Source organism: Streptomyces sp. NBC_00775, from assembly GCF_036347135.1.
GTDB classification, from domain to species: domain Bacteria; phylum Actinomycetota; class Actinomycetes; order Streptomycetales; family Streptomycetaceae; genus Streptomyces; species Streptomyces lutosisoli.
In genome coordinates this window covers 5,385,087-5,442,527 of the sequence record NZ_CP108938.1, presented here as the reverse complement: position 1 = coordinate 5,442,527, position 57,441 = coordinate 5,385,087, and the positions used below count along the sequence as shown (strand labels likewise).

Annotated in this window: 50 protein-coding genes and 3 tRNA genes (2 of these 53 running past the window's edge); 31 read left to right on the top strand and 22 right to left on the bottom strand. The window is 68.6% G+C overall.

The window, feature by feature from the left end:
• The 4 genes from gyrB to OIC96_RS24225 form a co-directional block, all read left to right on the top strand.
• Positions 1–115, top strand: partial view of a DNA topoisomerase (ATP-hydrolyzing) subunit B gene (gyrB, locus tag OIC96_RS24240; RefSeq protein WP_330305811.1) — the 3' portion only. The gene continues 1,949 nt to the left of window position 1, outside the view; the window shows 115 of its 2,064 coding nt (coding positions 1,950–2,064); its start codon lies beyond the left edge, outside the window; its stop codon occupies positions 113–115.
• 42 nt (positions 116–157) lie between these two features.
• Positions 158–2,752 carry a DNA gyrase subunit A gene (gyrA, locus tag OIC96_RS24235; protein ID WP_330305812.1) on the top strand — a complete coding sequence of 865 codons (2,595 nt, stop codon included), beginning with the start codon at positions 158–160 and terminating at the stop codon, positions 2,750–2,752.
• 18 nt (positions 2,753–2,770) lie between these two features.
• Entirely contained in the window at positions 2,771–3,520 is a 750-nt protein-coding gene (locus OIC96_RS24230) for a DUF3566 domain-containing protein (RefSeq protein ID WP_330305813.1), read from the top strand.
• 123 nt (positions 3,521–3,643) lie between these two features.
• Positions 3,644–3,720, top strand: a tRNA-Ile gene (locus tag OIC96_RS24225).
• A gap of 1,441 nt (positions 3,721–5,161) precedes the next feature.
• Here OIC96_RS24225 and OIC96_RS24220 read toward each other — a convergent pair.
• From OIC96_RS24220 to OIC96_RS24210, 3 genes are all read right to left on the bottom strand, one after another.
• On the bottom strand, positions 5,162–9,175 hold the full coding sequence (locus tag OIC96_RS24220; RefSeq protein WP_330305814.1) for an nSTAND1 domain-containing NTPase: 4,014 nt from the start codon (positions 9,173–9,175) through the stop codon (positions 5,162–5,164).
• A 474-nt stretch (positions 9,176–9,649) separates the two neighbouring features.
• Entirely contained in the window at positions 9,650–10,282 is a 633-nt protein-coding gene (locus tag OIC96_RS24215) for a hypothetical protein (protein WP_330305815.1), read from the bottom strand.
• Positions 10,283–10,472: 190 nt separating this feature from the next.
• Positions 10,473–11,036: a hypothetical protein gene (locus OIC96_RS24210; RefSeq protein WP_330305816.1), complete on the bottom strand. Its 564-nt coding sequence runs from the start codon at positions 11,034–11,036 to the stop codon at positions 10,473–10,475.
• Positions 11,037–11,337: 301 nt separating this feature from the next.
• Between OIC96_RS24210 and OIC96_RS24205 the strand changes: the two genes are divergently transcribed.
• Positions 11,338–12,633, top strand: coding sequence for an amidohydrolase family protein (locus OIC96_RS24205; protein WP_330305817.1), 1,296 nt, complete (start codon positions 11,338–11,340; stop codon positions 12,631–12,633).
• A 174-nt stretch (positions 12,634–12,807) separates the two neighbouring features.
• On the opposite strand, the gene OIC96_RS24200 is transcribed toward OIC96_RS24205, so the two are convergent.
• Complete coding sequence (locus OIC96_RS24200; protein ID WP_330305818.1) at positions 12,808–13,257, bottom strand: DoxX family protein; 450 nt, start codon at positions 13,255–13,257, stop codon at positions 12,808–12,810.
• A gap of 193 nt (positions 13,258–13,450) precedes the next feature.
• Between OIC96_RS24200 and OIC96_RS24195 the strand changes: the two genes are divergently transcribed.
• The 3 genes from OIC96_RS24195 to OIC96_RS24185 all read left to right on the top strand — a co-directional run bounded on the left by OIC96_RS24195 (position 13,451) and on the right by OIC96_RS24185 (position 16,169).
• Complete coding sequence (locus OIC96_RS24195) at positions 13,451–14,671, top strand: amidohydrolase family protein (RefSeq protein WP_330305819.1); 1,221 nt, start codon at positions 13,451–13,453, stop codon at positions 14,669–14,671.
• Between the two features lie 134 nt (positions 14,672–14,805).
• The gene (locus OIC96_RS24190; RefSeq protein ID WP_327430104.1) at positions 14,806–14,994 is read left to right on the top strand and encodes a ferredoxin; all 189 of its coding nucleotides are present in this window, start codon (positions 14,806–14,808) and stop codon (positions 14,992–14,994) included.
• 251 nt (positions 14,995–15,245) lie between these two features.
• Positions 15,246–16,169, top strand: coding sequence for an FkbM family methyltransferase (locus OIC96_RS24185; protein WP_330305820.1), 924 nt, complete (start codon positions 15,246–15,248; stop codon positions 16,167–16,169).
• Positions 16,170–16,457: 288 nt separating this feature from the next.
• Here the strand turns inward: OIC96_RS24185 and OIC96_RS24180 are convergent, their stop codons facing one another.
• From OIC96_RS24180 to OIC96_RS24170, 3 genes are all read right to left on the bottom strand, one after another.
• Complete coding sequence (locus OIC96_RS24180) at positions 16,458–17,216, bottom strand: glycosyltransferase family 2 protein (protein WP_330305821.1); 759 nt, start codon at positions 17,214–17,216, stop codon at positions 16,458–16,460.
• Between the two features lie 8 nt (positions 17,217–17,224).
• Positions 17,225–18,013 (bottom strand): GntR family transcriptional regulator, encoded by a 789-nt coding sequence (locus tag OIC96_RS24175; RefSeq protein ID WP_330305822.1) that lies wholly within the window; start codon positions 18,011–18,013, stop codon positions 17,225–17,227.
• Between the two features lie 361 nt (positions 18,014–18,374).
• Positions 18,375–18,722 carry a DUF6344 domain-containing protein gene (locus tag OIC96_RS24170; RefSeq protein WP_330305823.1) on the bottom strand — a complete coding sequence of 116 codons (348 nt, stop codon included), beginning with the start codon at positions 18,720–18,722 and terminating at the stop codon, positions 18,375–18,377.
• Between the two features lie 326 nt (positions 18,723–19,048).
• On the opposite strand from OIC96_RS24170, the gene OIC96_RS24165 reads away from it, so the two are divergent.
• Both OIC96_RS24165 and OIC96_RS24160 read left to right on the top strand, forming a co-directional pair.
• The gene (locus OIC96_RS24165) at positions 19,049–19,177 is read left to right on the top strand and encodes a DLW-39 family protein (protein ID WP_003999697.1); all 129 of its coding nucleotides are present in this window, start codon (positions 19,049–19,051) and stop codon (positions 19,175–19,177) included.
• Between the two features lie 309 nt (positions 19,178–19,486).
• Positions 19,487–21,037 carry a hypothetical protein gene (locus OIC96_RS24160; protein ID WP_406502272.1) on the top strand — a complete coding sequence of 517 codons (1,551 nt, stop codon included), beginning with the start codon at positions 19,487–19,489 and terminating at the stop codon, positions 21,035–21,037.
• A gap of 15 nt (positions 21,038–21,052) precedes the next feature.
• On the opposite strand, the gene OIC96_RS24155 is transcribed toward OIC96_RS24160, so the two are convergent.
• Together OIC96_RS24155 and OIC96_RS24150 are read right to left on the bottom strand one after the other, a co-directional pair.
• Positions 21,053–23,092 carry a serine/threonine-protein kinase gene (locus OIC96_RS24155; RefSeq protein ID WP_330305825.1) on the bottom strand — a complete coding sequence of 680 codons (2,040 nt, stop codon included), beginning with the start codon at positions 23,090–23,092 and terminating at the stop codon, positions 21,053–21,055.
• A gap of 116 nt (positions 23,093–23,208) precedes the next feature.
• Positions 23,209–23,757, bottom strand: coding sequence for a helix-turn-helix domain-containing protein (locus tag OIC96_RS24150; protein ID WP_327430113.1), 549 nt, complete (start codon positions 23,755–23,757; stop codon positions 23,209–23,211).
• A 182-nt stretch (positions 23,758–23,939) separates the two neighbouring features.
• Between OIC96_RS24150 and OIC96_RS24145 the strand changes: the two genes are divergently transcribed.
• A tRNA-Ala gene (locus OIC96_RS24145) sits at positions 23,940–24,012 on the top strand.
• A 389-nt stretch (positions 24,013–24,401) separates the two neighbouring features.
• On the opposite strand, the gene OIC96_RS24140 is transcribed toward OIC96_RS24145, so the two are convergent.
• Positions 24,402–25,103 carry a DUF5324 family protein gene (locus OIC96_RS24140; protein ID WP_330305826.1) on the bottom strand — a complete coding sequence of 234 codons (702 nt, stop codon included), beginning with the start codon at positions 25,101–25,103 and terminating at the stop codon, positions 24,402–24,404.
• Between the two features lie 392 nt (positions 25,104–25,495).
• Between OIC96_RS24140 and OIC96_RS24135 the strand changes: the two genes are divergently transcribed.
• Positions 25,496–26,029 (top strand): peptidylprolyl isomerase, encoded by a 534-nt coding sequence (locus OIC96_RS24135; protein ID WP_330305827.1) that lies wholly within the window; start codon positions 25,496–25,498, stop codon positions 26,027–26,029.
• 160 nt (positions 26,030–26,189) lie between these two features.
• The gene (locus OIC96_RS24130; protein ID WP_330305828.1) at positions 26,190–27,101 is read left to right on the top strand and encodes a rhomboid family intramembrane serine protease; all 912 of its coding nucleotides are present in this window, start codon (positions 26,190–26,192) and stop codon (positions 27,099–27,101) included.
• A 303-nt stretch (positions 27,102–27,404) separates the two neighbouring features.
• On the opposite strand, the gene crgA is transcribed toward OIC96_RS24130, so the two are convergent.
• Complete coding sequence (crgA, locus tag OIC96_RS24125) at positions 27,405–27,659, bottom strand: cell division protein CrgA (RefSeq protein ID WP_099502056.1); 255 nt, start codon at positions 27,657–27,659, stop codon at positions 27,405–27,407.
• Between the two features lie 142 nt (positions 27,660–27,801).
• Here crgA and OIC96_RS24120 point away from each other — a divergent pair, with 142 nt between their 5' ends.
• From OIC96_RS24120 to OIC96_RS24095, 6 genes are all read left to right on the top strand, one after another.
• The gene (locus tag OIC96_RS24120) at positions 27,802–28,581 is read left to right on the top strand and encodes a DUF881 domain-containing protein (RefSeq protein WP_330305829.1); all 780 of its coding nucleotides are present in this window, start codon (positions 27,802–27,804) and stop codon (positions 28,579–28,581) included.
• Positions 28,582–28,642: 61 nt separating this feature from the next.
• Positions 28,643–29,341, top strand: coding sequence for a class E sortase (locus OIC96_RS24115; protein WP_330305830.1), 699 nt, complete (start codon positions 28,643–28,645; stop codon positions 29,339–29,341).
• Positions 29,342–29,387: 46 nt separating this feature from the next.
• On the top strand, positions 29,388–29,576 hold the full coding sequence (locus OIC96_RS24110; protein ID WP_327435107.1) for a hypothetical protein: 189 nt from the start codon (positions 29,388–29,390) through the stop codon (positions 29,574–29,576).
• Entirely contained in the window at positions 29,573–30,211 is a 639-nt protein-coding gene (locus OIC96_RS24105; RefSeq protein ID WP_327430118.1) for an aminodeoxychorismate/anthranilate synthase component II, read from the top strand. Before OIC96_RS24110 ends, OIC96_RS24105 begins: the two co-directional genes overlap by 4 nt.
• Complete coding sequence (locus OIC96_RS24100; protein WP_330305831.1) at positions 30,208–31,548, top strand: class E sortase; 1,341 nt, start codon at positions 30,208–30,210, stop codon at positions 31,546–31,548. Before OIC96_RS24105 ends, OIC96_RS24100 begins: the two co-directional genes overlap by 4 nt.
• 46 nt (positions 31,549–31,594) lie before the next feature.
• Complete coding sequence (locus OIC96_RS24095) at positions 31,595–32,359, top strand: class E sortase (RefSeq protein ID WP_406501802.1); 765 nt, start codon at positions 31,595–31,597, stop codon at positions 32,357–32,359.
• A gap of 105 nt (positions 32,360–32,464) precedes the next feature.
• Here the strand turns inward: OIC96_RS24095 and OIC96_RS24090 are convergent, their stop codons facing one another.
• The 7 genes from OIC96_RS24090 to OIC96_RS24060 form a co-directional block, all read right to left on the bottom strand.
• Positions 32,465–33,514, bottom strand: coding sequence for a restriction endonuclease (locus tag OIC96_RS24090; RefSeq protein WP_330305832.1), 1,050 nt, complete (start codon positions 33,512–33,514; stop codon positions 32,465–32,467).
• A gap of 202 nt (positions 33,515–33,716) precedes the next feature.
• Complete coding sequence (gene pknB / locus OIC96_RS24085; RefSeq protein ID WP_330305833.1) at positions 33,717–35,687, bottom strand: Stk1 family PASTA domain-containing Ser/Thr kinase; 1,971 nt, start codon at positions 35,685–35,687, stop codon at positions 33,717–33,719.
• A 170-nt stretch (positions 35,688–35,857) separates the two neighbouring features.
• Positions 35,858–37,336 (bottom strand): peptidoglycan D,D-transpeptidase FtsI family protein, encoded by a 1,479-nt coding sequence (locus tag OIC96_RS24080; protein ID WP_330305834.1) that lies wholly within the window; start codon positions 37,334–37,336, stop codon positions 35,858–35,860.
• A complete protein-coding gene (locus OIC96_RS24075; protein ID WP_330305835.1) occupies positions 37,333–38,775 on the bottom strand; it encodes an FtsW/RodA/SpoVE family cell cycle protein in 1,443 nt (480 codons plus the stop codon). Before OIC96_RS24075 ends, OIC96_RS24080 begins: the two co-directional genes overlap by 4 nt.
• A gap of 26 nt (positions 38,776–38,801) precedes the next feature.
• Entirely contained in the window at positions 38,802–40,370 is a 1,569-nt protein-coding gene (locus OIC96_RS24070) for a Stp1/IreP family PP2C-type Ser/Thr phosphatase (RefSeq protein WP_330310195.1), read from the bottom strand.
• 98 nt (positions 40,371–40,468) lie between these two features.
• Positions 40,469–40,990, bottom strand: coding sequence for an FHA domain-containing protein FhaB/FipA (locus tag OIC96_RS24065; protein WP_330305836.1), 522 nt, complete (start codon positions 40,988–40,990; stop codon positions 40,469–40,471).
• A 10-nt stretch (positions 40,991–41,000) separates the two neighbouring features.
• On the bottom strand, positions 41,001–41,852 hold the full coding sequence (locus tag OIC96_RS24060) for a DUF3662 and FHA domain-containing protein (protein ID WP_330305837.1): 852 nt from the start codon (positions 41,850–41,852) through the stop codon (positions 41,001–41,003).
• A gap of 515 nt (positions 41,853–42,367) precedes the next feature.
• Here OIC96_RS24060 and OIC96_RS24055 point away from each other — a divergent pair.
• Both OIC96_RS24055 and OIC96_RS24050 read left to right on the top strand, forming a co-directional pair.
• Positions 42,368–42,453: transfer RNA gene (locus OIC96_RS24055), tRNA-Leu, on the top strand.
• Positions 42,454–42,623: 170 nt separating this feature from the next.
• Positions 42,624–43,244: a ScbR family autoregulator-binding transcription factor gene (locus OIC96_RS24050; protein ID WP_330310196.1), complete on the top strand. Its 621-nt coding sequence runs from the start codon at positions 42,624–42,626 to the stop codon at positions 43,242–43,244.
• A 53-nt stretch (positions 43,245–43,297) separates the two neighbouring features.
• On the opposite strand, the gene OIC96_RS24045 is transcribed toward OIC96_RS24050, so the two are convergent.
• Positions 43,298–43,951, bottom strand: a complete 654-nt coding sequence (locus OIC96_RS24045; protein WP_330305838.1) for an FMN-dependent NADH-azoreductase — start codon at positions 43,949–43,951, stop codon at positions 43,298–43,300.
• A gap of 124 nt (positions 43,952–44,075) precedes the next feature.
• Between OIC96_RS24045 and OIC96_RS24040 the strand changes: the two genes are divergently transcribed.
• From OIC96_RS24040 to OIC96_RS24025, 4 genes are all read left to right on the top strand, one after another.
• Positions 44,076–44,435: a winged helix-turn-helix transcriptional regulator gene (locus OIC96_RS24040; RefSeq protein ID WP_330305839.1), complete on the top strand. Its 360-nt coding sequence runs from the start codon at positions 44,076–44,078 to the stop codon at positions 44,433–44,435.
• Between the two features lie 144 nt (positions 44,436–44,579).
• Positions 44,580–46,037, top strand: a complete 1,458-nt coding sequence (locus OIC96_RS24035) for a DUF2252 domain-containing protein (RefSeq protein ID WP_330305840.1) — start codon at positions 44,580–44,582, stop codon at positions 46,035–46,037.
• A 118-nt stretch (positions 46,038–46,155) separates the two neighbouring features.
• Positions 46,156–47,082 carry a hypothetical protein gene (locus tag OIC96_RS24030; RefSeq protein ID WP_330305841.1) on the top strand — a complete coding sequence of 309 codons (927 nt, stop codon included), beginning with the start codon at positions 46,156–46,158 and terminating at the stop codon, positions 47,080–47,082.
• Between the two features lie 121 nt (positions 47,083–47,203).
• A complete protein-coding gene (locus OIC96_RS24025; RefSeq protein ID WP_330310197.1) occupies positions 47,204–47,533 on the top strand; it encodes a rhodanese-like domain-containing protein in 330 nt (109 codons plus the stop codon).
• A 125-nt stretch (positions 47,534–47,658) separates the two neighbouring features.
• On the opposite strand, the gene OIC96_RS24020 is transcribed toward OIC96_RS24025, so the two are convergent.
• The gene (locus OIC96_RS24020) at positions 47,659–48,801 is read right to left on the bottom strand and encodes an acyl-CoA dehydrogenase family protein (RefSeq protein ID WP_330305842.1); all 1,143 of its coding nucleotides are present in this window, start codon (positions 48,799–48,801) and stop codon (positions 47,659–47,661) included.
• Positions 48,802–49,204: 403 nt separating this feature from the next.
• Here OIC96_RS24020 and OIC96_RS24015 point away from each other — a divergent pair, with 403 nt between their 5' ends.
• The 3 genes from OIC96_RS24015 to OIC96_RS24005 are packed head-to-tail and all read left to right on the top strand — an operon-like array spanning position 49,205 to position 52,199.
• On the top strand, positions 49,205–50,224 hold the full coding sequence (locus OIC96_RS24015) for a DUF5819 family protein (protein WP_406502273.1): 1,020 nt from the start codon (positions 49,205–49,207) through the stop codon (positions 50,222–50,224).
• A complete protein-coding gene (locus OIC96_RS24010; RefSeq protein WP_330305844.1) occupies positions 50,221–51,453 on the top strand; it encodes an HTTM domain-containing protein in 1,233 nt (410 codons plus the stop codon). Before OIC96_RS24015 ends, OIC96_RS24010 begins: the two co-directional genes overlap by 4 nt.
• On the top strand, positions 51,450–52,199 hold the full coding sequence (locus OIC96_RS24005; RefSeq protein WP_330305845.1) for a TrmH family RNA methyltransferase: 750 nt from the start codon (positions 51,450–51,452) through the stop codon (positions 52,197–52,199). The genes OIC96_RS24010 and OIC96_RS24005 overlap by 4 nt, the downstream gene beginning before the upstream one ends.
• 4 nt (positions 52,200–52,203) lie before the next feature.
• Here OIC96_RS24005 and paaN read toward each other — a convergent pair whose 3' ends face one another.
• Positions 52,204–53,910 (bottom strand): phenylacetic acid degradation protein PaaN, encoded by a 1,707-nt coding sequence (paaN, locus tag OIC96_RS24000; protein ID WP_330305846.1) that lies wholly within the window; start codon positions 53,908–53,910, stop codon positions 52,204–52,206.
• Positions 53,911–54,057: 147 nt separating this feature from the next.
• On the opposite strand from paaN, the gene OIC96_RS23995 reads away from it, so the two are divergent.
• On the top strand, positions 54,058–55,572 hold the full coding sequence (locus OIC96_RS23995; RefSeq protein ID WP_330305847.1) for a 3-hydroxyacyl-CoA dehydrogenase: 1,515 nt from the start codon (positions 54,058–54,060) through the stop codon (positions 55,570–55,572).
• Complete coding sequence (locus tag OIC96_RS23990; protein WP_330305848.1) at positions 55,569–56,159, top strand: TetR/AcrR family transcriptional regulator; 591 nt, start codon at positions 55,569–55,571, stop codon at positions 56,157–56,159. The genes OIC96_RS23995 and OIC96_RS23990 overlap by 4 nt, the downstream gene beginning before the upstream one ends.
• A gap of 47 nt (positions 56,160–56,206) precedes the next feature.
• Here OIC96_RS23990 and OIC96_RS23985 read toward each other — a convergent pair whose 3' ends face one another.
• Positions 56,207–56,707, bottom strand: a complete 501-nt coding sequence (locus OIC96_RS23985; RefSeq protein WP_327430135.1) for an Lrp/AsnC family transcriptional regulator — start codon at positions 56,705–56,707, stop codon at positions 56,207–56,209.
• A gap of 175 nt (positions 56,708–56,882) precedes the next feature.
• Between OIC96_RS23985 and pdhA the strand changes: the two genes are divergently transcribed.
• A protein-coding gene (pdhA, locus tag OIC96_RS23980) for a pyruvate dehydrogenase (acetyl-transferring) E1 component subunit alpha (protein ID WP_330305849.1) crosses the window boundary here: on the top strand, positions 56,883–57,441 show its 5' portion. Its footprint extends 614 nt past the window's final position; only the first 559 of its 1,173 coding nucleotides appear in the window; it begins with the start codon at positions 56,883–56,885; the stop codon falls past the right edge of the window.

Genomic DNA, 57,441 nt, shown 5'->3' with positions numbered 1-57,441 from the left:
CGACGACGCCGCCCAGGCCGACGACCTGTTCTCGGTCCTCATGGGTGAGGACGTCGAGGCCCGCCGCGCGTTCATCCAGCGCAACGCCAAGGACGTCCGCTTCCTCGACATCTGAGTCGGTCTCAGCTGACCGCAGCAGAAAGGATCTTCACCAGCAATGGCCGACGAGAACACTCCCAGCACGCCTGAAGAAGGCGGCGAGATCACCCTGCGCGTCGAGCCCGTCGGGCTCGAGACGGAGATGCAGCGCTCGTACCTCGACTACGCGATGTCCGTCATCGTGTCGCGTGCGCTGCCCGACGTACGGGACGGTCTCAAGCCCGTCCACCGCCGCGTCCTGTACGCCATGTACGACGGCGGCTACCGGCCCGAGAAGGGCTTCTACAAGTGTGCCCGTGTCGTCGGTGACGTCATGGGCACCTACCACCCGCACGGTGACTCCTCGATCTACGACGCGCTGGTCCGTCTCGCGCAGCCGTGGTCGATGCGGATGCCGCTGGTGGACTCCAACGGCAACTTCGGCTCTCCGGGCAACGACCCCGCCGCCGCCATGCGCTACACCGAGTGCAAGATGGCGCCGCTGTCCATGGAGATGGTCCGTGACATCGACGAGGAGACCGTCGACTTCACGGACAACTACGACGGCCGCAACCAGGAGCCGACGGTTCTGCCGGCCCGGTTCCCGAACCTGCTGATCAACGGCTCGGCGGGCATCGCGGTCGGCATGGCCACCAACATCCCGCCGCACAACCTCCGCGAGGTCGCGGCCGGCGCCCAGTGGTACCTCGAGAACCCCGAGGCGAGCCACGAGGAGCTGCTCGACGCCCTGATCGAGCGCATCAAGGGCCCCGATTTCCCGACCGGCGCCCTTGTAGTGGGCCGAAAGGGCATCGAGGAGGCGTACCGCACGGGCCGTGGCTCCATCACGATGCGCGCGGTCGTCGAGGTCGAGGAGATCCAGAACCGCCAGTGCCTGGTGGTCACCGAGCTCCCCTACCAGACCAACCCCGACAACCTCGCGCAGAAGATCGCCGACCTGGTGAAGGACGGCAAGGTCGGCGGCATCGCGGACGTCCGCGACGAGACGAGCTCGCGCACGGGCCAGCGGCTCGTGATCGTGCTCAAGAGGGACGCGGTCGCCAAGGTCGTCCTGAACAACCTCTACAAGCACACCGATCTGCAGTCGAACTTCGGCGCCAACATGCTGGCGCTGGTGGACGGCGTTCCGCGCACGCTGTCGCTCGACGCGTTCATCCGCCACTGGGTGACGCACCAGATCGAGGTCATCGTCCGGCGTACGCGCTTCAGGCTGCGCAAGGCCGAGGAGCGCGCGCACATCCTGCGTGGCCTCCTGAAGGCCCTGGACGCCATCGACGAGGTCATCGCGCTGATCCGGCGCAGTGACACCGTCGAGATCGCGCGCGAGGGCCTGATGGGCCTCCTGGAGATCGACGAGATCCAGGCGAACGCCATCCTCGAGATGCAGCTGCGCCGACTGGCCGCCCTGGAGCGTCAGAAGATCATCCAGGAGCACGACGAGCTCCAGGCGAAGATCACCGAGTACAACGCGATCCTCGCCTCGCCGGAGCGCCAGCGCTCCATCATCAGCGAGGAACTCACGGCGATCGTCGACAAGTTCGGCGAGGACCGTCGCTCCAAGCTGGTGCCCTTCGACGGTGACATGTCCATCGAGGACCTGATCGCCGAAGAGGACATCGTCGTCACCATCACGCGTGGCGGGTACATCAAGCGGACCAAGACCGAGGACTACCGCTCGCAGAAGCGGGGCGGCAAGGGCGTACGCGGCGCGAAGCTGAAGCAGGACGACATCGTCGACCACTTCTTCGTGTCGACGACGCACCACTGGCTGCTGTTCTTCACCAACAAGGGCCGCGTCTACCGCGCGAAGGCGTACGAACTCCCCGACGCCGGCCGTGACGCGCGCGGTCAGCACGTCGCCAACCTGCTGGCCTTCCAGCCGGACGAGGCGATCGCCGAGATCCTCGCGATCCGTGACTACGAAGCGGCGCCCTACCTGGTCCTGGCCACAAAGGGCGGCCTCGTAAAGAAGACGCCTCTCAAGGATTACGATTCGCCCCGCTCCGGCGGCGTCATCGCGATCAACCTTCGCGAGACGGAGGACGGATCTGATGACGAACTGATCGGAGCCGAACTCGTCTCGGCCGAAGACGATCTGCTTCTGATCAGCAAGAAGGCGCAGTCGATCAGGTTCACCGCGACGGATGACGCGCTGCGTCCCATGGGCCGTGCGACCTCGGGCGTCAAGGGCATGAGCTTCCGTGAGGGAGACCAGCTGCTCTCGATGAATGTTGTTCGACCCGGTACGTTCGTGTTCACTGCTACGGACGGTGGGTACGCGAAGCGGACCAACGTCGACGAGTACCGCGTCCAGGGTCGCGGCGGCCTCGGAATCAAGGCCGCCAAGATCGTCGAGGACCGTGGGTCCCTCGTCGGCGCGCTGGTGGTCGAGGAGACCGACGAAATCCTCGCCATCACACTGTCCGGCGGTGTGATTCGTACGCGAGTCAACGAGGTCAGGGAGACAGGCCGTGACACCATGGGCGTCCAACTGATCAACCTGGGCAAGCGCGATGCCGTGGTCGGTATCGCACGTAACGCCGAGGCCGGTCGCGAGGCGGAAGAAGTCGACGGCGAGGACGCCGTGGACGAGACCGCCGAAGGCGTTGAGGTCGTCGGTACGGACGAGGGCGAGCCGTCCTCGGCCGAGTAGCGCGAGGAGTGAGTCATCGTGAGCGGAGCCACGGGTGCCGGGTCGACCGGTACGGAAACGGACGGCGGCCGTGGCCCCGCCACTGATGCGACTGACTCCCATGACTCTCATGGATCCCAGGGGGGAACTGTGACGGACACCCGAGGCCCGCAGGCCCAGCAGTACGCGGGCGGGCAGGCGGCCCCGGCGGGGGCGCACCCGGCGCCCGGAGCGCCGCCGAAGGGTTCACCGATGCCCGGCGCTCCGGCGCCCGGCAGCCCGCCGCCCGGTTCACCGCTGCCGGGGGAGCGGCAGCCGCAGCCCGCGCAGCCGTATCACCCGCCGCAGGCGTACCCGGCCCAGCAGCCGCCGTCGGGCGCGGTCCGTCGGCCGCGCACCGGCGCGCGTACGACGCCGCGCACGCGCAAGGCGCGACTGCGCGTGGCCAAGGCCGACCCGTGGTCGGTGATGAAGGTCAGCTTCCTGCTCTCCATCGCGCTCGGCATCTGCACGATCGTGGCGGCCGCGGTGCTGTGGATGGTCATGGACGCGATGGGCGTCTTCTCGACGGTCGGCGGCACGATCTCGGAGGCGACGGGCTCGAACGAATCCAACGGATTCGACCTCCAGTCCTTCCTCTCGCTCCCGCACGTCCTCATGTTCACGTCGGTCATCGCGGTCATCGATGTCGTCCTCGCGACGGCCCTGGCGACCCTCGGCGCGTTCATCTACAACCTCTCCGCCGGCTTCGTCGGCGGCGTCGAGCTGACGCTGGCCGAGGACGAGTAGCCGCGGGGCAGCCGCCTCTCAAACGCCCTGGCTGCCGGTCGTCGACTATCGATTTTGGGACTGGCCGCGTCGTGCGCTAATCTTCAGAGGTCAGCGCGCGGGACACACACCGCAAAGCGCGGCGGGGCTATAGCTCAGTTGGTTAGAGCGCATCCCTGATAAGGATGAGGCCACAGGTTCAAATCCTGTTAGCCCCACCAGTGCAAAGACCCCCAACCGATCATGGTTGGGGGTCTTTGACATTTACGGCTGACATCAGTCGGCCTGTGCCGCCTCATGCGCGTGGAGCGGACAGCGCTCGTCGGCTGGCGTCTTGCTGGGGCGGTGGGAGCCGAGGGAGCAGGAGCAGCGGACGGACTTCCCAGGCCCGTGCCGACTAGTCGCCGGGCGCGGTCACGCATGGATGGTGCACGCATCCGTCCCGCGGTAGGGCATGGATTCCCCAGTGGATCCCAAACGCCACGGCCGCCGCGGCCGCCAGGAAGACCAAGGCGTGGGCCGATCTGGCCCACCAGGCGTCCCACGTTCTGACAGTCAGCGCCAGGACCACCACGACTAGCCCCGAGAGGACCACGGCGGCTATGGCGAGGCCTGCTATGAGCACCTGATACATGAGATGACGATGCCCACCCACGCCCGTACCCATCCTCGGTTGGGAGGTGCGGCGAGAGTCTCATCCGGGCCCTGGGCCGGGCCGTCTGTGGGCCGTCCGACAGCGGTCGACGCCGACAGACGACGCCAGTTGCCGGCCGCTCTCCCTCAGCTCAGAGGCGATGCGTGGGGTGCCGTCGCAGGTACCAACCCCCAGACGTAAGTTGAGGAAGTGGGGAGCTTGGGGGTGTCTCTTCTGCCGGGCGGTCGGACGTAACCCCCTGAGCGTGATGATCGTTCGCAGCGCATGAAGAACACAAAGCGCGCATTTACGATTCTCGGCCTTGCGGGGGCTGCGCTCACCCTGTCCGGGACCGCTCATGCCACCGATGTCTTGAACCTGGTGAACGTCAAGCGCGTCCCTGTCTCGGTCCTCAGCTCGGGGGCCGCGACAGCCGACAACATCCCGATCGTCGGCGGACCTGTGAGTGCGGCAGCACGTGCGGTGGACCTCGAGCTTGGAAGCCTGCTTGGTGTCGGGAGTTAGTGCGCTGAGTTGGGGTTGTCAAGGGCACGCCTCGTCGGTGACATCAGTGCTTGACACCAACAAGGGCGGACCGAGGCGGTTGAACCCGAACCCTGGCGGACAGTCCGTCGAGGCGCGGGGCGAGTTGCCCGACGACGGAGACTCCCATTGATCGACCTGATAAGGATGAGGCCACAGGTTCAAATCCTGTTAGCCCCACATCAGAAGATCAAGAAGAGCGGGCGTTTTCCCTGGTGGGAAGCGCCCGCTCTTTGTTTTGCCACCGCGTCCCGCGATCTGCGAAGGCATCCTCACCGTTCATGACCATGACGGACTCGTGAGGCGGCGCAAGACACGGAAACGCCCGACCGCTGGCGACGGGGGATGCACCAGCGATCGGGCTATGGCCAAGGGTAACAAGGCTGCTTGTGCGGGGGGAGGCAACTGCTCAGCCGCGATGGGGAGTTGTGATCCGGATCACGTGACCGTGCTCGGGGCGTGCCGCTGGTCGGGGCTCGGCTCCCTTACCCAGCGCACGGAGGCTCGTACGAGAGTCGGGGCAGATACTCCTGCCATTTTTCCGGTGTCAGAACGCCCCGAGTGGCTGAGCAAATGTGACGAATGGCCTCGTCGACGTCCAGGTTCCACAGCCGGACGGTGTCGGTGCCGCTCGATACTCCGAGCATGTGGCTCGTGGGGCTGAACGACAGGAAATTGCCTGTTTTGGCGTTGGGGCTCATCGACTGGCCGATGGGGGCGGCCTTGGACGGGTGGGTGATGTTCCAGAGGCGGACGGTGTTGTCGTTGCCGCCGCTGGCCAGGGTGTGGCCGTCCTGGCTGAACGTCAGCGACACGACCGCTTCGGTGTGGCCCGTGAGAGGGGAGCCCAGCGGGGCCGCCTTGAGGGGGTCGGTGATGTCCCAGAGGCGGACGGTGTTGTCGTCGCTGCCGCTGGCCAACGTATGGCCGTCCGGACTGTAGGCGAGCGCGTTGATGGGGCCGAGGTGTCCCTTGAGGGGCGCGCCGAGCCGGGCGGCATGACGGGGGTCCGTCACGTTCCAGAGCCGGATGGTGTCGTCCGCGCTGCCGCTGGCGAGCGTACGGCCGTCCGGGCTGAAGACGAGGGAGTTGACGTAGCCCTTGTGGCCGGTGAGCGGCGCGCCGAGCGGACGCGGACGGGAGGGGTCGCTGATGTTCCACAACTGGATGGTGCGGTCGTCATAGGCGGTTGCCAGTGTGCGCCCGTCCGGGCTGAAGGCCAGGGCAGCCGCGAACCGTGTCCGCAGGGCGATGGGCTGCCCGTAGGAGACAGGCCGGGCCGGGTCGGTGACGTTCCACAGTTGCACCGTGCGATTTCCGGTCAGCACCGCGAGGGTGTGGCCGTCGGGGGAGAAAGTCGGCTCACGCACCTCACCCTCCCCGGGCGTGAACGGTTTGCCCAGCGATACGGGTCGGCTGGGAGTCTCCACGTTCCACAAACGAATTCTTCCGTCGCTCGCGGCCGTGGCGAGCACCCGCCCGTCCTGGCGGAACGCTCCGATGCGGCCGATCATGTCCGACGTCGGTATCGACCACAGACGGACCGTGTTGTCGCCACTCCCGGTGGCGAGGGTGCGGCCGTCGGGGCTGAAGCCCAGGGCGTACATCTCGCCGCTGCTCCCTGCGAGCGGCTCGCCGACCTGCGACGGGTATGCCGGATCACTGACGTTCCACAGGCTCGCCGTACTGTCCTGGCTGGCGGCGGCGAGCATGGATCCGTCGGGGCTGAAGGCCACGGACCAGATGGGACCGGTGTGGCCGGTGAGCGGCGCGCCGAGCGGCGCCGCGTGGCGTGGGTCGGCGACGTTCCACAGCCGGACGGTGTCGTCCGCGCTGCCGCTGGCGAGGGTGCGGCCGTCGGGGCTGAAGGCCACGGAGTGCACGAGGTCCGTGTGGCCGGTCAGCACCGCGGCGATCGGCTTGGGGTGACGCGGATCGGCCACGTTCCACAGCCTGATCGTCGTGTCGTCGCCGCCGGCCGCCAGCGTCCGGCCGTCGGGGCTGAAGGCCACGGAGCGTACGGCGGCGGTCTGCCCGGTCAGAGCGCCGAGCGTGCTCGGCTTGCGCGGGTCGCTCACGTTCCACAGGCGTACGACGTGGTCTTCGGTGGCGGCGGCCAGAGTGTGTCCGTCCGGGCTGAAGGCGAGCAGGTAGATCGTGCCGTCATGGCCGGTCAAGGGCGCGCCGAGCGGGCGCGGGTGGCTGGGATCCCGTACGTCCCACAGCCGGATCGTGCCGTCGTCGGAAGCGCTGGCGAGGGTCCGGCCGTCCGGGCTGAAGACCGCGGTGCTCACCCAACTCGTGTGGCCGGTGAGGGGCTTGCCCAGGGGTTTGGGGTGAGTCCGGTCCGTCACGTCCCACAGCCGAACGGTTCGGTCGTAGCTGGCGGTGGCCAGGATCTTCCCGTTGGGGCTGAAGGAGGTGAGGTAGACGGCGCCGGTGTGGCCGAGAAGCGGCGTGGCCAGAGGTGCGTTCACGATCGAGATCAGCCGGTTGTTCGCGCCCTCGTCGCCCGACCGTAAGCGGTGTGCGACCAGGTCGAGTTGAGCGGACAACGACGGATCCGTGTACTGGACGCGATCGGCTTCGGCGATCACCTGCGCGAACACGGCGTCGTCCCGCTGCTGCCACGCCACCACCGCCGAGCCGGCGGCGAGTATCGCCAGGACGACCAGAGCCGAGACGGCGCTACGGCTGATCCAGACCGTGCGCCTGCGCAGCCTGACCGAAGCGGCCAGGAACTCCACCGCGCTCCGGGTTAGGAAGGTGTGCCCGGCAGATTTCGCCCAGCCGTGGGCCTGCTCCAGGCGGGAACCCCGGTAGAGCAGCGAGGAGTCACGCTCCGAGCCCTCCCAGGCCCTGCCGTCCTCCTCCAGCTGCTGGCGCACCAGGTGGTCGTTCCGGTCCTCGTCGATCCAGTCGCGCAGGCGCGGCCAGGCGTGGAGCAGCGCTTCATGGGTGATCTCCACGGTCTCCGCGTCGAGGGTCACCAAGCGGGCGCGAACGAGCGCTTCGAGCGACTCCTCCGTCTTGTTGGGATCAGTCGACTCCTCCGCCAGCTGGCGCCGCGTCCCCCGCCTGCGGGTGGCCTGTGTGTCCTCGCCCAGCCGGACCAGCCTGAGGAGGAGCAGCCTCGCGGCCGTACGCGCCGCCGGGTCGAGGCCGGACCAGGCCCGCTCGGCGGTCGCCGCCACCGCTCCTTGGATCCCGCCCGCCGCGCGGTAGCCGGCCAGCGTCAGTCTGCCCGCCTTCCGCCGTTGCCAGGTGGCGAGCAGGGCGTGGGAGAGGAGGGGCAGGGCCCCCGCGTCGTGCGCCCCACGGGGGCCGTCGGCGCTCACTTCCCGGACGATCAGCTCCGCCAGCCCCGGTTCGAGCTCCAGGCCCACGGCCTTGGCCGGTCCGGTTACCGCTTCGCGCAGTTCCGCGTTGGTCAGCGGTCCGAGCACCATGTGCCGGTGTTGCAGCGCGTCGGCCAGTTCGGGATATCCGAGGCACTGCTCGTAGAAGTCGGCGCGTATGCCGAGGACTACGAGTACGGGGGCTGGGGCACCGGTGTCGGCGGGCGAGCACGCGGCGTGGAGGAGCTGGATGAAGGTGCGCTTGTCCGCCTCGTCGGAGCAGAGGGTGAACGCCTCCTCGAACTGGTCCACGATGACGACCGGACGAGCGGCGGAGGATGTCTCGCGTTTCGCCCATGCCGTGACGGCTTCCCTCACCGCGTCCGCGAATTGCCGAGTGCCGGGCTCCTGCGCTGTCGGTTCCTCCGGAGAGACGAGCTGTGCGAGCTCGGGGATCCGACGGGTCAGCTCCGAGAGAGGATCGCCTCCCGGCACGAGCTGCAGAACCTCCCTCGCTCGGCTGTTCTCGTCCCCCAGCGCGGTGTTCTGCAATGCGGTCACCAAGCCGGCGTTCAGCAGGGAGGACTTTCCCGCTCCTGAGGCGCCCACGAGCATGACCAGGCCACCCGTCTTCTCCACTGCCCGGAGCTGAGCGATGAGGGCATCCGTGCTCCGCTCTCGGCCGAAGAACCACCGGGCGTCCTGCTGACGGTATGAGGCGAGCCCCAGGTACGGGCACACACCACCGGGGAGGGCGGGGGCTTCGACCGCGGATCGTTCCTTCTCCTCCTCCCCCGCGGATGTCGCAGGGGAGTCGCCGACCGGGTCGGCGACCGCGCGCTCCCACAGCCGCTGCCACTGGGCCAGGTCGTACAGGCCCGTGGACACCGGCGCGGGGCGCAAGCGACGTGCTTCGGGGATCAGGACCTGGAGCACCGCCGCGAGTGCGGCGAACTGGGCAGGCACGTTCTTGGCCCGTCGCCAGTCGCTGATCCGCTGAACGGACACCCGTACGGGCCGCCCTCGCTCATCGACCCGATGAAGCCGGACGATCGCCTCGGCCACGCTCTTGAGGGGAGGGTTGCCGGCCTCCTTGTACAGCAGCGCGAGACGTTCCGCGAAGGCTGTGCGTGCCCCTGAGTCGGAACTCAAGGCCTCCACCCCTTAACTTCCCCCACACCTGGATCCGGACCGGAAAACTCACCTTATATGGCTGACCTGCGGTGAAGTCGCCGGTCCGGTGCCGGAATCTTCTCGGCGTGAGTCCCAACTGGCAGGATCTCGACGCAGTAGCGAATCAACCACGCTACGTCCGGACGGGCCACCAGCTCAGCGCTCGGAGAGACAACTTATGACGCCGCATGTTTTCGGTCAGCTTCCGCTGGAGCACGAGACGGTGGCGAGGGTCTCGGCGCGTGAGCCTGAGAGATCCGTGGAGCCGGTGCCATCAGGACCGTAATCGCGTCGATCACGGGTCCGACCTCTACTCGATTCGTGCCGGCACGCCGACACGGCGCGGATCGACTCCGCCCGCACCGTTCGGTACCGGTCCCCACGAGGGGAGGGACCGGTACCGAACGGTGCGGTGTGTGGAGCGAGTAGCGAGTGCGTGCCGGTACGCGGCGGGCGGCACCGTCACAGGTGGAGCATCGACAGGAGATCAGGGCTCCGTATGCCCGTCGACACCTCAGGAAGGTCTTGGCCCGGCAGCATCCATCCCGCTTCCTTGGCGGCGGCGACGGCGTCCGCCTCGGCCGCGTCCGCCTTGGCGTTCAGCGTCTCGTTCTCGCCCAGGCCTCCCGCCCCCGCAGCTGCTGCGGCGGCCTGGGATGCCTTGAGAGCGGCGCGACAGGCGGCAACGGACAGCTCGCTGGAGTTGTCGTGGAGCTGGCCCATCTGGGCGGCTTGGGCAGCGGAGGCGGCGGCGTTCCTGGCGCACCGCGAGTCGGCTGCGGGGGCGGGGGAGCTCTCGGCGAGGACGGCGACTGCCTGAGCGGCTACGCGAGCGGCGTGGGCGGACTTCCATGAGATCTGCTCGTCCGCCGTTCCAGCTTCGTGCTTCTCGGCAGAGCTGTGTTGCCCGATGTAGTGACAGATTGCCGCGGCTCGGGACGCGGCGCTTCGGGTGCGTGCGGCGTGGCTCGCCCTGAGCTTCTGCTCAGTGGTGTCCTCCGCTGCCTCCGGTGCTGCCTCCGATGCTGTCTCTGGGGGCTGAGGCATTCCGGCCTGCGCGGAGCTCAGTTGCTCATTGCCGTCGGGGTCACTCATCTCTGTCTCCTCTTCGGTCAGGAGGGTCCTTCCTGATCGGTCCCCGCGTTGGCCCTGGGCCCGGCGGACGGCAGGGGCCGACAGCGAGCGGCTGGCAGGGTGGCACGTCGGGCGTGAAGAGGCCAGAGATTGTGCGGCGGAACCGGCGGAACCTGCGGAAACCGGCGGGGCCTTGGCCGGCGCAGGGCGATCAGTCGTCGTCGGACGTCTGGCGCGAGGGCGGGAGCAGGAGATCTCTCTCGGGGTGCCGTTCGCCCGTGACGCTTCCCTGGATGCCGAGGTCTTGCCGAGCGGCCTCGTGGAAGGCGTTGATCGCGCGGAACGCCGTTCGGTTGCGCCCGCGCCAGCTGTCCAGGCTTCCGCCGATCTTGCCCGTGGCCTGCCAGACGATCTCCGCGACCACGGTGTTCAGCTCATGTCCCGCCTCGATGGCGTCATCGCCGCCGAGCAGCATGACGCGTTCGAAGCAGCCACCCCATGCGCGACTGGCTTCTGACAGGTCCTCACGCAAGTCGTGCTCGGACCTTTCGCTCCCGGACAGGCCCTCTCTGGACTCGTACAGCCGGACGGACATGGCGATCCTCGCCTTCACGGCGTCCACGTAATCCCCGTACGCGTCGATCTTCTTGTCGTCCCACCGGGTCAGGAGCTGGTACCGGTTCCGGCTTCTCTCCATCAGGTAGTTGGTGACGTGGGTCATCAGCGCACCGAGGAGTACCGCGGCGATGGTGACGAGCTGCTCGCCGGTACTCAACTCGTCCCCCAGCCATGACTCCTAAAGATGACTTGAAGATCTTATGAGTGGCGGCGGTCGGAGGTCCACAAGATGTTCCAGCCCCCGGAGATCGTTCGGTTCGGATTCTTGATTCCCGCATGAGGAGAATGTAGTTTCCGAATAGAGAGAGCGTGGATTCGGCATGGTGCGGGAGGGGACTCGCTGAGCTGGGGCGAGTGCCTCGTAGGGGCGTCGAGCTCAAGGTTCCCGGGCTGTGACGGCGTTCCGACGACCCTCAAGGTGGCCAAGGTGCTGCCCGCGTCAGACTGAAGGGACCGACATGCAGCGGGACGATTTGATCCTGATCAGCGTGGACGACCACATCATCGAACCGCCGGACATCTTCGTGAACCACCTGCCACAGCGGTACCAGGACGAGGCGCCGCGGCTGGTCCACCGTGAGGACGGCAGTGACGTGTGGCAGTTCCGCGACAACACCGTCGGCAACGCCGCGCTCAACGCGGTCGCCGGGCGGCCCAAGGAGGAGTACGGCCTGGATCCGCAGGGCATGGACGAGATCCGGCCCGGATGCTACGACGTGCACGAACGGGTCAAGGACATGAACGCGGGCGGGGTACTCGCCCAGATGAACTTCCCGTCCTTCCCCGGCTTCTCGGCCAGGATGTTCGCCACCGAGGACTCCGACTTCTCGCTCGCGCTCGTCCGGGCGTACAACGACTGGCACATCGACGAGTGGTGCGCCGCCTACCCCGGACGGTTCATTCCGATGGCGCTGCCTGCCATCTGGGATGCCGAACTGTGCGCGGCGGAGGTCCGGCGTGTGGCCGCCAAGGGCTGCCACTCGCTCACCTTCACCGAGAACCCCGCAGTCCTCGGCTACCCGAGCTTCCACCACGAGTACTGGAACCCGCTGTGGCGGGCGCTGTCCGACACGGACACCGTCCTGTCGGTCCACATCGGCTCGTCCGGCCGGCTCGCCATCCCGGCCGTCGACTCACCGCCCGACGTCATGATCACGCTCCAGCCGATGAACCTCGTCTCGGCCGCGGCCGACCTGCTGTGGTCCCGCCCGGTCAAGGACTTCCCCGACCTGAAGATCGCCCTCTCCGAGGGTGGCACGGGCTGGATCCCGTACTTCCTGGAGAGGGTGGACCGGACCTTCGAGATGCACTCGACCTGGACCCTCCAGGACTTCGGCGGCAAGCTGCCCTCCGAGGTGTTCCGCGAGCACTTCCTCACCTGCTTCATCACCGATTCGCTGGGGGTGAAGCTCCGGCACGACATCGGCATCGACAACATCGCCTGGGAGGGCGACTACCCGCACAGCGACTCCCTGTGGCCGGACGCGCCGGAACAGCTCCACAAGGTGCTGGAGAGCTGCTCCGTCTCGGACTCGGACGCCCGGAAGATGACCTACGAGAACGCGATGCGCTGGTACTCCTTCGACCCCTTCACCCACATCCCGCGCGAACAGGCCACCGTTGGGGCGCTGCGGAAGGCGGCCGAGGGCCACGACGTCAGCATCCGCTCCCGCAGCAGGCAGCTGACAGAGCCGGTCGACAAGCTGGAGGCCTTCCGCGCTCGGGCGCGCGCAGCGACGGCTGCGGCCCAGTAGTTCGTCCAGCTGGTTCGTTCGGCTGGTTCGTCCAGTGATTCGTCCCATCAGTCCGTCCAAGGGGCGAAGGGAACGGTTTGAAACCGGGGTGTCATGGCTTGTCGCGGCATGTTTGTCGAGGTCACGGTGATCACCGTGACGCTGTGACCGCTGTGACACCCCCCTGTTTCGGCGCTATACGAAGAGTCCCAACGCGGCGTCGAGCGACCACGACTGCCAACCCATGGCGAACAGGGTGACCAGTGAGATCAGGGCCATCATCAAGTTCTGTCCCTGCTCGGCCCAGTCGTGAATCATCAGCACGAGGTAGATCAGGTTGAGCGCCAGCCCGCCGACGAGAGCGATCGGCGTGAGGAAGCCGGCGATGAGGCCGAGGCCGAGGGCCAGTTCCGCGTAGGCAACCACGTAGGCCATCAGACGGGGCCGCGGCTTGACTATGCGGTCGAAGCCAAGCCGCACGAAGGGCCATCGGTGCTTGGCCGCGACTCCTCCGGCCCACGTGATGCCGCCTCCGGCGAACCACTCCTTCTTGTCCTTGTGGCGCCAGCTCTCCAGCCACCACAGGCCCAGGCCGATGCGGAGGACTGCGAACCACTCGGCGCCGCTGAGCCAAACCGTCTGCATCCCCTGATCCATCCCCTCCGACATCAATCTGATGGATCGTCAGTTCAGCGGACGCCGTTCCGGAACGCAAGGGGTGCGGGATACGGCTCGCTCTTGCTGTTGGGTGGGCGGCCCTCTAGCCTGAATCTGATGGACCGTCAGATAAGGCCGTCAGATAAGTGTTCGGGATTCGGCAGGCAGCAGGGGGTAAGGCGTGGTCAGCACCGAGAGCGGCACCAGGGATCTGCCCAGGGTCATCAGCGTGGACGATCACGTGATCGAGCCCGCGCACCTCTTCGAGACATGGCTTCCGCGTAAGCACCGCGAAAAGGGGCCGAAGTCCTTCACCGCCGGTATCGGCGACCTCCAGTACATCGGCGGGAAGTACCGGTTCACCACGGACCCGAACGGCCAGGTCACGGACTGGTGGAGGTACGAGGGCGAGGTCTTCCCGTACAAGCGCATCATCGCGGCCGTCGGGTTCTCCCGTGACGAGATGACCCTTGACGGCATTACGCGCGAACAGATGCGGCGTGGCTGCTGGGACCCGAAGGCCCGGCTGGAGGACATGGACCTCAACCACGTGGAGGCGTCCCTCTGCTTCCCGACGTTTCCGCGGTTCTGCGGCCAGACCTTCGCGGAGGCCAAGGACAAGGAGGTCGCGCTCGCGTGCGTCCGTGCCTACAACGACTGGATGGTCGAGGAGTGGTGCGGCGACAGCGGAGGGCGGCTCATCCCGCTGTGCCTGATCCCTCTCTGGGACATCGACCTCGCCGTTGCGGAGATCCGGCGCAACGCGGCCCGTGGCGTGCGGGCGGTGACCTTCAGCGAGATTCCGACGTACCTGGGGCTTCCGTCGATCCACTCCGGCTACTGGGACCCGTTCTTCGCGGTGTGCGAGGAGACCGGGACGGTGGTCAACATGCACATCGGCTCGTCGTCGCAGATGCCGGCGGCGTCACCGGACGCCCCGCCCGCCGTCCAGGCGGCGCTGAGCTTCAACAACGCCATGGCTTCGATGATGGACTTCCTGTTCTCCGGGGTCCTGGTGAAGTTCCCGCGTCTCAAGTTGGCGTACAGCGAGGGGCAGATGGGCTGGATCCCGTACGCCCTGGAGCGCGCCGACGATGTGTGGGAGGAGCATCGGGCGTGGGGCGGAGTCAGGGATCTGATCCCGGATCCGCCGTCGACGTACTACTACCGGCAGATCTTCTGCTGCTTCTTCCGCGACAAGCACGGCATCGAGGCCATCGAGACCGTGGGCGTGAACAACGCGACCTTCGAGACCGACTATCCGCACGTCGACTCGACGTTTCCGCACACCAAGCAGGTGGCGGCGGACCATGTGGCGGGCCTCCCCGACGATGTGGCGTACAAGCTGCTGCGGGGGAACGCCATTCGGATGCTGGAGCTGGCCTTCGATCAAGAGAAGTAGAAGCAGGGGCAGTTGCCGGGGACGGTCGATTGAGGGGACCGCCCGGCGGGCAGGCAGGTCGTGAAGGCCGACAGGCCTGATCCGCTCACCGACCCGCTTCAGGGGCCGGTGTCCTCTTCGTGGCTGGAGTGCGCATGAAGGTTTCCGTGGACCCCGACGTTTGCTACGGCTCCGGCGACTGCGGCATCAGGGTTCCGACCGTCTTCGCTCTGGTGGACGGATACGGCACCGTTCTGCCCGGCCGTGAGGGCGCCGGAGATGAGCCCGAGGTACAAGAAGCGGCTGACTGGTGCCCGTCCCAAGCGATCCGTTTCAGCGAGTAGCACGCACGACCGACAGGCACGCCAGACGGCTGCTGCCTCGGTGATAGACGGGGGACTACCCGAGAGGACACCGAGAGGACACCGAGCGGCTTCCGACGCCTTGCACCAGCGCTGTCACCGTGTCGAGCGCTCCGCACCGTCCATGCCCACGAGCTCCTCGCGCTCCTCCCCCTCGGCGAAACCTGGCATCGGTGGGAACCGGAAGAGGCCGCACGCTACGGTTTCGCTGGAGTCGGCGGAGAGGCGATCGGATGAGCAACCCCATTTCAGAGGCCTTGGTCACCCTCGGCCGCCGGTATGTGCGTGATGCCCCGGGCTCGCTCGGTAAGGCGCCGCTGGCCAAGCACTACCTGAATCCGCACCTTCGCGAGCACCCTCGTCGACGTGTCGTTGAGACGCGGTCCGGCGCCCGGTTCGCCGTCGACACACAGGATCTGATCCAGCGGTATCTGTACCTGTTCGGCGCGTGGGAGCCGAACATGACGAACTGGCTCCAGAGCCGGCTGAAGCCCGGGGACGGCTTCATCGACGTCGGCGCCAACATCGGTGTCTTCAGCGTCCTCGCCTCGCAGCTCGTCGGCGATGAAGGCCAGGTGGTGTCGATCGAGGCCTCGCCGGTCTTCCACCAGCGGCTGCTGCAGCAGGTCAGTCTCAATGAGTGCCGCAACGTCCGTGCGATCAACGCCGCCGTGTCGGACAGTCACAAGACATTGACGTTCGTGCTCGCCAGCTCGCGCAACATGGGCGCGAACAGCATCGTTCCGTACGACGGTCCAGCCGAGTCCACGTTCCAGATCGAGGCCTGCCCGCTGCCGGAACTGCTGGATCCCTCGGAGATCGCGAAGGCCCGCGTGATCAAGATCGATGTCGAAGGCGCGGAGGGGAGCGTCGTCCGGGGCCTCGCGCCCGTACTGGACAAGCTTCGGCCCGATGCGGAGATCACCGTCGAGGTGACCCCCGACCGTATGGCCCAACTCGGCGACTCGGCCGAGGAACTGATGAAGACGATGGCCGACGCGGGCTTTTACGCCTACCGGTTGGCCAACGACTACGCACCCGAGAGCTATCCGCCCGCGTTGAGCGGGGAGCTCCTCGCGCCGGTGCGGTTGCGGGAGCCGGTCACCGTCGAAAGCGACTTGATCTTCTCTCGGGTGGATGCGGAGACCCTTCCCTGACAGGAGAACTCCTCGCCGCGGGGGAAGCGGACTCGAGGCAGCCGCTGTGGTGGCCGCCGCAGCGATGGGATTGGGGTGGCGGCTCCGCTGGGGGTGGCGGCTCCGCCGGCGGAGGCAACGGAGGCGACGGAGGCGACGGAGGCTCAGAACTCCGGTTTGACCGCCACTCAGCCCGTGTTCAAGGCCGATGCGGTCGCTGCGGCCGACAGAGCCGACGCGTCGGAGCTGGCGCGTCGGAGCTGGCGTTCACCGCCGCTGATGTGGGCGAGATCGTCTACGAGGTGCCGGTCAATCCGTGATCGGGTAGTGCCACTCGAAGTGCGCGAGCGCTCGGGACCTGGCCTCCACGACCGCCATGCGTGCGTCGCGCTCGGCGGGTTCGGTGTGCGATGCCTGGCCGGTGGCCTGCCCCTCCCACTTCCGGTAGAGGAGCCCCACCTCCTCGGAGAACCACCCGCGGCTCACGGAGTTCAGTGCGAGCAGCAGGCCAGTGTCTTCCGAGGCGGGAAGCGCCATCCAGCCGCCAAGAGCGAGCAGGAGGTCACGCCGCACGAAGAGCGTCGCCGGGTGGACCTGGGCGCGGAAACCATTCGCCTTCCAGTAGTCGAGCACGGCTCCGCGCTCGATCGGGCCGTTGTCGGGGTCGCCCGGGAAGCCGACCGTGGAGCCGTCGGGCATGAAGTCCAGGACTCGCGACGTGGCCCATCCGACAGTGCGGTCATTCTCAAGTGCGGCCAGGTCGCGCGCGAGCGTGCCCGGAGCCAGCTGGTCGTCGGCGTCCAGCACTTTGACGTACTCGCCGTCAGCATGGGCGAGAGCGACGGTTCGGGCGACACCAGGACCCCCCGGCCGGCCCTGCCGGAAGGTGACGCGCTCGTCGGCGGGGACGTACGGGGCGACGTCGTCCGTCTTCCCGTCCTCCTGGATGACCCAGTGCCACTCCCAGCCGTCCGGAAGCTCCTGCTCGGACAGTGACTTGTAGGCCTCGGGCAGGAACTTGGCCGAGGGGCCGTGGACAGCGGTGACGATGATGATGCGCCGGCTCATGGCAGCACTCACCACCTTTCCAGGGAAGTGGTGAAGAGCAGCTCGGTGCGGTCACCGGGCAGGATGATGTCGGAAAGATCCACAACGCGGTCATTGACGTCGTACGAGGTCTTCCGGAGGGCGAGCACCGAGGTCCCGCGCGGCAGCTCCAGTTCCGCCGCCTCTTCCGGCGTCGGCGGCCGGGCGGTGACGCGCTCCTCGATACGGGCCACTTCAATGCCGACGGTGTAGAGCTGGTTCTGCGAGCCCCCTGGCCACGGTTCCTTTGTCTCGTCGACGAGGTCGGGATTCTCCGCGACCATGTTGCGGACGAGGTAGGAGGTCACCAGGCTGAAGGGCGCGGTCTCCGCGGCGCAACGCGTCCGATAGGAGCGCTCGACCAGCGCCGTTCCCTCAGGGACACCCATGACCGCCGCGATGTCCCTGTCTGCCTTGATCTCGCGGTACGACGCGTAGAAGACGAGGTCATCCAGCTCAAGGCCGGTGTCATGCTCAGTGGCTCCGGTCTGTGCCCGCTCCTCCACCGGCTCGCGAGCCCGGTTCTTCTCCCACTGATGGCGAAGGTTCGAGCGCCGCGCCGGCGTGCGCGGGCGACGGACGAAGTTGCCGCGGCCGTGCTGCTTGTCGATCAGCCCTTCTTCGTTCAGGACCCGAAGGGCGTTTTGAACGGTCGGCACGCTGCGCTTGTAGTGGCCCGCCAGATCGGTTTCCGACGGCAGCCTGTCGCCAGGCTTGCGCTTGCCCTCCCGGATGGACCGGCGGAGGTCGTCCGCGATCACTTCGTACGCCTTTGGCACTGATCCTCACCGATCCGTCATGCGGGGCCTGACGTGTCAGCGGGCTGACACGTCAGCAAGCCAACAGCTCACACCTCAGCCTACGACTCCTAAAGAGGTCTTGACGAGTGGGGGGACGGAGGAGGGAACGAGTGCTTTTGAGACGGCGTCTGTGGGTGGGGCGGCGGGAAACGCGGCTCTGGATCGCCGGTGGAATCGGTGCTCCGGATCGTCCGTCGGTGGAATCCGTGGGACGACAACAGAACGCCGAAGGTCCGGCAACTCGGATGAGTTGCCGGGCCTTCGCCCTGGGTTGCTTTGTACGCAAGTTCGCCGCTACGTCAGGGGATCTTGGAGGGGGCTGGGGGCGACGCCGTATCGCTCAGTTCTGGAGCGCCGTGTCGGGTTCCGCGACGGTCTCGGACTCGCAGAGGGCGGCGGGGTCTGCCGTGGCGTCGTCGGCGGGCGGGCGGTGGCGGCAGTTCGGTGAGGAACCGTGGGCCTCGGCGCGGATGCGTTGCTTCATCGTGGGGGGCAGGGCCCTGCTGTAGGACCAGGTCCAGTAGGACATCGCCGGCACCGCCAGGGAGGCCGCCGTGCTGTTGCGGGGCGCCTCGGCCTGCGGTACGGCCGCGGCCGCGGTGGTCGTGATGAGTCCGAGCGTCGTGCACAGCGCCAGGAAGGCGGTGACGATGGCGGTCCACAGCTTCATGACCTTGTTCTGGGTCATGGCCCCTCACTTTCGGGTCAGGCGATTTGCGTACTTTCCTCATGATGTGTATGCGGGCCGCGAAGTGGTGGACCGACGCCCGTGGCGCGTCGATGTTCAGATGAACACCACCCGGATGGCCGCAAGAGCCCCGAAAAGTCAGAGATCGTGGCGAAAGTCACTGTCTGTGAGGTCTGGTCACCCTCCAGTCGGAGCGATCGCATCCGGTTCTACTGCTGCGTACCGGGCGGGAGTTGAGGGTCGATCCAGGTCACCGATCGATATCGGCCGGTGTGTATAGTCGGGCGCCAGAGGTCCCCTACGTCAACGAAAGACGAGGTCGCGCGGTGAAGAAGCTTCTCCTGGTCGCACTGGCCGCCATCGGCGGGCTCCTCGTGTACCGCCAGATCCAGGCGGATCGCGCCGAGCAGGATCTGTGGACGGAGGCGACTGACTCCGTGCCCACGGGTTCGTGAGTATCGACAACAGTCTCAGAGCAGACCCCGGCCGCCATCGCGGTCGGGGTTTTGTGTTGTAGGGGCCTTGTTCAGGGCCTTGTTCGTGGCTCTGCTCGGAACTTCGTTCGTGACTTCGTTCGGGACTCCGTTCGTGACCCCGTTCGGGACTCATTCAATTCGCTTGAGCGAATGGATTGATTGCCCTGGCAAAGTTGATGTCTGTCCGGACGAGCCCTTTCAGCCGCTCCTGTGGATAGCACGGGTGGCGCGGTGACTGGCGGGGCAGGATGGGCCACGGTCCGGGGCTACGACGAGGGGTGGCGCGTGATGGGGCGGCGCACGGTGGGGCGGCGTGCGATGGCGTGGCACAACCGAGCGTTCACAGCGGCGGCGGCAGCAGCGGCGGCGATGGCCATGGCGGTGTGCGCGACGATCGGGTCGACGGGGCAGGCCGCCGCGGCCGCCAGAGCGCAGACGACGACCGCCAGAACGCAGATGGCAGCCACCGGAACGCAGACGACTGCCGCCAGAACACAGACGACGGCCGCCGCGACACCAACGCCGTACGCCTTCGCCGAGGACGCCACGACCGTCAAGGGCACAGCGGACACCACCGACGCCGAACAACTTGCGCCGGGCAAGACCTACAGGAGCTCCATAGGCAGGGACGCCAAGCTCTACTACCGCCTCGAACTCGACGACACGTCCAACGTCTACGTCTCGGCCACCGCCGTCCCCAGGCCGGGTACGACGGTCTCCTACTCGGACGGCGTCAAGGTATCCGTGCAGGACGGCAACAGCCGCAACTGCTCCTTCTCCGGGACCACCCACTTCGGCGCCACCCAGAGCCCCCACCCCATCGCCGCCTGGGCGTCACGCGAAACGAGCGGCAACCAGTACGCCTGCCAGACGGCCGGGACGTACTACGTGGTCGTCACACGCAGCGGTACGACGGGATCCTCGTCCGGCGACTGGGACCTGGAACTCAGCTATGTGTCGGAGCCCAGCCTCAAGAAGGCGTCCGGTTCGACGAGCGCGCCCGAGGCCTGGAATTCCGCGTCGCCCGACGCCCTCGCCGGGAGTTCGAAGCGCCGTAAGGGCGGCGCGGGCTTCACCACGGCGAGCTCACTGCGGCAGGGCATCTGGCAGGACAGGATCAGCCCCGGGCAGACCCTCTTCTACAAAGTGCCGGTCGACTGGGGGCAACAGCTCTACGCCACCGCCGACCTGGGCAGTTCGAGCCGTAGCAACGGCGGCAATATCGGCACCGCTCTCGTCCTGTCCCTCTACAACCCCGTACGCGGCTTCGTCGACGACGTCGGCGCCGGCTACGACGGCGGCCAGCGCTCGGCCGCGCTCGATCCACTGCCGCCCGTCGCGTACGAGAACCGATACGCATTCAACGACCGCGTGAGCGGAATGCGGTTCGCGGGCTCGTACTACCTCGTCGTCCACCTCGCCGAGCAGGTCGCCGACAAGATCGGCGACGGACCGTTCGGGCTGACGCTGCGCGTGCGCGTGGACGGGACGGCGCAGACAGGTCCCGCCTACGCGGGGCAGGCAGCGCCACGTGACGCCTTCGACGTCCCGGCGGAGGAATCCGACGACGCGGCCGACGGCACGGTGGGCGGCTCGACCGGTACCGGGGACGGTGGCAGCGGCGACAGCAGCGGCACGATGAAGCTGGTCGCCGCCGGCGGGATCGGCACGGGGAGCGTGCTGGTGCTGGCGCTCGGGGTGTGGAGGGTGGTCGCGCGGCGACGGGCACGGGTGGCGCCGGAGGACGCGGACACGGCTTCGGCTCGTGTGCAGACGCAGCCCCAGACCCAGATACAGACCCCGGCGCCGTGGGAGCGCGGGGCTCCGCGGGGCTGGTAGGGCGCGTCGCCCCGCTCAGATCTGGCTCAGCGCCCAGAAACCCACGGCGAAGCAGGCCAGCGCGAGAAGCAGCACCGGGACAGCCACCTTCGCGGGCGGCCCGGGACGAGGCCGTGCGCGCCTTCCACGGCGCTCCGGAACCGCTCCCGCCTGAGACGGAACCTGCGGGGACCGAGCGGTGTATGAAGCAGTAGAGGCGTACGCGGGCGGGGCCACAGGCACATGAGGGGAGGGCACTTGCGTGGGAGTGGGAGTGGGAGTGGGCGTGGGCGTGGGCGTGGGAGTCGGGGTGGGGTCGAAAGGCTGAGCGTAAAGGGGAGTTGGCGCCGGGAGCACGAGCGATGTGGGGGGAGTGGGCGGCTGCTCGGGCTGGTGCCGCGGACGAAGGGGCGTGGGGAACTGCTGCGTCTCGTGCCATGCCTGCTGTGGTTGAGGCTGTGGCTGCGATTGCCGCGGGGGCTGGGGCTCGGGCTGCGCTTGGGGCTGGGGCCGGGACTGCGGCTGCGCGTCGGGAGTGGTCGGCCGCGGTGGCGGGAGGTGGAAGCTGCCGGTGTCCGACATCGTGGACGGCTGCGGGGGGAGGGCGTCGGGGGCGAGTTGAGACGGTGCGCCGTCGGGAGCGGGCTTCGGCCGTACGTTGCTGGGGACTGACTCCGGCTGTACGCCATTGGCGCCGGGCTCCAGCTCCACGTGACTGGTGCCGGACCCGGGTCGTATGTGGCGGGCACCGGACTCGGGTCCTGCATGACCGGTAACGGGCTCCGGTCGTACGCCATTGGTGCCGGACCCCGCCCAGACGCCGACGGAATCGACCTCCTGAGACAACGCGCCCGAGCCGTGCCGCCATGGCCCGGAGCCGGAGCCGGAGCCGGAGCCGGAGCCAGGCATCGAGACGGGGTTGGAGCCGAGCCCAGGACCGGAATCGGAGGCGGGCCCAGCACCGGAACTGGAGGCGGGTCCAGAGCCAGGACCAGAGCTGGAGCCAAGCGCCGAGACTGGGTTGGAGCCCGAACCCGAACGCGAGCCCGAGTTGGAGTCGGCATCGGGGCCGGGGCCGGGGCCGGGGCCCGGCCAAGACGGTGTGTCGTCAGGGCTGAGTTGCGTCGCGGTGGTGTCTGGACGCGTCGCATGCGCCCCGGACGACAAGCCCCCCGCGCTCACCCCCGGCGCGGGCCGAAGCGGTCCCCCCGGGGTGAACCCCTCCGGGAGCGGCCCGACTTGGTCGAAGACCTCGACCAACTCGTCGTCGGGGCCGGGCTCGGGCAGCAGCTCGATGGCCGAGGCGAGCGCCTTGCGCGCACCCGTGGCGGTGCGGAACCGCGCGTGTGGGTCGGGCTGCAGCAGCGTGGCCACGACCTGCCACAGCGGCTCGGGTATGCCCCGCGGAGCGGACGGCGTGCCATTGTCGGCGAAGTACTCGATCAGCGCCTTGGCATCGGGCTTGGCCCCCTCCAGCAGATAGAGGGCGACCAGACCGACGGCGAACAGGTCGGCGGGGAAGTCCGGTTCGGCGCCCATCATCTGCTCGGGCGCGAAGTAACCGGGCGTTCCCACCACGTAGTTGGTCTCCGTCAGCCGGGGCTCGCCGAGTCGCATGGCGATGCCGAAGTCGGACAGACGCAGCCGGGGCCGGGCCGTGCCGGTCGCTTCGAGCAGTACGTTGGCGGGCTTGATGTCGCGGTGCACAACCCCCTCGGCGTGCACGGCGGCGACGCCCGCAAGCAGCTGGTCGAGCAGGGTGCAGACGAAAGGAGGAGGCAGCGGGCCGTAGTCATTGACCAGGTGGACCAGGGAGCCCCCGGCGACCAGGTCCATGGTGAACAGGACCTTGTCGTCATCGGCGGCCCAGCTGGCGGGAGCGAGCACATGAGGATGGTCGATCCGCAGGGCCTGCTCCCGCACGAAGCGCAGCAGTGCGTGCGCATCGCTCTGTTGCAGCACCTTGGCGGCCACATACCGGCGCCGCCGGTGGTCCCAGGCGCGCCAGACCGCACCGACTCCCCCGCGTCCGATCGGGTCGACCAGTTCGTACCGTCCGGCGAAGACCTCACCCATGGTCGTACGACGCTCCCCTTCGGCTCCCCCCGGGGCCGGCTCGGCCGCCGGCCCTCCTGCGGTGCCTTCCTCGCGGTGGACCCGGCCGCCGCTCCCTCAGCGGCCGGATCCTCGGCTCAGCTCTGGTGCGACTGGTAGTGCGCGACCGCGTCGGAGGTACGACCGGCGCCGTACACCCGGAGGAACTCTGCCAGTTCCGGGTGGCTCGGGGCGAGGGTGTCCGCCGCCTCGATGATGTCCCCGGCCGCTGCCACCGAGCGCAGCAGCGACTGGATCTCCCGGACCACCCGCTTGACCGTGGGCGCTCCCGAACTGGTCGTCGACTGCGTGGTGTTGCTGAGCACCGAGCCCCCCTGCGACTTCTTGATCTCGTCCATGCGCTCGGTCGCCTCGACAGCGCTCACACTGCCGTCAGCGACCTGCCCCGCCAGGTCCTGCAGCAGCTGTACACGCTGGACCACCGCGGGATTGCCGATCTTCGCGCGCTGACCGCTCATCAGCTGCGACAGCATGGGCGCGGACAGGCCCAGCACCCCGGCAAGACGCGCCTGGTTGAGACCCAGATCCTCTATGAGCCTACGGAAGAGCGCCCCCAACGGCTCCCCGTACCAGTTCCGCTGCAGCTCCCGGGCTCTCGCGGTTGCTTCCTGCTGTGCGGCGTCCATTGCGTCTCCCCATCGCTTCCCCAAATACCGCGGTTCGCTGTAGCGAACCACGTCGAGCATCTTACGGAGAGTGGTCGTTCACGGGGACCCCCAATCTTTTTGCGAGATACCGGGGGTGACCCGGTACTCTGGTCTGCGGCGCCCGTCAGCAGGTGATTCCTGTGGCTGGGTGTTCCTCCTCCGGGGCCTTAGCTCAGTTGGTAGAGCGCTGTCTTTGCATGGCAGATGTCAGGGGTTCGACTCCCCTAGGCTCCACACAAACAGATCCCCCCTGACCTGCGGAAACGCAGTCAGGGGGGATCTTTTTCTGCTTCACCGTGTGGGCACCTCGACGCGGCGGTGCGGCCCGGAGTCTGCGGAAGCCCGGGTTCGCGGGGCTCGGGAGAGATCTTTCGCTCCCGGGGATCCCCGTGAGTAACCGATCCGTAAGAGGAGCGGTCCTGGCCATCAGTGGCCGGTGCGTCCGACAGCGCCCCGAAGAATCCGGCCGTGACGCCGGGGTTGGTCTTCCCGCCGGCGCCGGCGAGGGAGACCCGGCGAAGGGCGGTTCACACGTTCCACGTGAAACATCGCCGTGGGGCAGGAGACTCTCAAGTCTCCTGCCCCACGACGATGTTGAAGTCGGACTCAGCCGGCGATCGGGCTCAGTGGCGGTCGTCGCGCTTCGCCGCCCGCTCCTCGGCCTCCTTGGCCTGGACCTCGGGGTCCAGTTCCGACTGGCCGGTGCCGTCGACCGACGCCAGACGGCCGGACTCGGGCACCTCGGTCGCGGCGGGAGGCTCGACCAGCCAGTCGGGGTTGGCCTGCTTGTCCCACCACCTCCAGGCGGCGAACGCAGCACCCGCCAGAATCCCCAGCACAGCCAGCCCCTTGGCGAGACGGCCGGCCTTCGCCCGCCGCTCGTGCTTACGGACCAGCTTCTGGATCTCCTCCGGCGAGACCTGACCGCGCAACGCGGCCAGCGCCGCCACACTGCGGGACGCGGCCTCGTCCCGAACCGGCTGGGCCGCGGCCACGGCCTGCTCGATCCTCGGCTTGGAATAGTCGGCGGCCTGACGAGCCGCCTTACGGGCACGGTCGGCGGCCTCATGAGCCGCCTGGTCGACCTTCGGCGGCACATGCGTACGGGCCTGCTCAAGGCGCGGCGCGAGATGGGCGTCGTACTGCACGCGGGCCTGTTCGGCGGCCTGCGACACCTTCGGCGCAAGCCGTACGCGCGCCTCTTGCGCATAGTACGAAGCCCTGTCCATGGCCGTGTCGGCGTAAGGCGCCACCACTTCCGCGGCGTGCAGCACGCTGTCCTTCGCCGAGCCGGTCGCGGCGCGCACGCTGTCGATGCGGGTCACGGGTTTCCTCCTCCTCGGTGGCGTACGTCGGGGGTCTGAGGTGCCCCCAAAGACACACAGTTCACCTTTCCACCCTTATCGGGATCATGCCCGCCCAGAAGGCCCGGGGCATGTGAGGGCAGGCATCCGGGTCACGGGCACTGACTCCGGGTGACTTCAGAACGGGACTCGATCAAGTGTCGATCAAGTGCAATAGCGGCTTAATACAGGGCAACAGGAGCTTGTCGTCGACAATGCCACGGATCCCCGCCACGCGCCCCCGTCCCGAGGCCACTCGACCGGATTTCTGCAAGCCAGACGCACGGATATTCGCCCAGAGGTGGCAGCCGGGCGCCGCGCCGCCCCGTCCGTGCGAGGATCGGGGAGTCAAAGAAGGCAACGGAAGGCAGATCGTGGCTGAGCAGCTCTACGCCACCCTGAAGACCAACCAAGGCGACATCGAAATCCGGCTCCTGCCGAACCACGCGCCCAAGACGGTCCGGAACTTCGTCGAGCTCGCCCAGGGCGAGCGTGAGTGGGTCAACCCCGCCACAGGCGCGAAGTCCGCGGACAAGCTGTACGACGGCACGGTCTTCCACCGAGTGATCAGCGGATTCATGATCCAGGGCGGCGACCCCCTGGGCAACGGCACCGGCGGCCCCGGCTACCAGTTCGAGGACGAGTTCCACCCCGACCTCGCCTTCGACAAGCCGTACCTCCTGGCCATGGCCAACGCCGGCCCGGGCACCAACGGCTCGCAGTTCTTCATCACCGTCTCCCCGACGGCCTGGCTGACCCGCAAGCACACCATCTTCGGCGAGGTCACCAACCCGGCCAGCCAGAAGATCGTGGACACCATCGCCGGCACCCAGACCAACCCGCGCACCGACCGCCCGGTCAATGACGTCGTCATCGAATCGGTCGTCGTCGAGACCCGCGAAGGCTGAGCCCCGACGGCACGCCCGGGCTCGGAACCGCCGAGTCCGAAGGCTCCCGCAGGGAACCAAACGCCCCGTTCATCCGTAAGGATGGACGGGGCGGTGCATTGCGCACACGGACCCTGTGTGCCCGCGCGCGAGCCGTCGTACGGAGAATTGAGGGGACCCCATGGACCAGGCGCCAGGCAGCCCGCAGGGCCCGCGGGACCAAGAACCGCAGAACGCGCAGAGCCTGCCCACCTGCTACCGCCACCCGGACCGCGAGACAGGCATCCGCTGCACCCGCTGCGAGCGCCCCATCTGCCCCGAGTGCATGGTCAGCGCCTCCGTCGGCTTCCAGTGCCCCGAATGCGTACGCGGCGGCTCCGGCACCGGCCACGCGCCGACGGCCACCCAGCCCCGCACCATCGCCGGCGGCACGGTCGCCGCGGACCCCCGGCTCGTCACCAAGATCCTGATCGGCCTCAACCTCGCCGTCTTCCTCGTCCAGATGTCGATGGGTGACCGCTTCACGGACCGCTTCGACCTCATCGGCCGCGCGTACGTCCCGATCCTCGGCTCGATCGAGGGCGTCGCCGAAGGCCAGTGGTACCGGATGCTGACGGCGATGTTCCTGCACGGCAGCTACATCCACATCCTGTTCAACATGCTCAGCCTGTGGTGGATCGGCGGCCCCCTCGAAGCGGCCCTCGGCCGCGCCCGCTACCTCACGCTCTACTTCGTCTCGGGCCTCGCGGGCAGCGCACTCAGCTACCTCCTCGCCGCCCCGAACCAGCCGTCGCTCGGCGCCTCCGGCGCCATCTTCGGCCTCTTCGGCGCGACCGCCGTCCTCATGCGCCGGCTCAACTACGACATGCGCCCGGTGATCGCCCTGCTGGTGATCAACCTGATCTTCACCTTCGGGTGGAGCAACATCGCCTGGCAGGCCCACATTGGCGGCCTCGTCGCCGGTGTCGTCGTCGGCTACGCCATGGTCCACGCGCCGCGCGAGCGCAGGGCGCTGATCCAGTACGGGGTGTGCACCCTGGTCCTGGCCGTCGTGCTGATCACCACGCTGGTGAGAACCGCTCAGCTCACGTGAGAGGGAGGGCTTGGCTCACCTGAGAGGGAGCTCGGCTCACCTGTGAACCGATGTTGTCCACAGATTGTGGCGGATCTTGTGCACGCTGTGTGGGAACTGCTGTGCCCCCTGTCACTGATCCTGGTTTTCCCAGGTCAGGCAGGGGGCGAACAAGCTTCCGGGTGCCGGTAGGTCAGTCATATCGGCGTCAACCTCGGATGAGTTATCCACAGATCGTCTTTCTTTTCCACCTCTGTGGACAAGTGCTGTGGATAACTCAGTGGATAGCCCTGGGCAGAGCTACGTCAGAGCTGATCCGAGGTGCTACTTCCACTGCGTGGAGACGCCGAATCCCGCCGCGATGAAGCCGAAGCCGACCACGATGTTCCAGTTGTCGAGGGCGTCGATCGGCAGGGATCCGTCCGTCACGTAGAAGATGACGATCCAGGCGAGGCCGATCAGGAACATGGCCAGCATGACCGGTGCGACCCAGCCGCGGCTGGTCAGCTTGATGTTGGTCGCCTGCTTCGCCGGGGGCGGCGTGTAGTCGGCCTTCTTGCGGATACGTGACTTCGGCACGAGGGTCTCTCCTGTCGATGCGCTGCGTGGCCGCGCAGGGAACTGGGGCGGGCTCCGGGGCAGCGTACAAGGGGACACTGAGTGCTCCCCCGGGCGTCCGTTAGCGTAGTGCTTCCGCGGCGCCGAAGGAGATAAGGGTACGTTGAGCAATTCTGCCGACTCCCCCGGGACGGGATCCAGTCCTGCCGGTAAACGCCGTTTCCGGCCCGTACGGGTACTCACCGCGGCCGTCTTCGCTCTCGCCGGCCTCATTTTCTTCACCAGCTTCAATACGGCCAAGGGCACCAATATCCGTACGGATACGTCCTTGCTGAAGCTCTCCGACCTGATCCAGGAGCGCAGCCACAAGAACGCGTCGCTGGATGATTCCAATGGCACCCTGCGTGACGACGTGGATGCGCTCGCCGGTCGTGAGGACGGCAGCAGCAAGGCGGAGGACGCCAAACTCGCCGCGCTGGAGAAGAACGCGGGCACCCAGAAACTCAAGGGCGAGGCCGTCACGGTCACGCTCAACGACGCCCCGCCGAACGCGACGGCCAAGCTGCCCGGCTATCCCGAGCCGCAGCCCGACTACCTGGTCATCCACCAGCAGGATCTGCAAGCGGTGGTGAACGCCCTGTGGCAGGGCGGTGCCAAGGGCATCAAGGTGATGGATCAGCGGCTGATCTCCACGAGCGCGGTGCGCTGCGTCGGCAACACCCTGATCCTCCAGGGGCGCGTCTACTCGCCCCCGTACAAGATCACGGCCGTCGGTGACCCGCAGAAGCTCCAGAAGGCGCTCGCGGCCTCTCCGGCGATCCAGAACTACATGGTGTACGTCAACGTCTACGGGCTCGGCTGGAAAGTCGAGGAGGACGGGACGGTGACTCTTCCCGGCTACTCGGGCACAGTGGATCTCCACTACGCGAAGCCGGTGGAGTAGGGGCGGCGGGCGTAGTACGCGAAGCCTGTGGAGCAGCTGCCGCCGGGGGGACCTTGTGTCGGTGCGAGTGGTCGTCAGGACGATCAGTGAGCTGTGCATCACGGTCGGTGCTCTGATCGTGCTCTTCGTGGTCTATGTGCTGTTCTGGACCGGTGTGAAGGCCGACAGTGCGATGGATCACCAGATCGATGTGCTCCAGAAGCAGTGGTCGAAGGGTGCGTCGGCCCAGAAGACGCAGGCGCCCTCGGGTGCCCCGGCCACCGCGAGTCCGAAGGTGCCCGCGCCGTACAAGTACGGCAAGCCGTTCGCGGTGATGTACATCCCGCGGCTTGGTTTCACGTGGAACAAGCCCGTGCTCGAAGGCACCGCCACGAGTGTCCTCAAGAAGGGGCTCGGCCACTACAGGGGGACGGCTCAGCTCGGGCAGACGGGGAACTTCTCGGTCGCGGGCCACCGGCGCACGTATGGCGATCCGTTCAAGGATTTTCCCGAGCTGCGGCGTGGCGACGCGGTGGTGCTGACCGACGGGACGACCTGGTTCACGTATCGGATCGACAAAGGCCCTTACAAAACGCTGCCCTCGGACATTGAGGTGATCAACCCTGTGCCACGTAAGTCCGGGTACACGCGTCCGGGGCGCTATCTCACGCTGACCACGTGCGACCCGGAATGGGGACACAGCCACCGGCTGATCGTCTGGGCTCACCTTGATTCCACGCAGCCTGTGGAGGCAGGGAAACCGGAGGCTCTGCGCCGTTAGTCTGGTGCAGTACGGCATGAGTCCGGTGGTGTGGGACGTGGCTCCGATGCCGTGGTGCGACGGAAGGGACGGCATGTACGGCTGGATCTGGCGGCATCTGCCGGGGAATGTATGGGTGAGGGCGCTGATCTCACTCGTACTGGTCCTCGCGGTGGTCTACGTGCTCTTCCAGTACGTCTTCCCGTGGGCCGAACCGCTGCTTCCCTTCAACGATGTGACGGTGGACAACCAGTGAGCACGCGGATTCTCGTCGTCGACAACTACGACAGCTTCGTCTTCAACCTGGTCCAGTACCTGTATCAGCTGGGCGCCGAGTGCGAGGTGCTGCGCAACGACGAGGTGTCGACCGCGCATGCCCAGGACGGCTTCGACGGGGTGCTTCTGTCGCCGGGCCCGGGCGCTCCGGAGCAGGCCGGGGTCTGTATCGACATGGTCCGGCACTGTGCCGCGACCGGTGTGCCCGTCTTCGGTGTCTGCCTCGGTATGCAGTCGATGCAGGTGGCGTACGGCGGTGTCGTGGATCGCGCGCCCGAGTTGCTGCACGGCAAGACCTCGCTGGTCGAGCACGGGGGCAAGGGGGTCTTCGCGGGCCTGCCGTCTCCCTTCACCGCGACGCGCTACCACTCGCTGGCGGCCGAGCCGGAGACCGTCCCGGCCGAGCTGGAGGTCACGGCCCGTACGCACGACGGGATCATCATGGGGCTGCGGCATCGTGAACTCCCGGTCGAGGGCGTGCAGTTCCATCCGGAGTCGGTGCTGACCGAGCACGGTCACCGGATGCTGGCGAACTGGCTGCTGGAGTGCGGCGACAAGGTGGCCGTGGCGAGGTCGGCGGGGCTCGCCCCGGTGGTGGGCAGGGCCACGGCGTGACCGCGCTGCGCCCCGAGCGCGACAGCTCCCCCTATGGCGGCGAGGCCGCGTACGGGGGCGCTGACGCGTTCGAGGGTGCGGGTGCGGGTGCGTTCGAGGGTGCGGGTGCTTTTGAGGCGGCGGTCGGGGGGCTCGCGGATCCGCTGACGGACCCTTTGCCGGTGCCGGGGCAGCGGCCGGCGGGGCAGCCGGAGGAGTGGTACGACCCGGAGGGGTACGCGACCGACTGGTACGCGGGGCAGGAGCCCGCGCAGCAGCAACGGCAGCAGGTCCAGCAACCGCAGCAGGTGCAGCAACCTCTGCGGCCGTCTCCGCCGTCGTACGAGGAGACGTACGCCCCGCCGCACGAGGAGCCGGTGGCCGTTCCGTACCAGGAGCCGGTCGCCGCTCCCTACGAGGAACCGTTCGTCGTGCCCTTGCCGTTGGACGACGAGACCGTGGCGCTGCGGATCCCGGACGCGCCACGAATAGCTGAGAACGGGCCCACAGCGGCGCCTGGCGGCCGTGCGGCGCGCCGGAAGGCGGCAAGGCGTCAGGGGCGGCGCGGGGGCGCTCAGGAGCCCCAGGAGTCCCACGGGTCCCAGGAGTCGGCGGAGAAGGCCGCTGAGGGCGCTGAGGCGCCTCTGAGCCGGATGGAGGCCCGGCGGGCGGCGCGGGCGCGCAAGCCCAGTGCGGGTGTCATCGCGAGCCGGGTGATCGGCGAGGTGTTCATCACCACCGGCGTACTGATGCTGCTGTTCGTGACCTACCAGTTGTGGTGGTCGAATGTGCGGGCGCATCAGCAGGCGGGCAGTGCCGCGCACCACCTTCAGCAGGACTGGGCGAGCGGCAAGCGGAGCCCCGGGACCTTCGCGCCGGGGCAGGGCTTCGCCATCCTGCACATCCCGAAGCTGGACGTGGTCACGCCGATCGCCGAGGGCACGAGCAAGACGAAGGTGCTCGACCGCGGGATGGTCGGCCATTACGGCGAGGGCGCCACCAAGACGGCGATGCCGGATGCCAAGACGGGCAACTTCGGGCTCGCGGGGCACCGCAACACGCACGGGGAGCCGTTCCGGTACATCAACCGGCTGAAGCCGGGCGACAAGATCGTGGTCGAGACGCAGGACGACTACTACGTCTACGAGATGACGTCGATCCTGCCGGTGACGCAGCCGAGCAATACGAGTGTGCTCGACCCGATACCCAAGGGTTCGACTTTCACCAAGCCGGGCCGCTACATCACACTGACCACCTGCACGCCGGAATTCACCAGCAAGTACCGGATGATCGTCTGGGGCAAGATGGTCGAGGACCGGCCGCGCAGCAAGGGCAAGCCGGACGCGCTCGTCAGCTGAGAGCACGTGAGACAACCTGAGACAGATCAGACGGGGCAGATGCACAGTGGCAGCGAGGACCGACCACGACGAGCGCGCCGAATCCGGATCCGCAGCCGACACCGGCGCTGAGGTGCCCGCACGTCGACGTCGCGGTTCCGGCCGCATCGCGATGGCGGTCAGCGTCTTCGGTGAGCTGCTCATCACCGCGGGTCTGGTGCTCGGCCTGTTCGTCGTCTACTCCCTGTGGTGGACGAACGTCCTCGCGGACCGCGTGGCGGACAAGCAGGGCGACAAGGTCCGCGACAACTGGGCGCAGGACAAGCGTGGTCCGGGTGCTCTGGACACGAAGGACGGCATCGGCTTCCTGCATGTCCCGGCGATGAAGAACGGCGAGGTCCTCGTCAAGAAGGGCACCTCGACGAAGGTCCTCAACGACGGCGTCGCCGGCTACTACACCGACCCGGTCAAGGCCGCGCTCCCGGCCACCGGCAAGGACGGCAACTTCACCCTCGCCGCCCACCGCGACGGCCACGGCGCCAAGTTCCACAACATCGACAAGCTGAAAAAGGGCGACCCGATCGTCTTCGAGACCAAGGACAAGTGGTACGTCTACAAGGTCTACGACATCCTCCCGGAGACCTCGAAGTACAACGTCAAGGTCCTCCAGCAGGTCCCCAAGCAGTCCGGCAAGAAGAAGCCGGGCCACTACATCACCCTGACGACCTGCACGCCGGTGTACACGTCCCGGTACCGATATGTGGTGTGGGGGGAGCTGGAGCGCGTGGACAAGGTGGACAGCGACCGGACTCCGCCGAAGGAACTGGGCTGAGGTGACTGAGTTACTGCAAGCAACTCAGTCACCTACGATGCAGAAGGCCCGAAGCCGCAACTTGCTCTTGCGGCTTCGGGCTCTTTCAGTTGTGTCCGGGGACGCCTACTGGAGGACGGACAGTGGAACTCCCGCGCTCCACTTCTCCAGGTGGGCGCGGTCCACGAGGGTGACGCCGTAGCTCTCCGCGATGGCACGCGCGTCGGGCGTGAAGGATGTCGTTGCGACGAAGAGTGCCACGTCGGCCGCGTGCTGGACGTGTGAGGCGCCGAGGAACTTCTGCAGTTCGCCGCTCCACACGGGGCGGTATGGCGCGAAGCTCTTGCACTGCGCGACGACCGTGCGACCGTCGGCGGTGCACGCCGTGACATCCACTCCCCGGTCACCCGGACCGCCGTGCACGATGACCTCCGTGCAGCCGTCGCGGCGCAGCAGAACGGCGATGTGGTGCTCGAACTCCCGCCAGTTCATGGCGTCGATGGAGGCCATGATTCCGGTGTACTGGCGTGGACCACGGGTGCGTTCGAGATCGGTGATGCGGGTGTCGTGGTTGCACAGCCGCTGCTCGACCCGTTGGACATCCTCGCGGAGGGCGATGAGTTCCTGACGGTGTTCGCCCGAGGTTTCGATCAGGGCGTTGAACATGGGGACGACGGTCTTGCCGAGGATGTGGGTGATGCGCTGGTCGATGCGGTCGTCGAGTGTGCGGCTCGTGCCGGAGGCCTGGGTGTCGACTGGGCGAGTGCGCGCCAGGTACTCCATGTCGAGGAGGTAGGTGCGGACCTGGCGGGCGACGTCGCTGTCGCGGAGGAGCATGGCGATGTTGAGCACGGCTCGTCGGGAGTAGACGGTGAGACTCCGGCGGGCCTGTGGATAACTCCCCAGCGAGAGTGACATGTTGTCACTCTCGAAATTCCGCAGGTCAGCGCCACGCAGTACGACCAGTCCGTTGACCTCCAGTTCTTCACGGTGGCGCTTTACGAGCTGTCGGACGGCCTCGACGGTGACGCCGAAGTACGCCGCGACCATAGCCGTAGTCACGTGCATGCCGTCCGGCAGCAGCGACAGTGCCTTGACCTTGTCGAGTACTTCCGTGCGTTCCAGCACGCTTCCCCGCAGCGCTTTCGATTCCAACAGAGCCGCTTCGTCGATCACGTACTGCCCCTTTTGTTCGTGTCGTGGCCGTGTGGCCGGGGCAGAGCTGTGCTTCCCCACCCCATGCCTTCAACGAGTCGGGAAGTAGGAAGATACGGTCGAATCTCGTACAGAAGGTCGTATTAGTCAGGGCGGCGCGCTGAACGAGCTGTGCCCCGCCCGGAGAGTTCCGGGCGGGGCACAGTCGTGTTCAGGCGGGGCTTCAGCCGGTGGTGCCGCCGAAGATGTTGGTGCCGCCGTTGTTGTTGCCGTTGCCGCCCGCTGCGGTCAGGTTGATCGCGGTGCCCGGGTTGACCGGAGTGCCGGCCTGCGGGTCCGTGCTGATGACGATGGCGTTGTCGTCCTGGGAGCCGCTGATGTTGCCGACGGTCAGGCCCGCGGCCTCGATGGCCTTCTTGGCGTCCTTGAGGCTGCCGCCCGCCACAGTCGGCACGGCGACCTGCGTCTTGGCCTTGCCGATCTGGATGGTGACCGTGGAGCCGGGGTCGGCCTGAGCGTTGGCCGACGGGGAGGTCTGGATGACCTTGCCGACCAGGTTGGCGTCGTCGGTCTCCACCTCGGTGCACGAGGCGACGAGGTTGCTGGCCGTCATCTGTGCCGTGGCCTCGTCACAGGTCTTGCCGCTGACGTCGGGGACCGTGACCTGCTGCTTCTTCTTGGCGACGGTGAGGGTGATCGTCGATCCCTTCTGCACCTCCGCGCCGAGCTCCGGGTTCTGCTTCAGGACGAGGTTCTCGGTCTCCGTGGATTCCTCGTACTTCGTCTTGATATGGAACTGGTACTTGTCGGCCCCGAGGATCGACGTGGCTTCGTCCAGGGTCTTGCCGGTGACGTTGGGAACGACCACCTTCGGCGCCCCGGTCGACACCACCAGATTGATCGTGTCGCCCTTCTTCACCGTCGTGCCCGCCGTCGGATCCTGCGAGCAGACGTTGCCCTTGGGCTCCTCCTCGCAGGCCTGGTTCTTGCGCACGAGTGTCAGATCGCGGTTCTCCGCCATCTTCTTGGCTTCGGCGTACGTTTGGCTCACGAAGTTGGGGGCCTTGAACGTGTCGTTGCCCGCGTTCTTGCCGCTGAACGCCCACTTGCCGATCAGGATCGCGCCGATGAGGACGAGGACGCCTGCCACGACCAGGAGGATCGTCGAGGTGTTCGACTTCTTCTGGCGGCGGCGGTCGGGGCGGTCGTCGTAGCCGTAGCCGCCGTCGTCCGGGCTCATCGGGGGGAGCATGGACGTGGCCTGGGCGTCCGTGGAGCGCAGGGCGGTCGTCGGCTGGTCGTCGGGGTAGCCGCCGTAGCCGACGGAGCCCATGGCCGCGGTGGCCGCGACGGGCTGGCCGTCGAGGCAGGCCTCGATGTCGGCGCGCATCTCGTCGGCGGACTGGTAGCGGTAGTCCGGGTCCTTGACCAGGGCCTTCAGGACGATCGCGTCCATCTCGGGCGTGATCTCGGGGTCGAAGACGGACGGGGGCTGCGGTTCCTCACGTACGTGCTGGTACGCCACCGCGACCGGGGAGTCCCCGATGAACGGCGGGCGGACCGTCAGGAGCTCGTACAGGAGGCAGCCGGTCGAGTAGAGGTCGCTTCGCGCGTCCACCTGCTCGCCCTTCGCCTGCTCCGGCGAGAGGTACTGGGCCGTGCCGATGACGGCGGCCGTCTGCGTCATGGTCATGCCGACGTCGCCCATCGCGCGGGCGATGCCGAAGTCCATGACCTTGACCTGGCCGTTGCGCGTGAGCATGACGTTGGCCGGCTTGATGTCGCGGTGGACGATGCCGGCGCGGTGGGAGTACTCCAGGGCCTGGAGGATCCCGATGGTCATCTCCAGGGTGCGCTCGGGCAGCAGTTTGCGCCCGGAGTGCAGCAGCTCGCGCAGTGTGGACCCGTCGACGTACTCCATCACGATGTACGGGATGGAGGTCCCGTCGATGTAGTCCTCACCCGTGTCGTACACGGCGACGATCGCGGGATGGTTGAGCGAGGCGGCCGACTGGGCCTCCCGGCGGAAGCGGGCCTGGAACGACGGGTCGCGTGCGAGGTCGGCCCGCAGCGTCTTCACCGCCACCTGACGGCCGAGCCGGGTGTCATGCGCGAGGTAGACCTCCGCCATGCCACCACGGCCGAGCACGTGGCCCAGCTCGTACCGGCCGCCGAGGCGACGCGGCTCTTCCATAGCTACCTACCAGCCCTCTCCGTCGGTCCCGACCGCACCTTTGTGTGGTCCGGCGGTGTGCCGTCCGGGCATACCGTACCCGGCTCGCCTTCTGTGACCTGGCCAAGACCGTCACCCGTGACAGGACCGGTATCGCAACGTGCACCGATGTGAAGGGGACGTGAGCGGGGTCACTTCTTGCTGTCGATGACTGCCTTCATCACGTCCCTTGCGATGGGGGCGGCGAGGCCGCCACCGGAGATGTCGTCACGGTTGGCGCTGCCGTCCTCGACGACGACGGCCACGGCGACCGGCGAGCTGTTGTCGCTGAGCTTGGCGTACGAGATGAACCAGGCGTACGGCTTCTCGCTGTTGTCGACGCCGTGCTGGGCGGTGCCGGTCTTGCCGCCGACGGTGACGCCGCTTTCGTTGATCTGGGCGTTCTTGCCGGTGCCGCTCTTGACGACCGTCTCCATCATCGACTGGAGGATCTGGGCGTTCTTCTCGGAGAGCGGCTGGCTCAGCTTCTGGGGCTCGGTCTGCGAGATGACGTCCAGGCTCGGGGCCTGGAGCTTGTCGACCATGTAGGGCTTCATCAGCGTGCCGTCGTTGGCGACGGCGGAGGCCACCATGGCCATCTGGAGCGGGGTCGCGGCGGTGTTGTACTGGCCGATCGAGGACAGCGCGGTCTGCGACTTGTTCATGTTGTCGGAGAAGACCGACGCGCTGGAGCGGACCGGGGTGAACTGCTCGGAGGTGAAGCCGAACTTCTTGGCCTCCTCCAGCATCTTGGCGTTGCCGAGGTCCGAGCCGACCTTGCCGAAGACGCTGTTGCAGGAGACCCGGAGCGCGGTGCGCAGGGTGGCGTTCTTGCAGGGGAGGTTGCCCTCGTTGGGCAGCACGGTGGTGGTGCCCGGCATGGTCCACGGGTCGGGCGAGGTCGTGTTGGTGTCCGCGTCGGGGACCAGCCCGTTCTCCAGGGCGGCGGCCGCGGTGACGACCTTGAAGGTGGAGCCCGGCGGGTAGGTCTCGCGCAGCGCCCGGTTGAGCATCGGGTCGTCGGCGTTGTTCTTCTTCTGGAGCTTGTTCCACGCCTTGGCGTCGGTGGTCGTGGAGTTGCCGGCGAACGTCGACGGGTCGTACGACGGGGTGGAGGCCAGCGCCAGGATCGCGCCGGTGGACGGGTCGATCGCGGCGACGGCGCCCTTCTTGTTGCCCAGACCCTCGAAGGCGGCCTTCTGGGCGGCGGCGTTGAGAGTGGTGACGACGTTGCCGCCCTGCTTCTTCTTGCCGGTGATCATGTCGAGGGTGTTGCGGAAGAAGAGTCGGTCGTCGTTGCCGGTGAGGATGCCGTCGTCGATCTTCTCGAGCTGGTTGGCGCCGAAGGCCTGCGAGGCGTACCCGGTGACGGGCGCCCACATCGCGCCGTCCTTGTAGGTGCGCTTGTACTCGTAGTCGCCTGTCTTGGACTTGACGGACCCGGTGATCGGGTTGCCGTCGACGATGATGTCGCCGCGCGGGGTGGCGTATCGCTCGATGTTCACGCGGCGGTTGGCCGTGTCGGTGCGCAGTTCGTCGGCCTTGACGTACTGGAGCCAGTTGTCGCGGATGAGCAGGGCGAGGACGAGGAGCCCGCAGAAGACGGCGATCCGGCGCAGGGGCTTGTTCACGGGCGGACCACCTGGGTCATCTCGGCGTCGGGATTGGGGGCGGGAGCCGGGGCCGGGCGGCGCGCGGTGTCGCTGATGCGGATCAGGATGGCGATCAGGGCCCAGTTGGCGATGACGGAGGAACCGCCGGAGGCGAGGAACGGCATGGTCATACCGGTCAGCGGGATCAGGCCCATGACGCCGCCGGCGACCACGAAGACCTGGAGTCCGAAGGCGCCGGACAGGCCGACGGCGAGGAGCTTGCCGAACGGGTCGCGGGCGGCGAGGGCGGTGCGGATGCCGCGCTCCACGATCAGGCCGTAGATCAGCAGGATCGCCATGACGCCGGCCAGGCCCAGTTCCTCGCCGAAGGTGGCGAGGATGAAGTCGGAGTTGGCGGCGAACCGGATGAGTTCGGAGTGGCCCTGGCCGAGGCCGGTGCCGAGGGTGCCGCCGGAGCCGAAGGCCCACAGGGCCTGCATGGACTGTTCGGAGTGGACGCCGGGGGCGCCGGACTGGCTCAGCGTGTACTCGCGCATGGGGTCGAGCCAGGCCTGCACACGCGTTTTGACGTGCGGTTCGAAGCTGGCCACGCCGACGGCGCCGGCCGCGGACATCAGCAGACCGAAGACGATCCAGCTGGTCCGCTCCGTGGCGACGTACAGCATGATGATGAACATTCCGAAGAACAGCAGCGACGTGCCGAGGTCGGTCTCGAACACCAGGATGAGGATCGAGATCATCCAGACGACGATGATCGGGCCGAGGTCGCGGCCGCGTGGCAGGTACAGGCCCATGAAGCGGCGGCTGGCGAGGGCGAGCGCGTCGCGCTTCACCATCAGGTAGCCGGCGAAGAAGACCGCCAGCACGATCTTCGCGAACTCGCCGGGCTGGATGGAGAATCCCGCGACCGAGATCCAGATCTTGGCGCCGTAGGTGATGCTCGCGCCGAGGCCCGGGACCAGCGGGAGCAGCAGCAGGACCAGGGCGCCGACCATGGAGATGTAGGTGTAGCGCTGCAGGACGCGGTGGTCCTTGAGGAAGATCAGCACGACGGCGAACAGGGCGATGGCCAGTGCGGTGTACATCAGCTGGCGCGGCGCGGCGCTGCCGGCCTGGCCGATCGACTGGAGCAGTTTGGACTGGTCGAGCCGCCAGATGACCACCAGGCCGAGCCCGTTGAGGAGCGTGGCCAGCGGCAGCAGCAGCGGGTCCGCGTACGGGGCGAACTTCCGTACGACGAGGTGGGCGACGCCGGCCAGCAGGCCGAGGCCCAGGCCGTAGCTCAGCAGGCCGGTGGGCACCTTGTCGTCGATGGCCAGGCCCACGTTGGCGTAGGCGAAGACCGGGATGACGACGGCGAACACCAGCAGTGCCAGCTCGGTGTTGCGTCGGCTCGGTGCGCCGATCGAACCGATCGTGGACGTGTGGTGCGTCGGCGTGTTCGTACTACTGCTCATCGTGTGACAGGGCCCCTCACGGCTGCTTACTGCTTACCGCACAGCGAGACCAGCTTCTGCTCTTCGGTGGAGAGGCTGGGGCCGGGTGTGGGAGTGGGTGCGGTCGTGGACTTGGAGGACGACGGTGCCGAGCTCGTCGGGGTCGGGCTCGGGCTGGACGTGGCCTTGGACGTCAGGGAGGTCTTTGTGGTTCCCGTGGTTCCGCCGGCCTCGCCCTCGCCGGTCTTGGAGTTGTTCTCGCTCTCGGCGGCGCGGCGCTGGGCGTCCTTCTTGCACGCGGAGGCCTGCACGGCGAGCTCGTCGATCTTGGAGGTGGCGTCGCTGAGGCCGCCTTCGGCGATGGTCGCCTTGACCTGCTTCTGCTGGTAGGGCGGCAGGTACTTGAGTTCGATCTCGGGGTGGTCCTTCTCCACCTTCGAGAGCGAGACCCAGGCCAGGTCCTGGCTGATGCCCTGGTACAGCGCGACGTGTTCGCCCTTGGTGCCGACGTAGTACTGCGTCTGGGTCCAGCGGTAGCCGCCGTACAGGCCGCCGCCGATGACGGCGAGCGCGAGGGTGATGTAGAGGCTTCTCTTCAGCCACTTGCGTCCGGCGCGCGGCTTGACGAAGTCCTCGTCGGAGTAGTCGCCGAAGCCGCCGGTGGGTACGTAGCCGGTGGTGTCGCCGCTGCCGGGCGGGCCGAACTCGCCGCCGCCCTGTCCGGGCACCGGGCGGCCGAGGTGGGAGGCGCGGCCCGCGGGCGTCTGCATGGCGCCGTTGTCGTGCATCTGGAGCTGGTTCTCGGCGACCGCGCCCACGACGACCGGGGTGTCGGAGAGCTGCCCGGCGAGGGTGTCTCCGCCGTCGATGTCGAGGACGTCGGCCACGATGACCGTGATGTTGTCGGGGCCGCCGCCGCGCAGCGCGAGCTGGATGAGCTCCTGCACGGTCTCCTGAGGGCCCTGGTAGCTGGCGAGGGTGTCTTCCATCGTCTGGTGGGAGACGACGCCGCTGAGGCCGTCGGAGCAGATCAAGTACCGGTCGCCGGCGCGGACTTCGCGGATGGAGAGGTCGGGCTCGACGTGGTCGCCGCTGCCCAGCGCGCGCATGAGGAGGGACCTCTGCGGGTGGGTGGTGGCTTCCTCTTCGGTGATGCGTCCCTCGTCGACGAGGCGCTGCACCCAGGTGTGGTCCTGGGTGATCTGCGTCAGTACGCCGTCACGCAGCAGGTAGGCGCGGGAGTCGCCGACGTGGACGAGGCCGAGGCGCTGGCCGGTCCAGAGGAGAGCGGTGAGGGTGGTCCCCATGCCTTCGAGCTGGGGATCCTCCTCGACCATCATCCTGAGCTGGTCGTTGGCGCGCTGCACGGCGGTGCCGAGCGAGGTGAGGATGTCGGAGCCGGGCACGTCGTCGTCGAGCGCGACGATCGTGGAGATCACCTCGGAGCTGGCGACCTCACCGGCGGCCTGGCCGCCCATCCCGTCGGCGATCGCGAGCAGGCGGGGACCGGCGTAGCCGGAGTCCTCGTTGCCCTCGCGGATCATGCCTTTGTGCGATCCGGCGGCGAAGCGCAGTGACAGACTCATGCGCACCTCGCCCGTCGGCTCCGGGTACATCCGCACGGTGCCCACCCTCCGGTCGGGAGCGCGCCGGGGTCCGTCGTGTGGACCGCCGCTGCGTGCTCGCTCCGCTCGCGCTCATTCATGACGTAGCACTACTTCCGCAGCTCGATGACGGTCTTGCCGATGCGGATCGGCGCGCCCAGCGGAATGGGCGTGGGAGTCGTCAGCCGGCTCCGGTCGAGATACGTGCCGTTGGTGGAGCCGAGGTCTTCGACGATCCACTGGCCGTCCCGGTCCGGGTAGATCCTGGCATGGCGGCTGGACGCGTAGTCGTCGTCCAGCACGATGGTGCTGTCGTGGGCGCGGCCGAGTGTGATGGTCTGCCCCTGGAGCGCCACCGTCGTACCCGTGAGGGTGCCTTCGGAGACGACCAGTTTGGTGGGGGCGCCGCGGCGTTGCCGGCCGCCGCCGCTCGGTGCGGTCTGCTGGCGCTGCTGCGGCGGCGCGGACTGGCGCGCTGCCGGCTGCTGCCTGGAGGCGTCCCGGCGCGAGCCGCGCTGTGTGACGCGCGTTCCGAACAGGTCGCTGCGGATGACCTGCACGGCCACGATCACGAACAGCCACAGTACGGCCAGGAAACCCAGCCGCATGACCGTGAGGGTCAGCTCTGACATTGCCCCCGCTTCACCCTTCGGCTTGCCGGTAAATGATGGTGGTGCTGCCCACGACGATCCGCGAGCCGTCGCGGAGCGTAGCGCGGGTGGTGTGCTGCCCGTCCACCACGATGCCGTTGGTGGATCCGAGATCCTGGATCGTCGAGGGCGTTCCGGTCCGGATCTCACAGTGCCGGCGGGATACGCCGGGGTCGTCGATCCGCACGTCGGCTTCGGTGCTGCGGCCCAGCACCAGCGTCGGGCGTGAGATCTGATGGCGGGTGCCGTTGATCTCGATCCAGTGCCGCATGCGGGTGCCGGGCTGTGCGCCCGCTGCCGCGGCGGGCCGCTGGCCCATGGGCGCGGGTCCGGGGCGGCCGCCGGGTGGCGGCGCGGACGGCATGGGGGGAGCGGCCGCGGGCGGGTAGCCGTAGCCACCCTGGCCCTGGCCGCGCGGGGCTGCCGGGCCGGGGCCCGCGGGGGCGCGCTCGGGAGCCTGCTGGCTGCTGGAGGAGGCGAGCGTACGGCTGCGTACCCGGTACAGACCGGTGTCGAGGTCGTCGGCCTTCTCCAGGTGGACCTTGATGGGGCCCATGAAGGTGTAGCGCTGCTGCTTGGCGTAGTCGCGCACCATGCCGGCGAGTTCGTCGCCGAGCTGGCCGGAGTAGGGGCTGAGGCGCTCGAAGTCCGGCGCGCTCAGCTCCACGATGAAGTCATTGGGGACGACGGTCCGCTCGCGGTTCCAGATGGTCGCGTTGTTGTCGCACTCGCGCTGGAGTGCTCCCGCGATCTCCACCGGCTGGACCTCGGACTTGAACACCTTGGCGAAGGTGCCGTTGACCAGACCTTCGAGACGCTGCTCGAACTTCTTCAGGACTCCCATGGGGCACCTCCTCCTTCGTAGCCGTCCTGGTACAGCTTGCTGTCGTCTTCGTCTTCCTGATCCCGCTGGCCTTGCTCGTACTGCTTACTGATCGTATCCACGCGTCGGGAAATCGGCTGGTTCCCCCTGTCGGCCCGGTCGACGGTTGTCGACGGCTTCCGAAGTCCCCTCCCGAGGTTCCCTCCGGGACACCTCTTCGAACTCGTCCCGGCACTACTCCTGCCATGGATCGTAGAGGCGCTCCACGACCAGTGTCCCGCACCTGACTGTGCGGCCCGTCCGGCTTCTGGGGAGATGCGCTGGACCGGTACGAGGTTGATACGTGAACCGGTTCTGCCTGAGACGTGCGGCGGGCGCCGGGGCCGGGACGGGGGAGGTGGCCTGCGCGGGAGCGCCTGCGGGGTGGGTGCGGGGCGGTGGGAAAGGGATGTGATTCCACTCCTGGCAGCGTGCTAATCTTCTCGATGTCGGCAGGCGCTCACACCACTTGGTGAGAGACGGACGACACAGCGAATGCGCGAGTGGCGGAATGGCAGACGCGCTGGATTCAGGTTCCAGTGCCCGCAAGGGCGTGGGGGTTCAACTCCCCCCTCGCGCACCAGAGGGAACGGGTCCCACCAGAGACGAAAGTCCTGGCGGGGCCCGTTTCTCGTTGTTCGCAGTTCGTACGGGCGGCCCCGACGGTGAGGTATCTCACGGTCGGGGCCTTCGTCGTCAGTGCGTGTCAGTGCCGTGCGCCGAGGTTCTTCTTTGTCGAGGAAGTGGATGACCATGGATCTCAAGCAGGAGCGAGCGGTCCGCACCCGCAACCAGATCCTGCGGGCGGCCGCCGAGGTGTTCGACGAGAAGGGCTACGACGGCGCGAGTGTCTCCGGCATCGTCAAGCGCGCCGGGCTGACGCTGGGAGCCCTGTACTTCCACTTCGAGTCCAAGCAGGCGCTGGCCGAAGCCGTGATGAACTCCCAGCCGCAGGCCATCGAACCGCGACTGCACTCCGATGGACTGCAGCGGCTGGTCGACATCACCCTCGTGTGGGCCCGCCGCTTGCAGATCGACCCGGTGCTGCGCGCCGGCGTCCGCCTGGCCGTCGAGCAGGGCCGTTTCGGCATGAGCGACGTGACCTCCTTCGATAACTGGAAGCAGATCATGACCGGCCATCTGGAGACGGCCCGGGCCGAGGGAGACCTGCGCGAAGGTGTCCTCCCCCGGACGGTCGCGCACTTCGTGGTCGGAGCCTGCACCGGAATCCAGCTGTACTCGCAGCTGCTGACCGGGCGGGCCGATCTCATGGACCGCACCTGTGACATGTGGCAGCTGCTGCTGCCCGGCATCGCCACACCGGAGGCGACGGCGCGGATCGTCGTCGCCCCCGAGCGCGGAGCCGTCGAGTAACGCTTGGCCGAAGCGGTTCCGGGTCCGCCGCCTCGTGACGCTGTCCGGAGGGGTTACGCCGCGAGGCGCTCGGCGAGCTCCTTGGCCTTGGCGGCCGCGTCGTCGAGGGCCTTGGTGCGGGAGGCCTCGAAGAGGGGGATCAGCTCGGACATCGCCGGGTTCTGCGGCGCCATCGTGAGCTCCGGGACGATGAAGTCGAGGTCCAGGGCGAGCGTGTCGCGCAGGATGGCCTCCAGGTAGTTCTGCACGTACTCGTAGGGCTCGCGCGGGGTGCCCGGCGCGTAGGAGCCGCCGCGGCTGGCGACCACGGTGACCGGGGTGCCCTTCACCTTCGACTCCTCGGTCATGGCGGTGCGGCCGATGAGGAGCACGTTGTCCAGCCACGCCTTGAGGGTCGAGGGGATCGAGAAGTTGTACATGGGCGCGCCGATCAGGATCGCGTCCGCCCGCTCCAGCTCCTCGATGAGCCGTACGCGCTCGGCGAAGGCGGCGGCCTGCTCCGGGGTGTGGGTGTCCGGAGCGGCGAAACCGGCGGTGTGGGCGTCGGCGCTGATGTGCGGCACGGGGTTCGCGGCGAGGTCGCGGTAGATCACCGTGCCCTCCGGGTGCTGCTCCTCCCAGGCCTTGCGGAAGGCGTCCGTCACCGCGCGGGAGGCGGAGGCGGAGCCCGGGAACACGGATGAGTCGATGTGGAGGAGGGTGGCCATGGGGTTCTCCAGGTAAGAGGTGCTGCGGGAGTCCGGGGGTGGGCTTCCCTTTCGTACTGGACTATAGATAACACAGCTACTTACTTTTTTTCATCCCCTTCCGTGGACCCAGTACCCTGGACCCATGCCGGAACGGGGAAGCCACGACGCAGGCGCGTGCCAGAAGGTCGACGACGGCATGACACGGGTGTTCCAGCTGCTCGGAAAGCGCTGGACGGGCCTGGTCGTGGCCGTCCTGCTGCAGCGCCCCGTCCACTTCGCCGAACTGCGCAGAGCGATCCCCGGCATCAGCGAACGGATGCTCTCGGACCGGCTCACCGAACTCGGCGCGGCGGGACTGGTCGTGCGCGAGGTCGACGAAGGCCCCCCACTGCGGGTCTCGTACCGCCTGACGGAGGCGGGTGCCGCACTGGAACCCGCGCTCAAGGAACTGGGGTCGTGGGCGGAGAGGTATCTGCCGGAGAGCGGGCCGTGCCCGGGATAGCTCCGGAAACGGTGGCTGTCCTTCTGTGACGGCGTAGTTGTCCACAGGCTGTGCCGTGGAGTTGTCCACAGGGTCTGACGCGTTTCGGCGACCGGCTGTACGGTCAGCACGAGTTGATGTTCGTGCACGGGGGAGGCGGTCGGAGTGACCGAGCTCGGTACAGCGGTTCCGGCGCAGCAGGCGCGGCAGGACCAGCAGCAGGAGCCCACGGCTTTGGGGGTACGGCGATTCGCGGTGCCGGGATTCGCCGCGTGGCCCGCGCAGGGCTCGCCCAAAGAAGAGGGGAAGACGCTGCGCGGGCGGGTGCCGCGCGAGGCGCACGCCGAGCTGACGGCGGACACCGGCCGGCCGGACGCCGTGACCGCGGTCCAGGAGTCCAACCTCGGCCGGATCCCCGAACTCACCCCGATACGGGTCGGCAGGATGGCGGCCACCCCCTTCGCGTTCCTGCGCGGTTCGGCCGGCCTCATGGCGTACGACCTCGCACGCACCCCCGTGACCGGCATCGGCGCCCAGATATGCGGTGACGCGCACGCGGCGAACTTCGGCCTGTACGGGGACGCGCGCGGCGGCCTCGTCATCGATCTGAACGACTTCGACGAGACGGTGCACGGCCCCTGGGAATGGGACCTGAAGCGGCTCGCCACCTCGCTGGTGCTCGCGGGCCGCGAAGCCGGAGCGGACGAGGACGCGTGCCGGGCCGCCGCGCACGACACCGTGGGCTCCTACCGCCGCACCATGCGCCTGCTGGCCAAACTGCCGGTACTGGACGCGTGGAACGCGATCGCCGACGAGGAACTCGTCTCGCACACAGACGCCCACGATCTGCTCGGCACCCTGGAGCGGGTCTCGGAGAAGGCGCGGGCCAACACCAGCGGACGGTTCGCCGCGAAGTCGACGGAGGCGGTGGAGGGCGGCGGCCGCCGGTTCGTGGACGCGCCGCCGGTGCTGCGCCGGATAGCCGACGCGGAGGCGGCCGCCGTCGCGGCGTCCCTGGAGCACTACCTGACGACGCTCTCCGAGGACCGCCTCCCGCTCCTCGCCCGGTACGCGGTGCACGACGTCGCCTTCCGTGTCGTCGGCACCGGCAGCGTGGGCACCCGCTCCTACGTCGTGCTGCTCCTGGACCACCGCGGCGAACCCCTCGTCCTCCAGGTGAAGGAGGCCCGCGCCTCGGCGCTGCTCCCGCACCTGGCGACGGCCGGGCACGCGATACCCGAGGTGCCGCACGAGGGCCGCCGCGTGGTCCTCGGCCAGAAGCGCATGCAGGTCGTCAGCGACATCCTGCTGGGCTGGACCACGGTCGACGGCCGCCCCTTCCAGGTACGCCAGTTCCGCAACCGCAAGGGCAGCGTCGACCCCGCCGCCCTCGCCGCCGACCAGATAGACGACTACGCCCGCATGACCGGCGCCCTCCTCGCCCGCGCCCACGCCCACAGCGCCGACCCCCGCCTCATCGCCGGCTACTGCGGCAAGAACGAGGAACTGGACGAGGCCGTCGCGACGTTCGCCGTGACGTACGCGGACCGGACGGAGGCGGACCACGCGGAGCTGGTGGGGGCGGTGCGGAGCGGGCGGATCGAGGGGGAGATGGGGGTCTGAGAGGGGGGTCTGAGAAGGGGAGGCTGGCGGGAGGGAAGGGGGAAGGAGGGGAGGGGGGAGGGGGAGGGAGGGGGGCGGACCAGGCCGAGGCGTCGGGGCCGTGTCTTACGCTGGTCGCGTGACGACGCCCGAAGCCGAGCAGACCGAGCCCGAGCCCGCCGCCGAGGAGCCGCGGGAGCGGTCCGGTGCCGGGGAGGCCGTGACCGCGGACCCGACTCCCGAGCAGCCACCGGTCGAGCAGACCGGGACCGAAGGGGAGGCCCGGCCCGAGGAGCGGCTCGAGCGGGCCGTGCGGGCGGCTGAGCAGGCGTTGATCGAGTTCGAGATCGCGGTGGAGACCTTCCGGGTCGAGGTCGAGAACTTCTCACGACTGCACCACCAGAAGCTCGGGCCGATGTACTCCCGGCTCGACGAGCTGGACGCCCAGATCGCCGAAGTGCGCGCCGCACGCACCGGCGACCCGGAGGACATACGCAAGGCGGACGAGGCGCGAGCCCGAGTCATGCCCATGCCCGGCGTCGAGGAGCTGTTCCACGGCTGGATGGACTCGGAGGGTCTGTTCCCCGAGGCCGTGGCGATGCTCACCGACCAGCCCGTACGGCCCCCGCAGCGCGTGCGCCCCAGCGAGGAGGCCCGCAAGCTCTACCGCGAGCTGGTCCGCAAGGCCCACCCCGACCTGGCGCAGGACGAGGACGAGCGCAAGCGGCGCGACGAGTTCATCGCCCGGGTGAACGCCGCGTACGGCCGGGGCGACGAGGTGCTGCTGCGGGAGCTCTGCGAGGAGTGGGCCGCGGGTCCCGTCCCCCAGGAGTGGAAGCCGAGCCGCAGCGAGGAGCTCTACGCCCGTCTGGAATGGCTCTCCCAGCGCAAGGAGATGCTCGCCTTCGTCGCCCGCGAACTGGAGGAGAGCGCCATCGGCGCGATGCTCCAGCTGGCCCCGGACGACCCGGATCGCCTGCTGGAGGAGATCGCCGAACAGCTGCTGGCCCAGGTCGAGGAACGCGAGGCCGAACTGGCGGAACTGATCGCCGACCAGACTCCCTGACCTTCCTGATCTCCCCGACCTCCTTGATCTTCCTGGCCTCCCCGTCTTGCTGAAGGGGAGGAAAGGGATCAGGTCGTCGGCACGGTCAGGTAGCGTCGGAGGCATGAGTTTCGGAGTTGGTGTGCCCACGGTCGAGGTCGGAGATCTCGCGGACGGAGACTTCCTGCTGGACGTCCGGGAGGACGACGAGTGGGAGGCAGGCCATGCCGCAGGGGCGCTGCACATCCCCATCAGTGAGTTCGTCGCCCGCTACGGCGAGTTGACCGAGGCTGCCCCGCAGGACGGCCGGGTCAACGTGATCTGCCGCTCCGGTGGCCGTTCCGCCCAGGTCACGCAGTACTTGGTCCAGCAGGGCATCGACGCCGTGAACGTCGACGGTGGCATGCAGATCTGGGCAGCCGTCGGCCGCCCGGTCGTGGACGACAAGGGTCAGCCGGGCTTCGTGCTGTAGGCAGGTCCGGGTCCCCGTGACCACCGGAGGCACCCGGCGGTGAAGCTGTGCGCGAGCCGACGTTCTGGCGTGGGCTCGCGCGGCCACCCGGTCCCGAATCCGTTGGCTATGGAGCGGCCCGGCGCTCAGCCCAGCGGATGCGCAGCGAGCAGATCTCCCAGCGCCTCCTCATGCGCCGCCGCCGGTCCGAGGGACAGCTCCAGCTGCTTGGCCCAGGCGTGGTACCGGTGCAGCGGATAGTCGGTGTCGGCACCGAACCCACCGTGCAGATGCTGCGCGGTCTGCACGACCCGCCGTACCCCTTCGGACGCCCAGATCTTGGCGACGGCCACGTCCCCGGACGCCGGAAGCGCACCCCCCGCCCCCGTACTGATCCGCCACGCGGCCTGCCACAGCGTCACCTCCATGGCGCGCAGGTCGATATAGCGGTCGGCGGCCTGCACGGCGACCGCCTGGAACGTGGCGACCGGGAACCCGAACTGCTCCCGCTTGCCGGTGTACGCACTCGTCATCCCGAGCACGCCCTCCCCGAGCCCGAGCGCCAGCGCACACGTCCCGGTGGCCAGCAGCTCGCGCAACCACTCCCACGCCCCCTCCGCGTCGATGACATCCCGGGCGGCGATCCGCGCGGACTCCAGACTCAGCTCGCCGAGCCGCTCACCGCTGGTGGAGATCTGCTCGGCGAGCGCGACCCCTTCGTGGACGCGGGGCACGAGCGCGAGGACGGTCCGGCCGGCCTCTGTGTGCGCGGGTACGAGGGTGAAGTCGGCGTTGTACGCCCAGGGAACCGCCGTCTGCACCCCGTCCAGCACCCACACGTCACCGTTCTCACCGTCCTGCCGTGCGGTCACGGCGAGTTCGGCCGGGTCGTGGCCGGTGCGGCCGTTGGCGGCGACGGTCAGCACGCGTTCGCCCCGGCCCGCCCGCGCGAGCAGCTCCGCCTTCAACTCCGCACCGCCGTAGGTCTGCACGGCCACCGCGGCCGCACAGCTCTCCAGTAGCGGCACGCGAGCCAGCACCTTCGCCGATTCGCGCAGCACCAGGCACAGCGCGACCGCGTCGAGCCCCGCCCCGCCGTACTCCGCGTCGAGCAGCAGGCTCAGCAGGTCCGCGTGGGCGAGCTTCGACCACAGCGCCCGGTCGAAGTCCTCGGCGACGGCGCCCGCGGTGAGCGCGGGGCTGGGCACCCCGTCCGGCGCGACCCCGGCGAACACCGCCTTCGCCGCCTCGACCGCCGCCTGCTGCTCCTCGGTGAAGGTGAAGTCCACGGGTCCTGTCCTCCCACGCGCCGGCCCACCAACCAGGCGGGACGCCCGATCTGACGGAGCGTCAAGATAGAACAGGTTCTACAAGAAGGGAACGGTCGGCCGCCGCTCACCACGGTGCGCTACCGATGTCGCCGTGCGGTCCCCGTCGCCCCCCACTCCCTGCCAGCCGACCAACCGATCGTTCGTTTTGCTCAAATCAATGCTCGGCCGAGCGCCGTAAGGTGTCAACCGCTGTGGATAACCTCGTGGGCACCGGTGTGATCGCTGTGTCTCTTGGGGCTGTGCCGGGTGGCCTGGTCTGAGTACGGTGCCCCTGCGAACGTCGCGGTGCGGAGCGGCGTGGCGGTACGGTGCCCGCGGCCCGGCGGCCGGCATCGGATTCGGGATCGTGAATCGGGGCGGAATGGACGCGTACGACGAGAGCGCGAAGACCGGGCCAGGTTTGGACGGGCCAGGCGCTTCCACGCCTGCCGTGTCCGAGCCCGCCGAATCCACGCGTGCCGGCTCGGTGCCTGACGGTTCGGTGCGGGACGGTGCGGTGCCTGACAGTACGGTGCGGGACGGTGCGGTGCCCGAGGCCCGCGCGTCCGAGGCGGTCACGTCCGAATCCGGACCAGGAACAGGACCCGAATCCGGACCAGGACCAGGACCAGGACCAGGACCAGGACCAGGACCAGGACCAGGACCAGGACCCGACTCCGGAACCGAGTCCGCCCCCGCCCCCGCCCTCGCTCCCGCCCCCGACACCCCCCTCCCCGCCCCCACAGGCATAGCCTCCCTCTCCCTCCGCTACCAGATCGCCGCCGCTCTCGCCCTCGCCGTCGTCGCGGTCGCCGCCTGTGTGCACCTCGGGATGGTGTTCCTGCACGTCGCGCCCTCGAACACGGTCACCAAGCAGCACGGCAAGGCGATCGACGAATGGATCTACCCCGAGTTCGAGCAGAACTGGAAGCTCTTCGCCCCCAACCCGCTGCAGCAGAACGTCGCGGTCCAGGTCCGCGCCCTGGTCCGTACCCCGGACGGCACCAGCCGCGAGACCGGCTGGTACGACCTGTCCGCGCTGGACGGCCGGCTCATCGACGGCAATCCGCTGCCGAGCCACACCCAGCAGAACGAACTGCGCCGCGCCTGGGACTTCTACGCGAGTGCGCATGACAGTCAGAACCGTCCCGTGGGCCTGCGCGGTGACCTCTCCGAACGCTATCTGCGCCGGGTCGCCGTGCTGGGCCTCGCCCGAGAGCACGCGGGCGGCAAGGGCGCCGTCGTCGAACGCTTCCAGGTCCGCTCCCGTACCACCAACGTGCCGCCCCCCAAGTGGAGTGAGGAGCAGGTGTCCGACAAGCCCATAGTCCGCGAGCTGCCCTGGTGGACGGTGACCGGGAGCGACCGCGAGGACGGACTGACGGAGGCGAGCGCGCGATGAGCCGATTCGCCCTGTCGGTCTCGCGCGGCATCACCCGCGTCACCGAGACCGCCCTCGGCCCGTACCAGGCCGCGGTGGTCCGCATCGGCTTCGCTGCCACCTGGCTGCTGTTCCTGTTGCGCGAGTTCCCGCACCGCCAGGAGTTGTACGGGCCCGACGGACCGTGGAGCTGGGACCTCGCCCAGCAGCTCATCGCGAACAACCACGCCTTCACGGTCCTGATGTGGTCGGACAGCCAGGTGTGGTTCGAGATCGTCTACGCCCTCGCCGTGCTGTCGAGCGGCGCGCTGCTGCTGGGCTGGCGGACCCGTGCGATGTCCGTGCTCTTCATGGTCGGCGTGCTGTCCTTGCAGAACCGCAGCATCTTCATGGGGGACGGCGGCGACAACGTCATCCATCTGATGTCGATGTACCTGGTGCTCACCCGCTGCGGTCAGGTCTGGTCGCTGGACGCGCGCCGGGCCCGGCTCGCGCGGGAGGCACGCGCGCGTGGCGAGCGGAACGGGCCCGACCGGGTCGGCCCCGCCCTGTGGGGTGTGCTCGGGGTCGTGCTGGCGGCGGCGACGGGCGCGGGTTGGATCGAGGACGGCTGGCTGGGCGGCTGGTTCACGGTCTTCTGGGGCCTGTGGGCGGTGCAGGGCCTGTGGTGGGCCGTGGGCCGCGTGGCGCGCACCCGGGAGCCGAGGATTCTGCTGGACGTCGTCGCCAACGTCGTGCACAACGCGGCCCTGTTCGTGATCATGGCCGAGGCGTGTCTGATCTACGCGACCGCCGGCTGGTACAAGATCCAGGGCTCGCGCTGGCAGGACGGCACCGCCGTCTACTACCCGCTCCACCTGGACTACTTCTCGCCCTGGCCCGCCCTGTCCGACCTGATGTCCGCGCACGGCACGATCGTGATGCTGGTGACGTACGGGACGGTCATCGCGCAGGTCGCCTTCCCCTTCACCCTGTTCAACCGGCGGGTCAAGAACGTCCTGCTGGCGGGCATGATGACCGAGCACGCCGTGATCGCCGTGGTCCTCGGACTGCCGTTCTTCTCGCTCGCGATGATCGCCGCCGACGCGGTGTTCCTGCCGACGTCCTTCCTGCACCGCCTCGGCGGATGGGCCACGCGCGCGCGTGGAGTGCTGCTGAGGCGCGATGGCCGTACGGTGCCGGGGCCGCGCGAGCCGCAGCCCGAGACCCCGGAACAGAGCGAGCAGACGCACGTAGGCTTCACGGCATGAACGACCCGGTACGTGCTTGGCATCAGTACGCCGACGCCTCCGTCCTGCTCGACGGCTTCCACGCCCTCAAGCACGCGGTGCGCTTCCAGGCCCGTATCCAGGTGGCCGTCACGACCGACCGGCGAGCGACTCTGGAACTGGCCGATGAGCTGGCTCCCGACGTACGCGATGCCCTCGACGGACTGCTGAAGGAGGTGCCGGAGGCGACGCTGAAGGCGCTCGTCCCCCGCCCGCACCCCACGGCGGTCGCCGCCCTGGCCGTACGTCCCTCACGTGTCGCCAACCTGGAGACGCTGGCCCGCACCCCGCGCACCGCGCCCGTCGTCGTCCTCGACAACCCCCGCAACCTGGGCAACGCGGGCGCTGTGATCCGGCTCGCCGCGGGCTTCGGCGCGACCGGCGTGGTCATGACGGGCACGCTCGACCCCTGGCATCCCACGGTCGTACGCGGCGGGGCGGGTCTGCACTTCGCGACCGCCGTGGAGCGGCTGACGGTGGCCGAGCTGCCGCCGGGCCCGGTGTTCGCGCTCGACCCGGAGGGCGAGGACATCCGTGGGCTGAAGCTCCCCGACGACGCCGTGCTCGCCTTCGGCTCCGAGCGCAGTGGCCTGTCCCCCGAACTCCGCGCCCGTGCCGACCACTTGGTGTCGCTGCCGATGCGCCCCCAGGTCTCCAGCTACAACCTCGCGACCAGTGTGGCGATGACGCTGTTCCACTGGAGCGCGACCGGGAGCGCACCGGCGTAGGCGGTTACGCCTCGCTGCGCACCTCCACCACCCGGAAGCGGTTGGCGACGAACGCGCCGTCGCACAGCGCGGCGTTGGCGGCCGGGTTGCCGCCGGAGCCGTGGAAGTCGGAGAAGGCCGCCGTCTGGTTGACGTACACCCCGCCGGTGAGGTTCAGGGAGAGCTGGGCGCACTCCTCCAGGCAGGCCTCCCGCACGTCCTGCTCGACCTCGTCGTCGGTGGTGTACGCGCCGACGGTCATCGCGCCCTTGTCCCGGATGGTGCGGCGCAGCAGCTCCACGGCGTCGGCGGCCGAGTCGACCGCGACGGCGAAGGAGACGGGGCCGAAGCACTCGCTCAGGTAGGCGGCCTCGTCGTCGGCCCCCTCCCAGTACTTCCGGGCGCCGTCGAGCTTCACGATCACCGGCGTACGCACCACGGCGTTCGGGAATTCGGGGTTGCTGATCTCCCGGGAGGGGAGGGCGACTTCACCGAGTCCGGCCGCGGCCTCCAGGCGGGCCTTCACGTCCGGGTTCACGATGGCGCCGAGAAGGGCGTTGGCCCGGGCGTCGTCACCGAGGAGTCCGGCGACCGACTTCGCGAGGTCGCCGGCCACCTCGTCGAAGGACTTGGGGCCCTCGTCCGTGCGGATGCCGTCGCGGGGGATCAGCAGGTTCTGCGGGGTCGTGCACATCTGGCCGCTGTACAGGGACAGGGAGAAGGCCAGGTTGGACAGCATCCCCTTGTAGTCGCCCGTCGACTCCACGATCACCGTGTTGACGCCGGCCTTCTCGGTGTAGACCTGCGCCTGACGGGCGTGGGTCTCCAGCCAGTCGCCGAACGCCGTGGAGCCCGTGTAGTCGATGATCCGGATCTCGGGCCGTACGGCCAGGGTCTTGGCGATGCCCTCGCCGGGGCGCTCGGCGGCCAGTGCCACCAGGTTCGGGTCGAAGCCCGCCTCGGCGAGCACCTCGCGCGCGACCTGGACGGTCAGCGCGAGCGGCAGCACCGCGCGCGGGTGGGGCTTCACCAGGACGGCGTTGCCGGTGGCGAGGGAGGCGAACAGGCCCGGGTAGCCGTTCCACGTCGGGAAGGTGTTGCAGCCGATCATCAGCGCGATGCCGCGCGGGACGGGCGTGAACTGCTTGGTGAGCGCGAGCGGGTCGCGCTTGCCCTGGGGCTTGGTCCACTCGGCGGTGTCGGGGGTGCGGACCTGCTCCACGTACGCGTACGCCACCGCCTCCAGGCCGCGGTCCTGCGCGTGCGGGCCGCCCGCCTGGAAGGCCATCATGAAGGCCTGGCCGCTGGTGTGCATGACCGCGTGCGCGAACTCGTGCGTGCGGTCGCTGATCCGCTTGAGGATCTCCAGACAGACGACCGCGCGCGTCTCCGCGCCCGCGTCGCGCCAGGCCCGCTGCCCGGCCTTCATGGCGGGCAGCAGCACGTCGAGGTCCGCGTGCGGGTACGTGACGCCTACGTCGATCCCGTACGGCGACACCTCGCCGCCGACCCAGTCGTCCGTGCCGGGCTGGCCGAGGTCGAGGCGGGTGCCGAGGAGGGCGTCGAAGGCGGCCTTGCCCTCGGCCATGCCCAGGCTGCCGTTCTCTCCGTAGGCCTTGGGGTGCTCGGGGTGCGGGGACCAGTACGCGCGCGTGCGGATCGCTTCCAGCGCCTGGTCGAGGGTGGGCCGGTGCTGGGCGATCAGATGGTGGGCGGTGAGTTCGGCGGCCATCAGGGACCAACTCCTCGTCTCAGGAGCTCTTCGTTGAGCTCCGAGCTGGGCAGGAACGGACAGTCAGAGTTAGAGTAACCGAACGATCGGTCGGGACAAGGGGGTCCGCCGCATCTGTGGAAAACCCCGTGCGGGAGGATCGCGCACATGAGAGCACTCGACCTCAACAGCCCCGTGGCCGTCGTCGGCACCGGCACCATGGGCCAGGGCATCGCCCAGGTCGCGCTGGTAGCGGGCCACCCGGTGCGGCTCTACGACGCGGTCGCCGGGCGTGCCGACGCGGCGGCCGAGGCGATCGGCGCCCGTCTCGACCGGCTCGTCGAGAAGGGCCGGCTCACCGGCGCCGACCGGGACGCCGCGCGCGCCCGGCTCCTGCCCGCCGGGAGCCTCACCGACCTCGCGGACTGCGGGCTCGTCGTCGAGGCGGTGCTCGAAGAACTCGACGTGAAACAGCGGCTGTTCCGCGACCTCGAGGACATCGTCGAGGACGACTGCCTGCTCGCCACCAACACCTCCTCCCTGTCCGTCACGGCCATCGGCGGCGCCCTGCGCAACCCCGGCCGCCTGGTCGGACTGCACTTCTTCAACCCCGCGCCGCTGCTGCCCCTGGTGGAGGTCGTCTCCGGGCACGCGAGCGACTTCTCGTCGGCCACGCGCGCGTATGAGACGGCACGCGCCTGGGGGAAGACCCCGGTCGCCTGCGCCGACACCCCCGGCTTCATCGTCAACCGCATCGCCCGGCCCTTCTACGCCGAGGCCTTCGCGGTGTACGAGTCGCAGGCCGCCGACCCGGCCACCATCGACGCGATCCTGCGTGAGTCGGGCGGCTTCAGGATGGGCGCGTTCGAGCTGACCGACCTGATCGGCCAGGACGTCAACGAGTCCGTCACGCACTCCGTGTGGCGGTCCTTCTTCCAGGACGTGCGCTTCACGCCCTCGCTCGCCCAGCGACGTCTCGTCGAGTCCGGCCGGCTCGGCCGCAAGGCGGGACACGGCTGGTACGACTACGCGGAGGACGCCGAGCGTTCCGAGCCGCACACCGCGGAGAAGTCGCAGCCGCCCGCGTACGTCGTCGTCGAGGGCGATCTGGGCCCGGCCTCCGAACTGCTCGCCCTGATCCGCGAGGCGGGCATCCAGGTCCGTGAGGACGAGGAGGACCACGGCACCCGCCTGGTGCTGCCCAGCGGCGGGCAGCTGGCCCTCGCGGACGGCCAGACCTCGGTCGAGTTCCGCGACGTCGTCTACTTCGACCTGGCGCTCGACTACCGCAGGGCGACCCGTATCGCGCTGTCCGCCTCGCAGGACACCGCGCCCCAGACCGTCGCCGAGGCCATCGGGCTCTTCCAGGCGCTCGGCAAGGACGTCAGCGTCATCGGGGACGCCCCCGGCATGATCGTCGCCCGGACGGTGGCCCGGATCGTCGACCTGGCGCACGATGCCGTCGCCAAGGGAGTGGCCACCGAGGAGGACATCGACACGGCGATGCGGCTCGGCGTCAACTACCCGCTGGGCCCCTTCGAATGGTGTCGCAGGCTCGGCAAGATCTGGGCGCACGACCTCCTGGAGGAGCTGCATCTGCGCGAGCCCTCCGGCCGGTACGCGCCCTCCCTGGCGCTGTACCGCCACGGGCACGCCGCCGACAAGCGGGAGGGCACCTCATGACCACGGCCAAGCGCGACACCTACACCCCGGAGACCCTGCTCTCCGTCGCCGTCCAGGTCTTCAACGAGCGCGGATACGACGGCACCTCCATGGAGCACCTCTCCAAGGCGGCCGGCATCTCCAAGTCGTCGATATACCACCACGTCGCGGGCAAGGAGGAACTCCTGCACCGCGCGGTCAGCCGGGCCCTCGACGGTCTCTTCGAGATCCTCGGCGAGGAGCACGCGCGCGTGGGGCGTGCCGAGGAGCGCCTGGAGTACGTCGTACGGCGCATGGTCGAGGTGCTCACCGCCGAGCTGCCGTACGTGACGTTGCTGCTGCGCGTGCGGGGCAACACCGACACCGAGCGCTGGGCCCTGGAGCGCCGCCGCGACTTCGACCACCAGGTCGCCGAGCTCCTGAAGGCCGCGGCCGCCGAAGGGGACGTACGCGGCGATGTGGAGGTCCGGCTCGCGACCCGGCTGGTCTTCGGGATGATCAACTCGATCGTGGAGTGGTACCGGCCGGACGGGCGGGGCATGGGCGCGCGCGAAGTGGCCGACGCGGTGGTGCAGCTGGTGTTCTCGGGGCTGCGCAGCGAGCACTGAGGCCAGGGGGCTCAGCGGGCTCAGGGGGCTCAGCGGGCTGAGGGCCCCTAGCCCTCCGGCTCCAGGTCCTCCTCCTCGAACACCAGCAGCGTCCGTGTGCTGAGCACCTCCGGGATGGCCTGGAGGCGGGTGAGCACCAGCTCGCGCAGCGCCTTGTTGTCCGGGGTGTGCACCAGGAGCAGTACGTCGAAGTCGCCGCCCACCAGGGCGATGTGGGAGGCGCCGGGGAGCACCCTCAGCTGCTCGCGCACCGTGCGCCAGGAGTTCTGCACGATCTTGAGGGTGATGTACGCCGAGGTGCCCTGTCCGGCGCGCTCGTGGTCGACGCGCGCCCCGAAGCCGCGGATCACGCCGTCCTCGATGAGGCGGTTGATCCGCGCGTAGGCGTTGGCCCGTGACACATGGACCCGTTCGGCGACGGACCGTATCGAGGCGCGGCCGTCCGCCTGGAGCATCTGCAGGATGTCCTGATCGATGGCGTCGAGCGGGCGGGCGGGCGGCTGCACCCGGCCGGCCTCGGGCGGCTCGGCCATTTGTTCAGGTGCCATGTCCCCCCGCCTCCCTACCATGGACGTACTGCGTCCATCTCAGGCTGTGCAGAACCGTTTGTCCACAGCTTGGAGGGGTCTGTAGCCAAAATGTGCCGACGACCGAACAATCGGTAGGTGAGGCGCCTCACACCCGTGAGGCGTCCGAAGCCGTCTCCCACGAGGAGGTGCCGTCATGACGGTCATGGAGCAGCGAGGCGCTTACCGGCCCACGCCGCCGCCCGCCTGGCAGCCCCGTACCGACCCCGCGCCGCTGCTGCCCGACGCGCTGCCGTACCGCGTCCTCGGCACCGAGGCAGCCGCGCAGGTCGACCCGGGTCTGCTGCGCCGTCTGTACGCGGAACTGGTGAGAGGCCGCCGCTACAACACGCAGGCCACTGCCCTCACCAAGCAGGGCCGCCTCGCCGTGTACCCCTCCAGCACCGGCCAGGAGGCCTGCGAGGTCGCCGCCGCGCTGGTCCTGGAAGACCGTGACTGGCTCTTCCCCAGCTACCGCGACACCCTCGCGGCCGTCGCCCGGGGCCTCGACCCCGTCCAGGCGCTCACGCTCCTGCGCGGCGACTGGCACACCGGGTACGACCCCCGCGAGCACCGCATCGCGCCCCTGTGCACCCCCCTCGCCACCCAGCTCCCGCACGCCGTGGGCCTTGCGCACGCCGCCCGCCTCAAGGGCGACGACGTGGTCGCGCTCGCCCTGGTCGGCGACGGCGGCACCAGCGAGGGCGACTTCCACG

Excerpts from the sequence above, each read along its gene's own strand:
- OIC96_RS24005 (WP_330305845.1), top strand. The coding sequence starts at position 51,450 with ATGAACGACCCGGTACGTGCTTGGCATCAGTACGCCGACGCCTCCGTC.
- OIC96_RS24180 (WP_330305821.1), bottom strand. The coding sequence starts at position 17,216 with ATGAGCCGGCGCATCATCATCGTCACCGCTGTCCACGGCCCCTCGGCC.
- OIC96_RS24205 (WP_330305817.1), top strand. The coding sequence starts at position 11,338 with ATGCAGCGGGACGATTTGATCCTGATCAGCGTGGACGACCACATCATC.
- OIC96_RS24060 (WP_330305837.1), bottom strand. The coding sequence starts at position 41,852 with ATGGGAGTCCTGAAGAAGTTCGAGCAGCGTCTCGAAGGTCTGGTCAAC.
- OIC96_RS24065 (WP_330305836.1), bottom strand. The coding sequence starts at position 40,990 with ATGTCAGAGCTGACCCTCACGGTCATGCGGCTGGGTTTCCTGGCCGTA.
- OIC96_RS23995 (WP_330305847.1), top strand. The coding sequence starts at position 54,058 with ATGAGAGCACTCGACCTCAACAGCCCCGTGGCCGTCGTCGGCACCGGC.
- OIC96_RS24045 (WP_330305838.1), bottom strand. The coding sequence starts at position 43,951 with ATGGCCACCCTCCTCCACATCGACTCATCCGTGTTCCCGGGCTCCGCC.
- gyrA (WP_330305812.1), top strand. The coding sequence starts at position 158 with ATGGCCGACGAGAACACTCCCAGCACGCCTGAAGAAGGCGGCGAGATC.
- OIC96_RS24200 (WP_330305818.1), bottom strand. The coding sequence starts at position 13,257 with ATGCAGACGGTTTGGCTCAGCGGCGCCGAGTGGTTCGCAGTCCTCCGC.
- OIC96_RS24040 (WP_330305839.1), top strand. The coding sequence starts at position 44,076 with ATGCCGGAACGGGGAAGCCACGACGCAGGCGCGTGCCAGAAGGTCGAC.
- OIC96_RS24130 (WP_330305828.1), top strand. The coding sequence starts at position 26,190 with ATGGACCAGGCGCCAGGCAGCCCGCAGGGCCCGCGGGACCAAGAACCG.
- OIC96_RS24155 (WP_330305825.1), bottom strand. The coding sequence starts at position 23,092 with ATGGGTGAGGTCTTCGCCGGACGGTACGAACTGGTCGACCCGATCGGA.
- OIC96_RS24070 (WP_330310195.1), bottom strand. The coding sequence starts at position 40,370 with ATGTACCCGGAGCCGACGGGCGAGGTGCGCATGAGTCTGTCACTGCGC.
- OIC96_RS23990 (WP_330305848.1), top strand. The coding sequence starts at position 55,569 with ATGACCACGGCCAAGCGCGACACCTACACCCCGGAGACCCTGCTCTCC.
- OIC96_RS24185 (WP_330305820.1), top strand. The coding sequence starts at position 15,246 with ATGAGCAACCCCATTTCAGAGGCCTTGGTCACCCTCGGCCGCCGGTAT.
- OIC96_RS24160 (WP_406502272.1), top strand. The coding sequence starts at position 19,487 with ATGGGGCGGCGCACGGTGGGGCGGCGTGCGATGGCGTGGCACAACCGA.
- OIC96_RS24170 (WP_330305823.1), bottom strand. The coding sequence starts at position 18,722 with ATGACCCAGAACAAGGTCATGAAGCTGTGGACCGCCATCGTCACCGCC.
- OIC96_RS24050 (WP_330310196.1), top strand. The coding sequence starts at position 42,624 with ATGGATCTCAAGCAGGAGCGAGCGGTCCGCACCCGCAACCAGATCCTG.
- OIC96_RS24010 (WP_330305844.1), top strand. The coding sequence starts at position 50,221 with ATGAGCCGATTCGCCCTGTCGGTCTCGCGCGGCATCACCCGCGTCACC.
- OIC96_RS24190 (WP_327430104.1), top strand. The coding sequence starts at position 14,806 with ATGAAGGTTTCCGTGGACCCCGACGTTTGCTACGGCTCCGGCGACTGC.
- OIC96_RS24150 (WP_327430113.1), bottom strand. The coding sequence starts at position 23,757 with ATGGACGCCGCACAGCAGGAAGCAACCGCGAGAGCCCGGGAGCTGCAG.
- OIC96_RS24015 (WP_406502273.1), top strand. The coding sequence starts at position 49,205 with ATGGACGCGTACGACGAGAGCGCGAAGACCGGGCCAGGTTTGGACGGG.
- OIC96_RS24075 (WP_330305835.1), bottom strand. The coding sequence starts at position 38,775 with ATGAGCAGTAGTACGAACACGCCGACGCACCACACGTCCACGATCGGT.
- OIC96_RS24215 (WP_330305815.1), bottom strand. The coding sequence starts at position 10,282 with ATGAGTGACCCCGACGGCAATGAGCAACTGAGCTCCGCGCAGGCCGGA.
- paaN (WP_330305846.1), bottom strand. The coding sequence starts at position 53,910 with ATGGCCGCCGAACTCACCGCCCACCATCTGATCGCCCAGCACCGGCCC.
- OIC96_RS23985 (WP_327430135.1), bottom strand. The coding sequence starts at position 56,707 with ATGGCACCTGAACAAATGGCCGAGCCGCCCGAGGCCGGCCGGGTGCAG.
- pknB (WP_330305833.1), bottom strand. The coding sequence starts at position 35,687 with ATGGAAGAGCCGCGTCGCCTCGGCGGCCGGTACGAGCTGGGCCACGTG.
- OIC96_RS24110 (WP_327435107.1), top strand. The coding sequence starts at position 29,388 with ATGCCGTGGTGCGACGGAAGGGACGGCATGTACGGCTGGATCTGGCGG.